The following is a 57671-nucleotide window of genomic DNA, read 5'->3' on the forward strand; positions in this document are numbered from 1 at the left end:
GATTATTTGCGTAACCTCAAATCCTTCAATGCGGATTTGAAAGATCTGGCGGATATTCTCGAGAAAGGTATCCAGTGCTCCGACTGCGGCGCACCGGTGAAAGCCTTGTTTGGGGTGGCTGATCTTTGCTCAGGAAAGCTGTCTTTGCTGCCCGCCGGGCTGGATGCACAGTGGTCGAATGGGTACCAATCTCAACATATCCCTTCTGGCGTCAAGTTGGGAGAAAACTGCGCCAAAAACTTCATCACCACCGATCTCTCGATACAGTCGGCGTGTCAGCTATCCCTAAGCCGCCTAGGTTCTAGCAGCTTTACTTTAGACATCTTCCGTGGTGGCAGCGCTTAAACGCATCCATGTATTCCCCCAAATAGTGATCAATCCCAAAGGCCTTATTCGCCTTTGGGGTTGATGGGTTATCCCCTCTCATTTTATCAATAACCTTACACCTGTTCGGTGTTTATGCTTTAACCATTAAGGTATAGTTTCGCCAAACAAAAATAACCCTAAAACGCAGGGCAGCACTTGCGTTAATGGGACTTTCATTATTGAAAGAAACGTATCGCCACCTACCAAAAGAGAAGCAGCCCATGGCAGACAAAGATTTTAAAGAACCGTATAATATTTTTTACTTTTTAGGCTTTATTGCAGCCCTGTTGATCCCAACGCTTCCCGCGACCTTGACTTGGATTCGCGTGTTCAACGGATACGCAGGCTTCTAACGCAGTTCTGGAGCATACCATTCCTCTACGCAGATTCTTTTTCTATGTTGTTGGTGTGCTCAGTTTATGCCTAGGCATACTGGGCATCTTCCTTCCCGTTCTTCCTACCACACCGTTTATTTTGCTCTCCAGCGCTTGTTTCATGCGCAGCAGTCCACGTTTTCACCGCTGGCTTCATCAACACCCGACGTTCGGGCCTATCATTATCAATTGGCATCAGAACCGGGCGGTAACGCGCGGTGTAAAACAGCGCGGCGCGCTCGCGATGGTACTCAGTTTTAGCTTCTCAATTTGGGTTGTCCCTCACCTATGCCTGAAAGCGATGTTGGTGGTGATGCTGGTGATTTTACTCAGTTGGTTCTTGCGTCTTCCTGTGATGGAGCCGCTTGCCGATAGAGAAGAAAATCACTAAGATTACCCAGAAGTGTGCCCACTCTATTGGTGGGCGTTTGTTTTTTATACGAACCGTATTTTAGTCAGTGATTTGGTCAGATACCGGATCCGAGTGGCACAAAACCCATTATTAAGTGGCCGATGATAACAATGATAGGCGCCCACTTAGCCAAAGTAAGTAATGAACTATGACAACTGAAACGATCGCATTCATCAAATCTAGCATCAAAAGCATTCCAGACTATCCAAAGCCAGGCATTCTATTCCGTGATGTCACGAGCTTGATGGAGAACGCCAAAGCCTACCAAGCCACGATCCAACTTTTAGTGGATAAATATAAAGATCAAGGCTTTACCAAAGTCGTTGGTACAGAAGCACGTGGCTTCTTGTTTGGTGCACCGTTGGCGTTGGAGCTTGGTGTGGGTTTTGTCCCGGTGCGTAAACCGGGCAAACTACCGCGTAACACCATCGCCCAATCTTACGAATTGGAGTATGGCGTTGATACGCTAGAGATTCATACCGATGCTATCTCAGAAGGCGACAAGGTGCTGGTGGTGGACGATTTGCTCGCAACCGGCGGTACCATCGAAGCGACCACCAAACTGATCAGACAGTTAGGTGGCGTGGTCGAACATGCGGCGTTTGTCATCAATCTACCTGAAATCGGTGGCGATAAACGTCTGCAAGGTCTCGGCCTTACGGTTTACAGCATCTGTGAATTTGACGGTCATTAATCGGAATTATTCATGAGTTATCTTGCTTTAGCGCGAAAGTGGCGTCCAACCAAATTCAGTGAAGTGGTGGGTCAAGCACACGTTCTGACGGCGCTTGAAAATGCACTCGCTCAAAATCGTCTCCACCATGCGTACTTGTTCAGTGGTACGCGAGGTGTTGGTAAAACCTCGATTGGGCGACTGTTTGCCAAGGGTCTAAATTGTGAAACGGGTATTACTGCCAACCCTTGTGGTCAGTGTGATACGTGTCAAGAGATAGACCAAGGGCGCTTTGTGGATCTATTAGAGATCGACGCGGCGTCGCGCACCAAAGTGGAAGATACTCGAGAGTTATTGGACAACGTCCAGTACAAGCCAGCGCGTGGACGCTTTAAAGTGTACCTGATTGACGAGGTGCACATGCTCTCTCGTCATAGCTTTAACGCGCTGCTGAAAACATTGGAAGAGCCGCCAGAGTACGTGAAGTTTATTCTGGCGACCACCGATCCGCAAAAACTGCCTGTGACGATTTTGTCGCGCTGTCTGCAGTTTCATCTTAAGCCGATTACGGTCGATGCCATTCATCAACAGCTGGATCATATCCTCGCACAGGAACAAGTGAGTGCAGAGGCACGCGCATTGGGTATGATTGCCCATGCGGCGGATGGCAGTATGCGTGATGCACTCAGTTTGACTGACCAAGCGATTGCTCTTGGCAATGGCAGTATCAGCCAAGAAAGCGTGGCGCACATGTTGGGTACACTCGACACCGATCAAGCCTTGCATCTGCTGCAAGCGATCAGCTCGAAATCGGTGGATGTGGTGATGTCGAGTGTGGAGCAAATGGCGCAAAACGGTGTGGATTGGGATGGATTGTTGCAACAACTCGCCAGTCAATTACATCGATTAGCCATGGTGCAGGCTTTGCCATCCTCGCTTGATAAAGGCCAGCCTGACGCTGACAAGGTCGTGCAGCTGAGCAAAGCGTTAACGCCGCAAGATATTCAACTGTTCTACCAAATTGCGTTGAAAGGGCGTGAAGACATCGCGTTGGCGCCGTCAGAGCGCATTGGTTTAGAGATGGTGCTGTTGCGCATGGTGGCGTTTAGGCCACAAGAGGTGTCGCAAGCCAATATGATCTCAACGTCCAGCGCACCTGTCGCAGAGGCGCCAGCGTCAAAGGCTCCGGTGCCATCTGCAGCGCCACCAGTCAGCCATGCAGCGCCTCAAGCGTCGATGTCCTCTCCAGCGGTATCACCTCAGCCTGAAGCACCGCCACCTAAAGCGCCATCGCAGCCAATGCCAAGCGCACCGTCGTATGAGCCACCGATGGCCGATTACGACATGCCACCGCATGACGATATGCATGACGCGTCTGGGTATGACAGAGATGAGTATGCACAGATGACGCCCGCTTCGGCACCACAAGCCCCTGAAACGCCAACGCCGCCTCCAACGCAGAAGCCTGCGTCAAGCGGGGTGAGCGGCGGCATTAGTGGTTTGCGTCATCAATTGCGCTCACAGCGTCAAGGGCGCAGCTCGCCAGGCGCGTCAACAAAAAAGGCTAAAGCGGCATCTGCCAAACCTGAATCGGTGCTCGAACGTGTTGCGCAAAAACACGCCGGAGCGCCGCAGATGTCGCCTGCTGCACACATGGCTAGAAACGAGTCGGCAAACAACGCATCGCTTGAGAAGCCTGAGCCCTATCAATGGACGCCAAGCCAACCAGTCGTGGATGAGCAAAAGCCGGAACTGAAACCCACGCAGCTGAAAAAAGCGCTCGAGCACGAGAAGACGCCAGAGATGGTCGATAAACTCGTCAATGAAAGCTTAGAGCGTAGCGTGTGGGCAAAGCTCATCAGTCAGCTCAATACAGCTAAGTTGACTGAGCAGCTCGCGCTCAATTCGGATTACGTCAAAGATGGCCGTTCTATCCAGCTGACGTTGCGACCACAGCAGGCTCACCTCAACACGGATAAAGCGCAAAGTGAACTGCTCTCAGAGCTCAATCGAGTGTTGGGCGAAGAGTGCCAGTTAAGTGTCGAGATTGGTGACAAAGGAGAAACACCGCTAGAGTTAAGAGATAAGCTGTATCAAGGCAAGCTTGAGCAAGCTTTTAGCAGTCTAGCGGCTGATGAGTACGTGCAGTTTATCGAGCAGCGTTTTGGTGCTGAACTCGATAGCGATAGTGTACGACCGATATAATTTCCGGTGGTTGAATTCATTTGATTCAGCCCCCATTTAATTCGATATAGTGACAAACTAGAGAGATAAACATGTTTGGTAAAGGCGGTATGGGCAACCTAATGAAGCAGGCCCAGCAAATGCAAGATCGCATGCAAAAGCTTCAAGAAGAAATTGCGAATATGGAAGTGACTGGTGAATCGGGCGCTGGACTTGTGAAAGTGACCATTACTGGTAGCCACAGTGTTCGCCGCGTTGATATCGACGAGAGCTTGATGGAAGACGATAAAGAGATGCTAGAAGATCTCATTGCTGCTGCGTTCAATGATGCCGCTCGTCGTGTTGAAGAGACGCAAAAAGAGAAAATGGCGTCAGTGACGGGCGGTATGCAATTACCACCTGGTATGAAAATGCCGTTCTAATCTTGCTCTCTGCGCGCAACAGATTTGCGCGCATTCGACGAGAATGACGGACAATTCATAGAGAAAGAGAGTCAATGCGTACCAGTCATATGCTGGAACAATTAATGGAGGCCTTGCGCTGTCTACCTGGGGTTGGCCCCAAGTCGGCACAGCGGATGGCCTTTCATTTATTGCAGCGAGATAGAAAAGGCGGCGTGCAACTCGCCGACGCGTTAAGTCAGGCAATGACGGAAATCGGTCATTGCTCCGAATGCCGAACCTTTACCGAAGAAGAGGTTTGCCATATCTGCACCAATCCTAAACGCCAAGAGAATGGACAAATCTGTGTTGTAGAAAGCCCTGCGGATATCGCAGCGGTGGAAGCGACCGGTCAATATTCTGGGCGTTACTTTGTGTTGATGGGGCACTTGTCGCCCCTTGATGGTATTGGGCCGAGTGATATCGGTTTGGATGTGCTGGACTTTCGCCTGCGCCGCGGTGATATCAGCGAGGTGATTCTTGCGACCAACCCAACGGTGGAAGGGGAGGCGACCGCGCATTACATTGCTGAGTTGTGTCATGAACACCAAGTCACGGCTAGTCGCATTGCCCATGGTGTGCCGGTCGGTGGTGAATTAGAGCTGGTGGATGGCACAACGCTGTCTCATTCACTGCTCGGGCGACATAAGATTTAATACCTGCATTTTTCACCCAGAAATAATATCAATATGGCCGCATCTGCGGCCATGTTTTTATCTGTCACCCATGATAGAGCGTAGTGCTTGGTTTACTTTTGTTACGTCAGACGCCAAGTGTTACGTCAGACGCTCAAGCTCTGTGATATTGGTCATCGCTTGCTGGTTGGTCGCCCCGCACACTACAGGACACGGCTTGAAATCTGCGCACACTTTGGGACGCTCTGGTAAGCCAAACAGCTTGCAGAGATTGTCTTCATTGAGCTGAATGCAACGAACACCGGCAGGTTTGCCATTTGGCATCCCCGGAATCGGTGATGAGATACTGGGCGCAATACAGCAAGCCCCGCAACCGAGTCGACAATCCATCCTGATACCCCTGAGTAAAATTGAGGCGCGATAATAGCAAAAATCATCAAGACGATCAGTACAAGATCTTGAAGTTTTTGCCGCTAGACGGTATAAATCGCCCCTTCTTTAACTAATCCAAGATGAGTCTATGAGCGCACCCTTTTGGCAAACAAAAACGTTAGAGCAGATGACGGAGCAAGAGTGGGAATCTCTGTGCGATGGCTGCGGCAAGTGCTGCCTGCACAAACTCATGGATGAAGATACGGATGAAATCTACTACACCAATGTGGCGTGTAGCTTACTCAACACGAAAACCTGTTCATGCAGCGATTATGAACATCGCTTTGAGTCTCATGAAGAGTGCACCAAGCTGACTCGTGATGACATCGATGATTTCACCTGGTTACCGCACACCTGTGCCTACCGTTTAATGGTAGAAGGTCAACCATTGCCTGAATGGCACCCGCTGCGCACTGGCTCTAAGTCAGCGATGCACGCCGCTGGGGAAAGCGTCAGAAATAAAGTGGTGTACGAAATCGATGTGATCAATTGGGAAGACCACATACTCAATCATCCCACGCGTGATTAAGCCCACGATTTTTCGTTGAATTGACAACAAGTCCTCGTCTTTAACCTCTTATCCGCCCTCTTTTGTCTCAATGGACCACGGGTTGCTCGGTGCGTGTTGGCGGAGCTAAATCAAAGCGGATGATGAGCCACTGAACGGGTTTTGGCAGTTGATTCATAATAGAGAAAAGTGGACCGGCCGTTTGACTGGGAAAGGTCGTGGTGACGGGCCAAGTCGAAGCGGGGGCTGGGCGGGTGCCACACTCCGCAACGGAGAAATGTATTGATGGCAATGATTTCATCTCTCTTACCTCACAATCCAAAGTGGAAGACAAGCGGGCAACGTCGCCCGCTTGTGTGCACTGACGCTCTAGAGCGCCAGTGAGAGAAGGTTAGGCTTCCTCACTCTCAACGTGGGCTGTGATCATGGCTTCGGTGGTGATCATCAAACCTGCAACTGACGCGGCGAATTGCAAGGCAGAACGGGTCACCTTAGCAGGGTCCAAGATACCCATCTCAATCATATTGCCATATTCACCGGTTGCGGCGTTGTAGCCATAGTCCGCATCGCCTGATTTCACCGCGTTGGCGACAACGGACGCTTCATCTCCGGCGTTAATGGCGATTTGACGAAGTGGCTCTTCCATCGCACGTAGCGCGACACGAATACCGACGTTTTGATCGTCGTTATCACCTTTGAGATCGGCGAGCTCTTTGGCAATCTTGGTCAGCGCGACGCCACCACCTGCCACAATACCTTCTTCAACGGCCGCTCGTGTTGCATGCAGCGCATCATCCACTCGATCTTTCTTCTCTTTCATCTCTACTTCAGTAGCAGCGCCAATCTTGATCACTGCCACACCGCCAGAGAGCTTTGCAATGCGTTGCTGGAGTTTCTCTTTATCGTATTGAGACGTTGTCGAGGCCAGTTGCGCTTCAATACTTGCCACGCGGTCTTGAATTGCATGGTGCTGTTCATCGCTGCCTACAATGGTCGTCGCGTCTTTGGTTATGGTCACTTTCTTGGCCTGACCAAGCTGCTCCAAGGTGGTCTTTTCAAGCTCTAAGCCAATCTCTTCAGAGATAACCGTACCAGAGGTAAGCACCGCAATGTCTTCCATCATCGCTTTGCGGTTGTCGCCAAAGCCTGGCGCCTTGACAGCGGTTGCGCGAACGATACCACGCATGTTGTTGACGACGAGTGTCGCCAATGCTTCACCTTCGATGTCTTCGGCGATAATCAGCAATGAACGAGAGGCCTTAGCGACTGACTCAAGAATCGGCAGCAGTTCACGGATACTGCTCACTTTCTTATCGACCAGCAAGATGTACGGATTGTCGAGCTCGACGGTACCTGTGTCTTGATTGGTGATGAAGTACGGCGAGAGATACCCACGGTCAAATTGCATGCCTTCGACAACTGAGAGTTCGTTGATCAGGCCCTGACCTTCTTCAACGGTGATGACACCGTTGCGGCCGACTTTTTCCATCGCCTGGGCAATGATCTCACCGATAGCGCGATCGCTGTTGGCCGAGATACTACCAACTTGCGTAATCGATTCTTGATCGCTGCAAGGTTTCGCCATATCGCGTAATTTAGCCACAGCGGCTTCCGTCGCTTTATCGATACCGCGTTTAAGATCCATTGGGTTCATGCCCGAGGCCACCGCTTTTAGCCCTTCATTGATGAAAGATTGCGCCAGTACCGTTGCGGTAGTGGTTCCGTCGCCCGCTTCATCGTTCGCTTTGGATGCTACCTGTTTGACCATTTGAGCACCCATGTTTTCGAATTTATCTTTTAGCTCAATGGCTTTGGCGACAGACACTCCATCTTTGGTGATGGTAGGGGCACCGTAAGACTGATCTAAAACAACATTGCGTCCTTTAGGGCCAAGCGTCACTTTGACCGCATTGGCTAAGACATTGACACCAGTGAGCATTTTTTGACGTGATTCGTTTGCAAATAGTACGTCTTTTGCAGCCATGATTTTCTCCTCAAAAAGATGACAGAACGAGATTATTCGACGATAGCCAACACATCTGATTCACTGAGAATCAGATACTCTTTGCCATCAATCTTTTCTGATTTCACGCCGTAGCCATCATTGAAAATGACGTGATCACCGACTTTGACGTCCATTGACGCGCGGTCACCGTTATCAAGACGTTTGCCTAAACCCACTGCGATGACTTTTCCGCGCGTGGATTTTTTCACCGATTGAGAAGTTAGTACGATTCCCCCTTCAGATTTGTTTTCCACTTCTTGTCTTTCAACAATCAGCTTGTCATTTAAAGGACGAATATTCATTGGATTTGCCTCCTACTTAGGACAAAAAATAAAAGACACAATATGAGCGATTCCTTCGCGCTCGATGAAAAAATAGGGTCTCTCATGGCAACTTCAAGGGGGAAGTTCGATAAAAGATTTTTATGAAAGTAGCGAGGACAATAAAAAAGCTCACCGAAGTGAGCTTTAAAACTAGGAAGGAGTGGCGCAATGGCTAAGAAACCGGGATGCCCAATTCGGGATGCCCAATCGGGGATGCCCAATCGGGGATGCCTAATCGGGGATGCCTAATCGGGGATGCCTAATCTCTGCAATGCGAAATGATTATGAAGCCACAGCAAGGTCGACAACAAATTGAGATTTTTGTCGTCTCGAATCAAAGGCTTGTTCCCTCACTGATTAAGAGTCGTTTAGCGCTCAATGTTAGATTAGGGCCAGCAAAATGCCGCCAACGGTTGCCGCCGCGGAAAGATATTGCCCCGCAGAGTAAGAGCCGTCTTCCTCTTCTTTGATCTTATCTGGGTGATCCATGCCTAGCGCACCGTGGGCGAAAGACTCTACTTTGTCACCGACGGTTTTTTCTGCTTTATTGTTGGCTTGGCTCTCTTTCTCAATTTCTTGCAATGCGGCAAGCAATGCTTTCCCTTCCTCTGAAAGGGTTACCGTGTTTTGCTCAACTTTTAAAGGTGCAGCGCCTTTATCTGCAACCGAGGTGTTGGCTTGAGGCTTAACCTGCTGGGTTGGTGCCAGCTTCGCTGACTCCATTCCTACTGGGGTCATAGTGTTCTCCTTACTTCATCCTCAAATAACGTATCGGCAGTGTGGTGTAAAACTTGTGCAAAATATGCGTTATTTGTATGAAAAGCCATCAAGCACAAATCATGCCTATTTATCGGTCGCGAGTGCAGGCGTTCAGCTAAGGTCGATTAGGGGGCTTCAGTTGGCTGACACTCGTTGCTCCCATGACGGGTCGACATTTTATGAAACGCCGCCATTTGATTTTCCATTTTGACGAAGCGCACAGGTGGGGCTAAGACGTGCAATGGGTAATCCGTGTTGAGAGGCTGAGGCTCGCTGGCGGCATCGATGATAGATGCGATATCAGACATAGGTGTGATAACCACGACAGAGAGGTTGGGGTTGCGCGCCAAAATAGACGCTTTGGTTCCTAGCCCTTGTTCGGTATGAAACTTCCCTGCGACATGAATGACTTGGTGACCTGGGTGGTCATTGAGGTATTGGACGATGCTTTCTGCCATGGTTTCATCCCACGTCATTTGAGCCGCGTACTGTTTTTCGGTTTGGGCTGGCTCGCCATGATGCATTGAGGCCATGAATTTGCGTTTGTATGCGGAGTCCTCGGTGTTGATCTTAGCGGCCACGAGGCGGCGCTCATCGTCGGATAGGCGATCAAGGTAGCGTAAACCGACACGGCCCACACAACGTACCGTTGATTTAGGTGCGTTGGCGGCAATGACAGGCCAGTTAAACGTTTTTGCTAGCTCGACTAATGGTCGATAGTCACTTTCATAGTTAGGCCAAGCGTTACCCGATGTGATCAGTGTTTGCTCTCCAATCTCACCGTTAAGGTAGGCGTTGAGATGGGGTTGGGCGTCTCTTGAAAACTGCTCCATCGACAAGGCGGTGTCTCGGCCTTGGCTCGCTATTGCCTTAATAAAATCGGCTTGAAAGCGATGGATAGCGGAATGAGTATGCCATTCACCAATCAAAATAACCTCTGCCTGAGTGAAGGTTTCAGGTAGTGCATTGAGTGACAGGGCTTTTCCCGATGGGTCGTATAGTTGATAGTCATAAAAACTAACGATAGGGGTAGCAGCGCTTGGATCAGAGGCCACTGAGTTTGAACGAGTGGATGGAGAGAGTGACGCTGCGCTGTATGAACAGGCGGTCAGAGTCATACAAGCACTAAAACAAACAAAACGGGTCAATATAAAACGGATCAGCATAAACCGTGGCCTCCTAATGGTCTGCTCGCATACTAAAGGAGGCTCGGGACATTTACAATGCAAATGAGAATTGTTATCTAGTTTGTACCGGGTTACGCCTGCTTACGATAGATGCGAATCATAAAATCTGCCTCACATTCAAACATAGTGGAGTTTTTCAGTTCGTCACGCAAAGAATCGCTGGCTTTCCAAGCAAATGGGGTCATTTGCAATAGGTCGAACGCATCACCATCGGCGAGGGGGAGGAGGTAGCTGAGCTTTTCTTCCCGCTCAAGGTCGAAGCCTTCAATCGATTCGGCTTCTTCGCTGTGCAGTCGTACATCGTCATAAATTCGCTCTCGCAACTGGTAAAGATGACGTCCTGCTGGCGTGACTGTGATGACCACGCCATTGTCTCGCACGCAGCGTTGCAACTCTTGCGCTTTGCACGGCGCGTAGATGCGTAACACGCCATCGAGTGAGTGGTCGGCAAAGGGTAGGCGGTGGCTTGAAGCAACACTGAAAAGGCAGTTTTGGTAACGTTTCGCGGCATAGCGGATGGCGATTTTGGAAATGTCCAAACCGTATGTGTTTGCTGCTGCGTGTTGTTCGATTAACCGATGTGCTACTTGGGTCGTGTAGTAGCCTTCGCCGCAGCCGATATCAAGCAACTGGTGATCACTACCGACTAAGGCTTCGGCGCATAAGTCGGCAATGCGTTGTCGCAGGGGTTGGTAGTAGGCTTTTTCCAAAAATCGGCGCCGAGCTTGCATCATCTCTTTATTGTCGCCTGGATCTTTTGAACGTTTATGATGTACAGGCATCAGGTTGACGTAGCCTTCTTTCGCGACGTCGAATGAGTGACGGTTTTCACACGAGTAGCGCTGTTTTTCTTGCGATAAAGGCAGATGACATAAAGGACAGGAGTAAGACATATCGAGCTCTGGGCCATTTCGGGGGCTGCATTTTATCAGCTTAGGCGAGCGAATCCCAGAAATAGGGTAGAGCGCCGCTCTACCCTCAACGATGTGTCACCCAAAGCCGCTACTTGTTCGCGCTGGAGAGTACGGTGACCAGTTGGTGAGTCTCACCTGGTTCAAGGCGTTTACCGGTGTCTAGAGAGGTCGCATGAAGGGTCGACTCGACACACAAAAAGTGCTGATAGCCGCTGTCTTGCATGTCGGCCATCGCCGCCGCACCTTGCTGCCAAGGGTTCCAAAGGACAGCGGAATTGTGGCCTTGGTTCTCAACGGTAAGTGTGCGATGAAAGACAGGGTCTTGCACATTGATTTGAGGCGCAGGCTTGGTATAGACGCGATCGATGGTGTCGGTCAACTGTAACACGTCACCGCCTTGGCATACTTTCCTGTCTTGAAGGCTATCGATGTACTCTGCGCCCATACCTGTTGTCTGGACTTGGGTAATATCACCCACATTGAGGTAGGTATGCAGCGCACCGGAGAAGGTCCATGCTTGATCATCAATGTTGATAACCTTGAGGGTGACGCTCAGTGTTTCGCCAATCTCAATCAAAAGTCGGGCCTCAAACATATATGGCCAGATGTCGTGGGTCTCTTCACTTGAGAAAAGGGCCAGCTCAACGATGACACCGTTTTCATTTTCTCGATGCTCGACCAATTCCCATTCGCTCGTACGAGCAAAGCCGTGTGCTGGGGCCGCAATGCGTCCAAACCATGGCCAGCAGACCGGGATGCCACCGCGCAGAGCGGCCTTACCATCAAAGACCGCTTGCTCACTCATCCAAATGAGATCTTCTTGGCCTTGAGGTTTGAATGAAATGACATGACCACCATGCAGGGCAATACCGGCGCTGGCTTTATCATGGATGACACGAATCACCTTTACTTGGTCGACTTCGACAATCGTGACACTGTCAGACAAGACAGTCAGGGCAGGGAGCGTGAATAAGTCCATGTAAGTTTCCTATGCCATAGAGAGCAGGCGTGTCGCCATTAATGGGCTCTCAAATTTCAGATACAAAAAAGGCGACTCAAGAGCCGCCTTTTATAAAATTCTGCGCTAAACGCTTATCTCAAAGTGATGATTACTTAGAGATGTGAGCGATTAGGTCTAGAACTTTGTTTGAGTAACCGATTTCGTTGTCGTACCAAGATACAACTTTAACGAATTTGTCAGTTAGCGCGATACCTGCTTTAGCATCGAATACTGAAGTGCAAACTTCGCCGATGAAGTCTTGAGAAACTACTTGGTCTTCAGTGTAGCCTAGAACGCCTTTTAGTTCGCCTTCAGACGCTTCTTTCATCGCTTTACAGATGTCTTCGTAAGAAGCACCGTTTACTAGGTTAACAGTTAGGTCAACAACAGAAACGTTAGCTGTTGGTACGCGGAAAGCCATACCAGTTAGTTTGCCGTTTACTTCTGGAAGTACAACGCCTACAGCTTTAGCAGCACCAGTTGATGATGGGATGATGTTTTGAGAAGCACCACGGCCACCGCGCCAGTCTTTAGCAGAAGGACCGTCAACAGTTTTTTGAGTTGCAGTTGTTGCGTGAACTGTAGTCATAAGACCAGATTCGATACCGAACTTGTCGTTAAGAACTTTAGCGATAGGTGCTAGACAGTTAGTAGTACAAGAAGCGTTAGAAACGATGTCTTGACCAGCGTAAGTGTCGAAGTTTACGCCGTTAACGAACATTGGAGTTGCGTCTTTAGAAGGACCAGTTAGTACAACTTTCTTCGCGCCAGCAGTGATGTGCTTACGTGCAGTCTCGTCAGTTAGGAAAAGACCTGTTGCTTCAGCAACAACGTCAACACCGATTTCGTCCCATTTTAGGTCTTCTGGGTTGCGCTCTGCAGTTACACGTACAGTTTTGCCGTTAACGATTAGGTTACCGCCTTCAACTTCAACAGTACCGTTGAAACGGCCGTGAGTTGAGTCGTACTTCAGCATGTATGCCATGTAATCTACATCGATAAGGTCGTTAATACCTACAACTTCGATGTCGTTGCGCTCTTGCGCTGCACGGAATACGAAACGACCGATACGGCCAAAACCGTTAATACCTACTTTGATAGTCATTATAGTTGCTCCACAACTTAATTTCTGATTAAAGATAACTGGTAGTAAAATTACAAAACCCAGTCAAAATCTGCAACCGATAATCGGACTTAACTTGTTTAATGTCAAAAAAAAGTGTCGCTTTTTTTCACAATTAAACGCGAGTGGTTGTTTTTTGAACGGATAGTGGAGTTTATACCTAACCAGTTGATGTAAAATGCGTTGAAGACTTGAACTGCTGCTTAAAGTTTAGCCATTCTGTTATGGTTTCAAAGTATGTGCTACAAAGGTTAAACTGCGCAAGTTTTTCAACAAAAAAGTCACAAATAAAAATGAGAATGTGGAGAATAAGTCAGTGAAACAACATAGCGAAAAAGTCACCAAGCCTGATGAATACTGGCGTGAGAAGCTATCGGATGAAGAGTATCGAGTATGCAGACAGCAGGGCACTGAGGCACCATTTTCCGGTAAATTGCTGCACAATAAAGAGACGGGAATCTACGCGTGTACCTGTTGTGACGCTCCGCTGTTTCGTTCAGATAACAAATACGATTCCGGTTGTGGTTGGCCAAGTTTCGATGCACCGATCAATGACGATGCGATTCGTTACTTAGAGGATCTGAGCCACGGAATGGTGCGTACAGAGATTCGCTGTGCACGTTGTGATAGCCATTTAGGTCATGTATTTGAAGATGGACCACAAACCACCGGTGAGCGTTTCTGTGTTAACTCGGTGTCGTTAGTTTTCAACAATTGATGGCAAGGCAGCGTTAAACGCTGTGTGTCTTGTTACTCACTTTCAAATTGAACTCGTTCAGTTCAAAGTGAGTAACCACTAAAAACCTAAGGCTAATCAAGCCCTTCGAGTTGCTGGCGCTGAAATTTCCCGGCCCGAATCGCATCTTCAATATCGTCTGCAAACGCATCTAATTGACGATATTTGTCCTTATCAAAACCGTACAGCAATTGCAGCTCCTTCTCGGAAGCGATCGGCACATCAAAGGCTTTCGCTACCATCGCCCAAACGTACGCTTGTTCGCGTTGATGGGTTTGATAGTGAATACTGGCAAGTGATTTCAATATTTCAACGTTGACAGGCGAGCTCTTGGTCAGCTCCAACGCGTGCTTAAGCAATGCGATGGTTTTTTCTTGGTCACGACCCGTATAAAACGTGGCTAACGCGTATTGCATTTCGGCGCTTTCAAGCTGAGGTGACCCTTCCATTTGAAGGAAGGCGCGGCGGGCAGAATCACTCCCAGTGCGACTCCATAGAAAGTAGAGGGCTTGTGGGCTGGTGGATTCAGAGAGCTTTTTCACTAGCGCTTCGAGATCCTTACCCGAGTTGACCAGTGCTTCAAAACGCCGCTGTTTCAGGTTGGATTGATCAATAGGTTGGATCTGAGAGGCTAGCTCTAGACACTTTTTATACTCTGACAGCAAATTGTATTCTTTGATGAGATTTTGGTCTGTTGGGTCTTTAAAGACTTCAAAGCGGTGCCAAATGAGATCGGTACGAGGAACGCGACATTGGCCATCATCCATATTCAGACGTTCGCAACGAAGTTCCGGTGTGTCTTTACACAGTTGGTCGGTATTTTTTCGAACTTCAAAGCAGCCCGTGAGTGTGGCCGCTAGCCCTATCAATACCAGTGTGATAAGTCGATTCATACGAAGTTTGCTTGTGATCCGTTACACTTATTCTTAGCCGTTATCTTGACGCCTTCATTGAGGCGGTTAATGTCAGGGCCTTAACAAAAAACAACAGAAACCAAAGGATACGTCATGGACGCAGAGCAGTTGATTAATTCAATTACACCAGAAGCTTACGAGCGTCTCCTCTATGCAGTTGAGACGGGTAAGTGGCCTGAGGGTACACCACTTTCGCAGCAGCAGCGAGATTCTTGCATGCAAGCTGTGATGTTGTATCAGTCTAAGCATAATGTAGAAGCGCAACATATGACAGTTGCGCAGGGTGGCGAGATCAGTTTTAAGTCAAAATCTGAGCTAAAAAAACAGTTTCAAGCGGAACAAGACGACATTTTGCGAGTGAACCCGAATAAATCTTAGTCTCTGATTTAATTCGTTATCCGCAGCATTTTTTAAATTTCTTCCCGCTTTGACATGGGCAAGGATCGTTGCGACCAACCTTGGCCTGATTCGCTTGTGGGAATTCTCCATCGATGTAGTACCACAAGCCATTTTCACGGGCAAATCGAGATCGCTCTTCAAGGCATAAGGTCTGTGTAGAGCGACCTTGCTCGGCAGAGAAATACGCTTTGAAGGTGACGAAACCCTCATCATGATGCTCGCCCGGCGCGGTGGATACCACTTCAAGGCCGCACCAGTCGCTCGCGATTGAATCTGCGATGGCATCGCGTTCTTTCTCCGCTTCGCACGAAGGGTGATAGGTGGCGATAACAAAATCGACCAGACCTTTGACATGGGCGCTGTAGCGAGCGCGCATGAGTTGCTCTGGTGTATGGGCATTCTGATGATGTTGATGAATCGGCAGGCAGCAAGACTCATAAGTCTGCTGACTTTCACAAGGACATAAAGACATCCAATCTCCGCTTTTTACTTATATCAGGGACAATCAGGGTTAATTAGACAGTAAATCTGCCGTCCATTGTACCGATTCATCGTAGCATTCACTAACGACTTCTTTCTCAAGGCCGAGCTGTTGACAGAGTTCAGCGGCTTCGTCCCATTGTGCGTGTTCATAGGCGATGACAAGCTTGAGCAACACCCCAAGCGTCCCTTCACCATCAGTGAGTGCATGTTTGACAGCTTCATCAATAGGGATTTCCGCCACGATTTGTTCTAACGGTCTGTCGAGTAAACTGTCGAGCAGCGAAAACATACCCGTAAGAAACGCTTGGCCAGAGGCGAGCTTCTCCTCGAGCTTCGCCGCGACTAATTCGCAGTAGCGTGCGCGCTGAATGGATAATCCGTAAAGGTACTCGGGTTTGGAATCTTGAGAGGAGGCGAGCGCCACCAAGGAGACAAATTTACGCAATCTATCTTCACCCAGGTAAATCAGCGCTTGTTTAAATGACTGAATCTTGGTGCTGACAATCGAAGACGAGTTGACGTGCGTGAGCAATTTATACGAAAGCGAGACGTCTTTACTCACCAAGGTTTCAATCCGCTGATAATCGATGTCGGATTTTGCAATCTCACTAAGCAGTTGCACTATGGTCATGAAGGAAGGTTCGATCGATTTGCGCTGCAAGATCTCGGGTTTACTAAAAAAGTAACCTTGGAAATAGTCAAAACCTGCTTCAAGCGCGTGACTAAACTCCTCATACGTTTCGACTTTCTCGGCTAAAAACTGGATTTTGCTGCCTTGTAACTTGCGAATGAACAGCCGCGCTTTTTCAATCGGGACCACACGGATATCAAATTTGATGATCGAAACATACGGCAAAAAGGCTTTCCATTCAGGGGAAGGCACAAAGTCATCCAGCGCAATTTTATAACCGAGTTTAGACATCTCTTTGACCGCCTCGAGCAGCTCGGGCGTCGGCAGGCAGTCTTCCAAAATTTCAACCACTAGGCTGGCCGACGGAAATAGAGTCGGCACCCGATTGATCAAGCTTTGATAAGGGAAGTTCACAAAGCCAACTTTGTCACCCAATGTCGAGTAGTGGGTGGACATAAAATGATCAGACAGCAAACGGCTCGTTGCCAGCTCAGGGTCGATTTCTGGAAACGTGTTTTTAGGGCCATCACGAAACAGCAGCTCATAGCCGATGGTATGTTTGTGCCGATCTAAGATAGGTTGGCGTGCAATGTATGAGGTTTTCAAAGTAGCAGTCTAACTTCAACGTGTTACCGAACATTGAAATTAAGTATAGGCACAATTTATTGAAAAATCTGGTACTTATTTGTCAATTTGTTGATAGGAATGCACGATTTTGTAGGTCGTATCCTGTTTTATCAACCACTAAGACCGATCCTTGTGTGTACCAATCCCCTAATACGACGCGATGCAGGGTTTTTCCGTTACTGATAAAACGGTGAATATTCGGGCGATGAGTGTGGCCATGAATCATGAGCTCAACATGGTGTTTATTCATCACGCTCTCCACTTCTTGCTGATTGACATCCATGATCTCAAGGGATTTGGTCTGCTTATCTGCACTGATGTCTGTTTGTACCTTGGCGACGATCTTCTGCTTGATGAACATCGGGATACGATTGAACACCCATTGTAGCCAAGGCTGATGAACTTTTTTGCGGTACTCAAGATAGCTGACATCGTCAGTGCACAGCGTATCACCGTGTAGAATCACGGTGGGCTGACCATACAAATCAATGACGGTCTCATCCCCGAGTAAGGTGACCCCGGTTTGCTTTGCAAAGCGCTTACCGACCAAAAAATCACGATTCCCCTGAGTAAAATAGCAAGGCACACCAGAGCGTGTTAAGCGGCGAAACTCGTCACGAATAGTTTGCGCGAATTCAGACTTATCGTCATCTCCCACCCAAAATTCGAACAAATCACCCAAGACATATAAGGCGTCGGCTTGGCTGGCTTCTTCGCGCATAAAGCGAATAAAACACGCGGTGATTTCGTGCGTTGAAGGGGAGAGATGCAGATCGGAAATAAACAGAGTGGTCATAAAGCAATCAGAGTTCAGGCTAGCCCAGTGGGCTGAAAGGGTAGGGCAAAACAATCACAGGTTTAGGGTAAAAGCGCCCAATATAGGAAAAAAAGAGCTGCATTAGGCAGCTCTTCTTTGGATAGATTACTCTTCGATCGTTGTGCCAGTGATCACAACATCTTCAAGCGGTACATCTTGGTGCATGCCGTAAGAACCCGTGCTGACACCTTTGATCTGGTTAACAACGTCCATACCTTCAACGACTTCAGCGAAGACACAGTAACCCCAACCGTCAAGACTTTCACTGCGGAAGTCTAGGAAGGTGTTGTTGTTTACGTTGATGAAGAACTGAGAGCTTGCAGAGTGCGGCTCCATGGTACGTGCCATTGCTAATGTACCCACTTTGTTGCTTAGGCCGTTGTTTGCTTCATTTTTGATAGGAGCACGAGTAGCCTTTTCGCGAAGACCAGACTCCATGCCACCGCCTTGAATCATGAAACCGTCGATAACGCGGTGAAATAGCGTGTTATCGTAGAAACCGTCGCGGCAGTATTGAAGGAAGTTTGCGCTGGTTTCCGGTGCTTTCTCTTCGTTTAGCTGAATTTTGATGTCACCAAAATTAGTGTGAAGGGTGATCATGATTATGTCCTTTCGGTCGATTTTCTATGTGAAGGCAAGATTCTAACGTAAGTTTTACGACTTTCCTACGTCCAAAGTCAGTCGTGTTGTTCACGTACTGGCCCTTTGTCACAAGGATAGTCGGTTTTTCGCCGAGTTAGGGATGACTTCGCCAAGCAGGACTTGATATACTGCCCCACTATTTTGTTTCACTCATTTATTAGATAGAGATCATGTTAAAGATATATAACACACTCACAAGACAGAAAGAGGAATTCAAACCCATCACCGCTGGCAAAGTCGGCATGTATGTCTGTGGCGTCACCATCTACGATCTCTGTCATATTGGTCATGGCCGTACGTTTGTGTCTTTTGATGTGGTCTCACGTTACCTACGCTACCTAGGCTACGATCTCACGTTCGTGCGCAACATTACCGACATTGATGACAAAATCATCAAACGTGCAAACGAAAACGGTGAGAGCTGTGATGCGCTGACAGAACGTCTTATCGGTGAGATGTACGCTGACTTTGATGCTTTGAATATGAAGCGCCCAGATGTTGAACCTCGAGCGACACAATTTATCCCTGAAATCATCGCCTTGGTTGAAAAACTGATCGAGCGTGGTTTTGCCTATGTGGCCGATAATGGCGACGTGATGTTTGAAGTGGGCAAATTTGACGAATACGGTAAGTTGTCAAAACAGGATTTGGATCAGCTGCAAGCCGGTGCGCGCGTTGATGTGGAAAGTGCAAAACGTAGCCCGCTTGATTTCGTGTTGTGGAAAATGTCGAAGCCGGGTGAGCCAACGTGGGAATCCCCATGGGGCCCGGGCCGTCCTGGCTGGCACATTGAGTGTTCGGCGATGAACTCGTCGATTTTGGGCAATCACTTTGACATTCACGGTGGTGGTTCCGATCTGCAGTTCCCACACCATGAAAATGAAATCGCACAATCTTGCTGCGCACACGGGACACAATACGTGAACACCTGGATGCACAGTGGCATGGTCATGGTCGACAAAGAAAAAATGTCCAAGTCGCTGGGTAACTTCTTTACTATCCGTGATGTGTTGGGTCATTACGATGCAGAAACCGTGCGTTACTTCTTGATGTCTGGTCACTACCGCAGTCAGTTGAACTACAGCGAAGAGAACCTCAACCAAGCGCGTGCGTCGCTAGAGCGTTTGTACACAGCGCTACGTGGCTTGGATCTGTCGGCCTCCGCATCGGGCGGGCAGCAGTACATCACTCGCTTTACCGAAGCGATGAACGACGATTTCAATACGCCGGAAGCCTATTCAGTGCTCTTTGATATGGCGCGTGACATCAACCGCTTGAAGAACGAAGACATCAATGCCGCGAACGGTTTAGGTGTGTTGATGCGCGAATTGGCAGACATCATCGGCATTCTTGGTCAAGATCCCGAAGCTTTCCTAAAAGGCGACGCGGGCAATGACGACGCAGTGGCCGAGATTGAAGCGCTTATCAAACTGCGTAACGACAGTCGCGCCGCTAAAGATTGGGCAAATGCGGACATGGCGCGAGACAAACTGACCGAGATGGGTATCGTTTTGGAAGATGGCCCAGAAGGGACCACCTGGCGTCGTAAATAATTTTAACTTAAGGGCTGACTTTTCAGCCCTTTTTGTCATTTTAATCGGCCGCATTGAGTATGCTCATGTTGCCACTTTTGCTACAGGTAACCTTTCGTGGCTCAGATGTACTTCTACTACTCTGCGATGAATGCAGGGAAATCCACCACACTACTTCAATCGTCTTTTAACTATCAAGAGCGTGGTATGACGCCGGTGATTTTTACCGCAGCGTTAGATGACCGTTACGGCATCGGTAAAGTCAGCTCTCGTATCGGCTTGCAATCTGACGCTCAGCTGTTTCGCGCTGAGACGGATCTCTTTGCAGAGATCAAAGCGCTGAACGAACAACAAAAGCGTCACTGTATCTTGGTCGATGAATGTCAGTTTCTCACTAAAGAGCAAGTTTACCAGTTGACCGAAGTGGTGGATAAACTGCATATTCCAGTGCTCTGTTATGGTCTAAGAACCGATTTTCTTGGTGAGCTGTTTGAAGGAAGTAAGTATTTACTTTCTTGGGCAGATAAGTTGATTGAACTGAAAACGATTTGTCACTGTGGAAGAAAAGCTAACATGGTGATTCGCACCGATGAAGAGGGTAACGCCATCGCTCACGGTGATCAGGTGGCCATCGGGGGCAACGACAAATACGTGTCGGTGTGTCGTGAGCACTACAAAGAAGCGCTGGGTAAATAAAGTTTTCCAGCGATTTGACAACAAAAAAGCGGAGCTAAGCTCCGCTTTTTTGTTGCTGTCTGATAATCAAAGATTAACGAGCACGGAAGACGATGCGACCTTTTGATAGATCGTATGGAGTCATCTCTACAGTTACTTTGTCACCAGTAAGAATACGGATGTAGTTCTTACGCATTTTACCAGAGATGTGAGCAGTCACGACGTGGCCGTTTTCTAGTTCAACACGGAACATTGTGTTTGGTAGAGTATCAAGGACCGTGCCTTGCATCTCAATTACGTCTTCTTTAGCCATTTAATCCTCTTTTAAAAAAATGGGCGATTTTCAGCGGCGAGAAAGGCCGATAAAAATGAATTAAGTAAAGTTGGGGCGTATTCTACCCTTGCCAACGCTGATTTACTAGCCTTTGATGACGCGCAAATCGGACTTTATAGTTCATAGCCGGGCATTCATCGATTTGATAGCCAAGATAGAGCCACTGTTTTCCAGCGTTCTGACCATAGGTGATTTGCAGCAAGACCGCTAAGGTGCCTAAGGATAAATCGATGTCTGGGTCGAAGAAGGTATAAAACGCACTGGCACTATTGGAGAGAATATCGGTGACCGCGACCGCAATTAAACGCTCACCATCATAGAGGTGCAAGTATTGGGTGTTGAGCCAGTTGCAACGTGAAAATTGAGCAAACTCGTTTTTCTTCGGCGGATACATACTGCCTTGGTGGTGACGAGCGATGATGTAGCGTGAGTAGAGATCAAACCAATCCTCATCTAAGGTCTCTTTGAGTTGCCAAGTCAGATGGCGTGATTTGGCCAAGAGACGCTTTTGACTCTTGCTTGGTACGAAGTCGGGCAGTGATACTCGCAGCGCCTGACAAGATTGGCAATGGTCACAGTGCGGTTTGTAGATGGTGTCGCCGCTACGGCGAAACCCGTTGGCAAGCAGCACCTCGTAACTGGAAGCGCTGTGCATTTTAGGGTCGAGTGCAACAGCCACGCGCTCTTGCCTCTCCTTGAGGTAACTGCATGGGTGACTGTCGGTTAATCCAATTCGAATCTGCTGTAAATCAGAGCTCATTCACGTTCTCTATTCATCGGCTAAGATTTGCTGAGCAAAACAGCCTAGTTTGACGCTTTGTGCTTTTAATAATAGCAGTTGTTGCATAAAGTCCTCTCTTTCTATCTCCTCTGCGCCCAATGAGTCAAGGTGCGGATTCATCACCTGGCAGTCAATGAGCTGGCCATCATGACGGGCAAAGTGACGACAAAAATACCAAAGTGCCACTTTGGAGGCGTTTGGTTTGAGGCTAAACATCGACTCACCACAAAACAGTTGGCCAACGCTGACGCCATAGAGACCGCCAATCAAGGTCTCGTCTTGCCACACTTCGACCGAATGGACGCGCCCTTTCTTCGCCAACTTCTTATACGTGTCACGCATCTCTTCGTTCAACCATGTCTCATCGGCAGGGCGAACACTGGCGCAATAGTCGATCACTTGTGCGGTCGCCTTGTTTATACTCACAGAGTAACGCTGTTTTTTTTGAAACTTCTTGAGACTTTTTGCCGGGGCAAAGGTCTTAGGATAAAAGACCGCCCTCGGTGCTGGGCTCCACCACAAGATGGGTTCACCTGGTCCAAACCAGGGGAAGATGCCGTGCTGATAGGCCAGTTCAACGCGCTCTGGTGAGAGATCGCCACCAAAGGCGAGTAGGCCATTGGGCTCTTCTAACGCCTCAAATGGAGACGGAAAGCTCAGCGTTTGTGGGTCTAACTCAGTCAAATATATCGTCATAATCGAGGAGGACGTGAGATGAAAAAGTGGACTTGGATCTTATTGATTTTTCCTCTGTTTGCCAATGCTGCTTATCAGAGAAATGTTGCCAGACCTGTGAACGAAGTGGTGTTTGGCGCAGTGGATACCGTGCGCTACATCAGTCAAGAAGAAACCGTTCAGTCGCGCGAGAATGGCTGGGAAACCTTGTTAGGTGCCGTTATTGGTGGTGTGGTCGGCAATCAGTTTGGTGATGGTACGGGGAGAGAGGTGGCAACGGCGGTAGGCGCCGTCGCGGGAGCCAGTGTGGCAAGGCATCGTGCCAATCAAACCTATAAAGTGGAATATAAACTGGTTGAGCTGTTGATTGAAACCGACAGCGGCCAATTGGTGGATGTGATTCAAGATGTGGACCCCAACATGCTGTTTAGTCGCGGGGATAAAGTCAGGATTTTGTATTTTGACAATGGCGTTCGAGTGGATAAGACCTATTGATGGAGTCGCACAGGCACTCAATCGTATTTGTACGTGACTTAGCTCTGGTTTTAACCGGGGATTTTAGTTAGTCTGCCAGTACGAAGAATTTTTCATTGCCCTCAATAGGAATGAGGGTGATAAAGGAACAACTCACTGAATGGAAAGCCTTACGTTACAACCGATCAATAAAGTCAATGGTGAGGTCAACTTACCTGGTTCAAAAAGTGTCTCAAATCGTGCGCTGCTGCTCGCTGCGCTAGCAAAAGGGACAACACGCCTGACAAACTTACTCCATAGCGACGATATTCGCCATATGCTCAATGCCCTGACGCAACTGGGTGTCAGCTACACCTTATCGGACGATAAAACCGTCTGTGAGGTGGAAGGTCTCGGTCACGCATTTCATAGCGAGGGCGCACTTGAACTCTTTTTAGGTAATGCCGGCACGGCGATGCGCCCATTGGCTGCGGCGCTCTGCCTTGGCACTGGCGACTATGTGCTGACTGGTGAGCCGCGCATGAAAGAGCGCCCGATTGGCCACTTAGTGGACGCGTTGCGTCAAGCTGGTGCGGACATCACCTATCTGGAAAACCCTAACTATCCACCGCTGAAAATTCAAGGCACGGGGCTTTCTGGTGGTACCGTTGAAATTGACGGCTCCATCTCGAGTCAGTTTTTGACCGCATTCCTTATGGCAGCACCGCTGGCGAAAGGGGATGTGACGATCAAAATCATTGGTGAGTTAGTCTCAAAGCCTTACATCGATATCACCCTGCACATCATGAAGCAGTTTGGTGTTGAAGTAGAGAACCGCGACTACCAAGAATTTGTCATCCAGAGTGGCCAATCTTATCTTGCCCCGGGTGATTTTCTGGTTGAAGGTGATGCCTCTTCCGCGTCTTACTTCTTGGCTGCCGCCGCGATTAAAGGCGGAGAGATCAAAGTCACCGGCATTGGCAAAAACAGTATCCAGGGCGATATTCAATTTGCTGATGCTCTTGAAAAAATGGGCGCTCAGATTGAGTGGGGGGATGACTACGTCATCTCACGCGTGGGCGAGCTTAAAGCGGTAGATATGGATTTCAACCATATTCCCGATGCGGCGATGACCATCGCCACCACCGCGCTGTTTGCGCAAGGGACAACCGCGATACGCAATGTTTATAACTGGCGCGTGAAAGAGACAGATCGCCTATCGGCGATGGCAACGGAGCTGCGTAAAGTCGGTGCAGAGGTGGAAGAGGGTGAGGATTACCTTATCGTGACGCCGCCAGCAACGCTGACACACGCTGCGATCGATACCTACGATGATCACCGTATGGCCATGTGCTTTTCGTTGGTTGCACTGAGTGATACGCCAGTGACGATTAATGATCCCAAGTGCACTTCTAAAACCTTCCCAGACTACTTCGAAAAATTGGCGGCGCTGAGCTGCTAACGAGGGTGAATAGATTAAAGCCAAGGCAAAAGTCCTTGGCTTATTTTTGGGGCTAGAGCGTGGCTATCGCTCGGTTATTTTGCGAGTGTAAACTCTTTAGACAGGTGATGAGCGAGGTATTTAAACATGTTGAATACGGCGGTCGTCTCTTGGGTAGGTAGGCCATTGTCATCAAGAAAGTAGTCACCTTTGAATACCAATACGTCCTCTTTTTCTTCTACGCTGGTCGCTCGCATCCCTTCAATATAGTCATCATGTTCTTGGATGATGTGATTGGCGATCATCAATAATTCCGTTTCTGAGATGGTCTTTTTATCGCTCATGGGGTTACCTCTTTGATATTGATAGCCGAATTCTAAGCATCTTTTCCATAATTTCAATGCGTGTTTATGTTGGATAAAGGGGACAGAGCGGCTACGCTTTTGTGAGCAAATGCAAAAATCGTTTCGATTTCTAAAGCGCATCGCTGAGTCTATCTATAGTATGTGCGCCCTTCTTTATTACCCATAGTGGGAGAGTCGTCGAATTGTCGAGCAGTCAATTGACTTTTTTAAAAAAGGTATTGATCTTCTTGCCATCTCGCTCAATAGTAAAAAAAGAAGCGAAATTTTAAGTATATCGTGCGCTAAAAGCGCTGCCGAAATAGGACACTTGAGTCGATTATGGGTAAGTCACTGGTTATTGTGGAGTCGCCAGCCAAAGCGAAGACCATCAATAAGTATTTAGGTAAAGACTTCATTGTGAAGTCGAGTGTTGGTCACGTCCGTGACCTACCAACTGCGGGTCAAAGCACAGGCCAGAAGGCGGCGGCGATCTCGACAAAAGGTTTGAGCGCTGAAGAAAAAGCCAAAATCAAGAAAGAGAAAGACAGGAAAGCACTGATCAAAAAGATGGGCATCGACCCATACCACGGTTGGGAAGCAAACTACCAAATCCTACCCGGCAAAGAGAAAGTGGTTGCAGAGCTGCAAAAGCTTGCTAAAGACGCGGACGCCGTCTATCTCGCCACCGATTTGGACCGCGAAGGAGAAGCCATCGCTTGGCACCTTCGTGAGATCATCGGCGGCGATGAAGAGCGATACAAACGCGTTGTATTTAACGAAATTACCAAGAACGCGATTCAACAAGCATTCCAAAAACCGGGTGAGTTGAGCATGGACGGCGTCAATGCACAGCAAGCGCGCCGTTTTATGGATCGCGTTGTGGGCTTTATGGTGTCACCACTGCTGTGGAAAAAGGTGGCTCGAGGCTTATCTGCTGGTCGCGTGCAGTCGGTAGCGGTGAAACTGCTGGTTGAGCGTGAGCGTGAAATCAAAGCATTTGTTCCTGAAGAGTTCTGGGACATTCATGCCAACACCAAAACGGCGGACAAGACGGATTTTCGTCTTCAAGTCGCGCAAGAAAATGGCACGGCATTTAAGCCCGTCAATGAAGCGCAAACTCAAGTGGCGCTGGATGTGCTCAAAAACGCCACTTTTGAAGTGTGCAAGCGCGAAGATCGCCCGACATCCAGTAAGCCTTCCGCACCTTTCATTACTTCAACGTTGCAGCAAGCGGCGAGTACACGTCTTGGCTATGGCGTAAAGAAAACCATGATGCTGGCTCAAAGGTTGTATGAAGCCGGTTACATCACCTATATGCGTACCGACTCGACCAATTTGAGTGCAGAAGCGGTCGACAGTGTGCGTGGCTTTATTGGCAGTGAATACGGTGATGCCTATTTACCCGCCAAACCGAATGTTTACGGCAGCAAAGAAGGGGCGCAAGAGGCGCACGAAGCGATTCGTCCTTCTGATGTCGCGGTGAAAGCCGAGGATTTACAAGGCATGGAAGCGGATGCGCACAAACTCTATGCTTTGATTTGGAATCAGTTTGTCGCATGTCAAATGACCCCTGCTAAGTACGATTCCACCACCGTTAGCGTTAAAGCGGCACAATACACGCTGAAAGCGAAAGGTCGTATTCTTAAATTTGACGGTTGGACACGCGTTCAGCGCCCGATGGGTAAGAACGAAGACCAAATTCTACCGCCAGTGCAAGTGGGCGATCACGTTGACCTAGTGAGCTTAGATCCTAAGCAGCACTTCACCAAGCCGCCTGCTCGTTTCACCGAAGCGGCACTGGTTAAAGAGCTTGAAAAGCGCGGCATTGGCCGTCCGTCGACGTACGCATCTATCATCTCTACCATTCAAGACCGTGGTTATGTGAAAGTGGATCAGCGCCGTTTCTATGCCGAGAAGATGGGTGAGATCGTCACCGATCGTCTTGATGGTAGCTTTGATGAGCTGATGAACTACGAGTTCACCTCTAAGATGGAAGAGAAGCTCGACCAAATCGCTGAGGGTTCCGCCAACTGGAAATCGGTCCTCGATAGCTTCTTCAACGATTTCACTCAAGATCTTGAACAAGCAGAGCAAGATGAAGAAGAAGGCGGTATGAAGCCTAATCATATCGTTTACACCGATATCGAATGCCCGACCTGTTCACGTCCGATGGGAATTCGCACCGCATCGACAGGGGTTTTCTTAGGGTGTTCGGGCTATGCGTTGCCACCGAAAGAGCGTTGTAAAACCACCATTAACCTCGGTGACGAAGAGGGCATCATCAATGTTCTTGAAGAAGACGTTGAAACCGCGGCACTGCGAGCGAAGAAACGTTGTCCTATCTGTGAAACCGCGATGGACGCGTATTTGATTGACGACAAGCGCAAACTGCACGTGTGTGGTAACAACCCGAACTGTGAAGGTTATGTGGTTGAAAAGGGCGAGTTTAAAGTCAAAGGGTACGATGGCCCTGTCGTTGAGTGTGACAAATGTGGCAATGACATGGTGCTGAAAAACGGTCGATTTGGTAAATACATGGACTGCACCAGTGAGACCTGTAAGAACACGCGTAAGATTCTGAAAAATGGTGAGGTAGCGCCGCCTAAAGAAGATCCTGTACATCTTCCTGAGCTACCTTGTGAGAACTCAGAGGCTTACTTTGTGCTCAGAGACGGTGCGTCTGGTCTCTTCCTCGCAGCGAGTACGTTCCCGAAATCTCGTGAAACTCGCGCACCTCTCGTTGAAGAGTTGGTGAGGTTTAAAGACCGCTTGTCACCTAAGTTCCTCTACTTGACCGAAGCGCCGCAAAAGGATCCGGACGGATTGCCTATGGTGGTTCGTTTTAGCCGTAAGACTAAAGAGAACTACGTGCGTTCAGAAGTTGAAGGTAAGCCAACGGGTTACACCGCTTTGTATATCGACGGAAAATGGGAAGTGTCGGACAAGCGTAAAAAATCCGCCAAGTAACACGACGATGTCTTTACGATAAGCACGTCTTCAGCAGACCCCAAAGGCAGCCAATCTAGGCTGCCTTTTTAGTTTTAGAACTAACAATAATAAGTATGGTGAATGAGATGGTGATCCCTATTTGCCAAATAAATAATCAACTTTGTGATGATTCGCTGGTTCTGTTTTGACATTTTCAATCTGAACTTCTATTGATCTATCTCTGGTGAGATAAAAAGATGACTCTAAAGTTAAGACTATTTTTCGCAATCTTCGTACTCTGTATGGCGTTCGGGTTGGCAGCCTATGCGGTCTCTAAGCATATTATCGATGATATTATCGAGGAGTTGATGTGGAAGTATGGTCAAATCACCGCGCAATATGATGTAGAGAAAACTCTTGCGCCGTTGACCACGGAAATCACCTTGGCGCAAGAGCTGGCAAGACACCCCAACATCACCTCCTGGGCGCAGAATGCTCAAGATGGTGTTTATCGCTCCGTGGCCCAAGAAACGCTCGAACACTACCGATGGCGCTTTGATTCCAAAAACTTTTTTATTGCACTCGATCAAGACCTTTCCTATCACTTCAACGACGTCAACAGTATTAGAACGGGTGACTTCCAACGATACACCTTAGAGCCTAACGCGGATGACGACCAATGGTACTTTGAGCAAAAATCGACCTTAACGCCTCTGGCGGTCAACATTGATAAAGACTCTCACTTAGGGGTAACCAAAGCGTGGATCAACCAAAGCGTTATTGTCGATGGCCAGTTTTTGGGCATTGTCGGTACGGGTTTGGATATTGATATGTTGGTCAGTCAGCTTAATCACCACAAAAACTCACCACTCTCGACCCTGTTTATTGATCGCCAATTGCGCGTGCAATTGATCCGAGATTCCGATCGCTTTGTGTTTCCACTGGGTGAGCAAGGTCAGAGCCGCCCGACACTGCAAGAGGTGATAGACAACGACAGTGATTACCAAATCATCCAGTCGGCGTTGTATCAACAACTGAATGGCCGTGAGTCACAGTTTCTGATGCTCAAGCAAGATGCAGGTAATGTGGTGGCCATGATGCATTACATCGACGCATTGGGCTGGTTTGAGTTGACGCTGCTAAATGTAGACGCGGTGCTGCCACTCTTTATGCTGGATTATTTGTTGTTTATTTACCTAGGCCTCGCGTTGGTACTGAGTGTCCTCTTCTACCTGTATGCAGCCAAAGAGTGGTTGATGCCGTTAGAGAGGTGGTTCACGCGCCTACACACGATGGCTCGTGGTCGGCGTCACCCCTATTTGGATGCTGTGACCGTTGATGCGGATTTAGCGGTTGTTGAAAGAGAGCTCTTAGAGGCACGTCAAAGTGTCGAGAAGTTGGTTGTCGCACGGACCGCCGCGCTCGATAAACTGGCGACCTATGATGTGATGACGCACTTACTTAATCGACGTGGCATAGAGAGAGAAGTAACGAATGAGCTTGCTCGAGGTAAGCGTGAACAGAGCCAATTCGGCTTGATATGGGTGGATGCTGGGCTTTGTGACGCGCTGAGTGCGGAGCACATAGGGCAAGACAAAACGCCTTGTTTGAAGTCGATTGCCTTGGCCATTTCAGATACGATTCGTGAGTATGACCTTGCTGCGCGTTGGGGAGAAAGTGAGTTTTTGTTGTTGATCAAAACCGATCAGAGGGAAGTGCTAAGCACGTTAGCACAGAGATTGATTGACACGATTCAACAGCAAAGAGCCCAAGACCAATTGCCCGCCTTATGTTTGTCCGTTGGTGGTTCTCTGATTAGCTCAGAGATGACCTTGCATCAAGCTTTATCGGTGGCGGATCGCGCCCTCTATCAGGCCAAAATTAATCAAGAAAAAATATATATTCATCACTGCCCACATGACACCCTGAATCAACTAATGGAACCGTCATAAAACATAAATAAAACGCTGGTTTATTGCTGAGCGATAACGTCACTCTCTTGTGGTGATCTTGTTAATCGTATGTGAGCAATCGCTTATGTAATGTGAGCTGAATCAGCCATCCGTAAAGTAACTCATCTTACCATCTAAGTACGGTATATTTTAAATTGTAATCTTGGGCAAATAAGATAACGTAGAGTAAATCGCCGTGTTAAACGTTTACGTAGCAAAATGCGCGTAACATCTATGCAGTTTGCATACGCCATTCGCTAACGCTGTCAGATTTTGGAACGTTGATGAGCCCCCCAAATATTACATTTTCTCATCGACAATATTATAAAAATGGAGATTAAAATGGCTGGTGTTTTAGGTATGATCCTCGCAGGTGGCGAGGGTTCGCGTCTGCGTCCTCTAACTGAATCAAGAAGTAAACCCTCGGTGCCTTTCGGCGGGAGTTACCGTCTGATTGACTTTGCGTTGAACAATTTCGTTAATGCGGATTTGATGCGCATTTACGTGCTGACGCAGTTCAAGTCTCAGTCTCTGTTCCATCACTTGAAAAAAGGGTGGAACATCAGCGGGATTACGGATCGCTTTATTGACCCGATCCCAGCGCAAATGCGCACGGGCAAACGTTGGTATGAAGGTACGGCAGATGCGATCTACCAAAACCTGCGTTTCATGCAGTTGTCGGAGCCAGAGCAAGTGTGTATTTTTGGCTCTGATCACATCTATAAAATGGATATCAAGCAAATGCTTGATTTCCATAAAGAAAAAGAGGCTTCCCTGACCGTTTCTGCGTTGCGTATGCCACTGTCAGAGGCGTCACAGTTTGGTGTGATCGAGGTGGATGAAGAAGGTCGCATGATCGGATTTGCTGAGAAGCCAGCCAATCCGAAAGCGATTCCAGGTGACCCTGAGCACGCGCTGGTCTCTATGGGTAACTATATCTTTGAAGCAGAGACGTTATTTGCTGAGTTGATTGAAGACGCCGACAATGAAGCGTCATCGCATGACTTTGGTAAAGACATCATTCCTAAGATGTTCCCAAGTGGCGACGTGTTCGTTTACGACTTCAGTACCAACCGTATCACTGGTGAGAAAGAAGAAGTGTATTGGCGCGATGTGGGTACGATTGATGCCTACTGGCAAGCGCACATGGACTTACTTGCCAAAGACGCGCCATTCTCGCTCTATAACCGTAAATGGCCACTTCACACCTACTACCCACCATTGCCGCCTGCAACGTTTAGTGATTCGGACAATGGTCGAGTGCAAATTATTGATAGTTTAGTGTGTAACGGTAGTTTTGTACGCGGTTCCCGTATTGAAAAATGTGTGCTTGGATTTAGAAGTAATATTGCATCTGCGTGCGATATTAGCGAAAGTATCCTTTTAGGTGACGTGAAGATCGGCCAAGGTTGTGTCTTGCGTCGCGTCATCATCGACAAGGGTGTGGATATTGCGCCAGGGACGCAAATCGGTGTGAACCTGACGGAAGATAAAAAGCATTTCCACGTGTCGGATGACGGTGTTGTCGTTATTCCAAAAGGAGCACGTGTTGGCTACTAAGAATCTCTCTGTTCTCTTTGTAGCATCGGAAGTAGAAGGATTGATCAAAAGCGGTGGCTTGGCAGATGTTGCCAAGGCACTGCCTGAAGCCCTTTTTGAGCTCGAGCAAGATGTGAGACTCACACTTCCCGCTTATCGCAAGGTTGCAGGCATTGAGTCTGCGACTGTGGTTTTAGAGACGGCATTAGAGCACTGGCCTCATACGCCTTATTGCGTCAAGCAGCTAGCGCTATCGGGAATCACTGTGTATGCCATCGATTGTCCGCAGTATTTTGACCGTCCTGACATGTACGCCGAGTACAATCAAGCCTACTCAGACAATGGTGAACGCTTCGCCTTTTTTAGTGCGGCGAGTTTGGACATGCTGCCGAAACTGGGCTTTCAGCCGGACATTGTCCACGCCAATGACTGGCACACGGGTCTGGTTCCATACCTTCTCAAGCATCGTTACGCCAGTGACGATTTTTTTGCGCATACCAAAAGCATTCTTTCCGTGCACAACGCGGTCTTCAAAGGTGTCTTTAGCTATGATGAGCTCGGCGATCTGCCTGAGTTTCAGACGCATTACGCGCCGGATGCCGCAGTGAGTGCAACGCACATCACCATGCTTCGCGCCGGGGTGAAAACCGCTGATAAGGTGAACGCGGTTAGCCCGACGTACGCGCAAGAGCTCAAGACCGAACTGGGCAGTCATGGTATGGCGCAAGACTTTCAAAGCCGAAGCCATGATCTGGTGGGGATTCTTAATGGTTGCGACTACAGCACATGGAACCCAGAAACAGACACCCACTTACCGTTAAATTACCGAGCGACGAAGCAGAGCATGGTGCGCGGTAAAAAAGCGTGTAAGGCGGCGCTGCAAGCAAGAGCGAAACTGAGCGAAAAAAACGTCGCGATGTTTGGCATGGTCTGCCGTTTGACGCAGCAAAAAGGGTTACATTACCTGATCCCTATTCTGTCTGAGTTTCTCAAACACGATGTTCAGTTAGTGATTGTTGGGACCGGCGACCCTATGTTGGCAAGCCATCTTAAAGCGCTCTCAGCCACACACAGCGACAAATTTGCGTTTATCGAGGCTTACGATGAAGAGCTCGCCCACCTGGTGGAAGCGGGCAGTGATTTCTTCTTGATGCCGTCAGAGTTTGAGCCTTGTGGTCTCAATCAGATCTACAGCATGGCTTACGGTACGCTGCCAATCGTTCGTGGTGTGGGTGGACTGAAAGATACGGTTCACCATTACGACGATGATCCGTCAATCGCTACTGGGTTTGTGTTTGATGAGCCAACGCCGACCGCGTTGTTGTTGACTATGCTCCGTGCTTTGCTGCTCTACGCGCAAAATCTCAATGAGATAAAACGGGTTCAATTGCACGCGATGACAGAAAACTTCTGTTGGGAAAAAGCGGCGGGTGAGTACATCGAACTCTACCACAGTGCTTTGAGCGCCTAACACTATGTCATTGAATTGCAGACGCTATTTTTTAGTCTGTTCGCGTAAAGACGACAATACGTCTGCATAAAGAAAGCGCCTGATGGGTTTTGTGCTTGCACAGTCTCACGGCGCTTTCATTTTTTCTAACATTTCCGATTGCACTAAAGTGGCGGTTTTCGTTTATGCTAAACAAAAACTCGGGCGCTTTTGTGTTACCCTGCGCCCTGAATTGTGTGACGATAACGGTTATTTTTCGACTATGACTCAAAGCTTGCTATTCCATAAGACTTTTAAACACCCCACTAGCGATGAGTGGGTGGTCTTTGTGCATGGCGCAGGCGGCAGCTCATCGATTTGGTTTAAACAGATCAAAGCCTACAAGCAGCATTTTAATTTGCTTCTGATTGATTTGCGCGGCCATGGAAAATCGAACCAGCTGATTAAGGAGATTATTGCCAATCGCTACACCTTTAAAGAGGTCACATTAGACATCTTAAAAGTGCTTGATCACCTAAAGATTCAGTCGGCACATTTTGTCGGCATGTCGCTTGGGACCATCATCGTCCGTAACTTAGCGGAGCTAGCGACTGGGCGCGTAAAAACCATGGTGTTAGGTGGCGCCGTCACACGACTCAACACACGCTCTCAAGTACTGGTAAAGTTGGGTAATCTGTGTAAACACATTGTGCCCTACATGTGGCTCTATCGCCTGTTCGCCTACATTGTGATGCCTCAGCGAGCACAAAAAGAGTCGCGACATATGTTTATCCGCGAAGCGAAGAAGTTGTGCCAAAAGGAGTTCAAGCGTTGGTTTATTTTGACCGCAGAGGTGAACCCTCTGATGCGCTACTTCAAAGACCGCGAGTTACCTATCCCTACGCTCTATCTGATGGGTGAAAAAGACTACATGTTCATCACCCCTGTGAAAGAGATGGTCTCAGCACATACGCTCAGTGAGCTGCATGAAATTCCTGACTGTGGCCATGTGTGTAATGTTGAGCGCCCAGATGAGTTTAATGATCACTCCATCGCCTTCATTCAGCAACACCTCACTGCTTAATTTCGGCTAGCTCCCCACACACTCATACTGGTTTGGTGTGCTCGCACTGCCAACATAACTGAAAATGGCCGTCATTTTCTTCTTGGCAAGTCGGGCAAACCCAAACCATGTTGTCGGGAGTGTCTTGTTGGAAGTCATCAATCAGCGCGAGTGCCGTCTGCTTTTGCTCTGGGCGAGTTAACCAAACGTACGGGCTGGCCTCTTCGCCAAACGGAATCTCTCCTTGCAAGCCGAACAAACCTTCACCTCTCACCTCACAGGCTATTCCTTCGCTGCGTAACATTTCACACACGATGTGTGCTTGTGGTGGGGTTGTGGCAATAAAGATTTTCAAGACGCTTGTCCATTGGATTGCGGTGACGCTTTGAGTTTGGCCATCACCCATTTAGCAATGATTGGGAATACCCCGAGCAACGCAAAAGAGGCGAGTACTGTTGGGGAGACGATGCCTGACAAACTGTCGATTTGCGCTAGCTGGGTCCCGGCGTTGAGGTAGACGGCCGTGCCCGGCAACATACCCAGTTGACTGACCAGATAGAAGCGCGCGATGGTGATGGGCGTAAGACCCATCAAGAGGTTGATCAAAAAGAAAGGGAATACCGGGATAAGGCGCAGTGAGAAGAGATAAAACGCACCATCTTTCTCGACCCCTTGGTTAATCGTCGCGAGTTTATCGCCAAACTTGCTTTGTACCCACTCTTTGAGTAGAAAGCGGCTGCTTAAAAACGCCAAGGTAGCACCTATCGTACTGGCAAAAGAGACGAGCAATAAACTGGTCCAAAAGCCAAACAGCGCAGCGCCAAGCAAGGTGACGACGGCCGCTCCAGGGATCGAGAAGGCGGTGATAGCGACATAGGCGAAGAAGTAACTGAGCGCGGCGAGGGCAAAGTGGGCGTCAATGATTTCAGCCAGCGCTTGCTGCTGCGCTTTGGCGTTATCAAGTGTCAGGTATTGACCAAAGTTTGCGCCTAAAAACACAATCAGAGCGAGCAAACCAATACCTAAAAGCAGTTTCTTGTTCATATGGATCCCTTTGAAAACATCATCATTGATCATTGTTAGATATGAACCAAAAAGCCAGTAAAAAATTTCGCCCTAAAGGGAAGAATACGTTGAATTCTATGACGAAGGAATGGAAACGCTAGAAAAGCATCGGCTAAAAACGTCTCAAGCCAGCGGTGTTGGGCTGGCTTGAGACGGGGATTGGAATTACTGAACGCTATCGCTGACTAGCTTTGCAGCTGATTCAGGAGCTCGTCGCGTCTTGCTTGAGGGACCACAGACCAGTGCGTGCCTTTAATTGCCCCCTCAAGTGCCCACAGCAGGTCGATGCTGACGTCGGCAGAGTGTGTGGAACGAATCGCTTTATACGCTTCCACTGCGCCCGTCTGCTCCAAACGGGAGACACTGTCGATACCCGCTTTCTTGAGCATTCGCTCGGTCGCTAGACGCAAGTTCGGCAGATCTTTCAGGCGCGTTGGTTTGGCGTTGGTTTGACGCTGCTTGTCTTTGTTGGCCGCCTCTAGTGCAGTGTTTGCCATCGCAATAGTCTGAGCGACATCCTGATCCCAGTCATGGCCAAGGGCGTAGTATTTGGTGACCACAGGGAAACCACGTTTTTTATACACGTATGGCTCGAGTCCCTGAGCATTAAACAGTTGGGCCAACGAGTCGTCGGCGCGTATGTGAAGTTTGTCATTTACCACGAGGGCAAACATGATGTCATCAGCGAAGATTCCGAATCCACCAAACATTGAGCGAGACTTGATCTTGCCCAATGGTTCAAACAATCGCATTGAGTCTTTTAAAATTGGTTTATCCATGCTGTTTTTCTCGGTGTATTACAATACGCCACCAAATTCAGGTCCGAGAGATTAGCAAAAATATGCAGGTTTTGTGTCAGTAGGGTGTCATTCTGGCTCATAAAAGAATAATCCTACTCGCGGTGTGAGCGCATAATGCGCACACAACGTTTAACTCATTGTATTCTTTGCTTTTGATAAAGAATTATGAAGTGCACATTTGCCATCGGCAACCCCGCTACCAAGCAGTCATCAACGTTGATATCATCGAGTGGCTGCAACAGGCCGGAAGCTTTGCGTCCCATCCTTTCGAAATGGTTTGCCCTGTTCGTGGCATTAGTCGAACATAATAAGCATAAATAATTTATGGGCTAAACATCACGTTTCGATGGGTTAAATGTGATCTTAGTTCATAAAATAGAGGGGTGTTAACGAGAGAATAAAGCCCAGCGGATGAGAAGTATTCTCGCTGGGCTAGTCGATGTGATGTGCTGAACTTGTTCGTTGGTCTATTTCACCGTCGCCACGGTATCGCGCTCGACGATTTCTGGGTGCATTTCAAAAATACGTTTTTCATGCTCTTTGTCTTTAATACGTTCGAGCAAAATCTCAAATGCGTTTTTACCCACACGGCGCTTCGGCTGGTGAACCGTCGTTAGCGGTGGTGAAAAGTACTCGGCTAGCTCAATGTTGTCATAACCAATGACCGACATGTCTTCTGGAATACGAATGCCTTTTTGCTGTAAACGGCTCATCAAACCGAGCGCCATCGTATCGTTGAAACAGAATACTGCGGTTGGCTTTTCGTCCATGGCGACGATTTTGTCCGCGGCAAGCACGGCGGTATCGCACTCAAAGTTACCTTCTAAGATCCAATCTTCGTTGACGCTCAAACCCGACTCGTTCATTGCGCGCTTAAAGCCTTGGATGCGCTCTTGGCAGGCCGCTTTTTCAAAATGCCCACTCAAGCAAGCAATGCGCTTGTGGCCGTGATCAATCAGGTATTTTGTTGCGAGGTAGCCGCCTTCTTCCGAGTTGTCGATGATTTTATCGGCTTGTGAGCTTTCCGGGCCCCAATCCATCACCACCTTAGGGATGTCTTTATGACGGTCAAGCATTTCGCTCAACTCTTCGGTCAAATCTGAACACATCACTAAGATGCCATCGACGCGCTTTTCCGCCAGCATGCGAATGTAGTCACGTTGTTTCTCGTAGATGCCGCCAGTGTTACACAAGATCAAGGTGTAGCCTTGACGGTAGCAGTAGTTCTCAACCCCGTCGATCACTTCCGAGAAGAAAAGGTTGGTCGATTGAGTAACCAGCATGCCTATTGTGCGTGTCGAGTTACATTTCAGGCTGCGTGCAACGGCACTTGGGGCATAGTTCAACTCTTGAACCGCTTCCATCACTTTTTCTTGCGTGGCTTCAGCGACAAAGCGTGTTTTGTTGATCACATGGGATACAGTGGTGGTCGAGACACCCGCTAAGCGAGCGACGTCTTTAATCGTGGCCATATGGTTTTGTCCTGTCGATGACTGCCTACTACTCTATGAAAAGTTAAGTCTATAAAAGTAAAGTCTATACAAAGTTTAGAGTATGTAGACAGAAAGTATCAGAAACACAAAAACCGCCCTCAAAAAGCGGTTTGTATTTATTAGTTTTATCGTTTGCGGACCGGATTGTAGTCCGCAACGTCGATTTGGGCAAATAAAAAACCCGCCTTTGGGATCTCGCCACACCTTTTGTATGGGCTTAATCGCTATCGCCTTGCAGGTAGGCTTTATCCAATTGAATGAACGCGCACAATAGCGACGACAGCGCCGCATAGAAGCCGAATGTGTCGAGGCGCTGGCAGCGCTCGGCAAACCTCTCAATCCAAGGGAGTAGATGCTGCTCAATAAAATCGGCTTGCTCTTGGTAGGCGAGATGCGTGTCGCCTGCCATCTGCTCTGCTGCATGAGCGCCGCGCACAATCAGGTTGCCCAAAAAATCCAGCTCTATCGCGAGATGATCAGAAGGCTCATTAAGCCCTGAATGCACAGCGACCCCGTGTTGTTGAAGTAAAGCGTCCATCTGTTTGGCAGGCTCACCATTGAGCAGTCCGGATTCATCTAAGTAGACAGAGGCGTAAGGCAGCGCGCTGTCTCGGTCGGATTTTAAAAACAGGTCGCAATAGTCGGCTGATAGTTCCAACTCAGCATCTGGCCTGTCTTGCAATCGGTTCAATGCATCGATGAGCCTGTCTGCGGCGACGTTAAGCTCAGGGGTTTGTGCAAGTCCCGTCAGAAAGGTACGTGTGTCCACCGAATGATATTGGGCCAGCTCTTGCTCTGAGAGCTCTTTGGCAAACACGCTCGAAAACCACCAGTAGAGCTCAGCGCGTTGCTCATCAAAGGCGCGCTGCTCTTTTTCGGCGGGAGATAAAGGGTCGGAAATCTGGGCGTTAGGTGTCTCTGGCATGATGGGCTCTCAACTGAATCAGATGCCGTTAAGTCTAACGGATAAAAATGAACAGCGGTCAACCAGATTATGAGAAGAAATGGTCAAATATGGCAATTTGTGAACAGGGCGGCAAAGCTTGCTTTGCATCAATGAATCGCCAACTTTTCACCTCCCAAAGAGGACAAAGATGGAGTTGTGACTAATTATGAATAGAATAAAGCCATTGAATCAGTGTGTGAATAAGTGAGTAGAGCCGATGAGCTACCACATTTTGGTTGTTGAAGATGATGAAGTGACTCGCCGTAAATTAGCGGGCTACTTTCAAACCGAAGGGTATCAGGTGAGCCAAGCTGATAATGGCGCGCAGATGCGCGATGTACTCAGCAGCAGTCGGGTCGATTTGGTGATGCTGGATATTAATCTGCCCAACGAAGATGGCTTGATGCTGACGCGTGAACTACGCAGTCAATCGGACATCGGTATTATCTTGGTGACCGGGCGTACCGACAGCATTGATAAGATTGTTGGTTTAGAAATGGGCGCGGACGATTATGTCACCAAGCCATTTGAGCTTAGGGAACTGCTCGTCAGAGTCAAGAACCTCTTGTGGCGCATCGCACTGGCTGCGCGAGCGCAAAACGCGGGCAGCGATCAGCAAGAGGGCGTGGTGCGCTTTGCTGAATGGACGTTCGATATTCAGCGCCGCGCTTTGAGCCGAGGGGATGAACCGGTCAAACTGACTAAAGCAGAGTATGAGCTTTTGGTGGCGCTCTCCTCTCACCCCAATCAAGTGCTCAGTCGAGAGCGTATTCTCAATATGATCAGTCATCGTGTGGACGCACCCAATGATCGCACCATCGATGTTCTGATTCGACGCATGAGAGCGAAGATGGAGGTGGATCCAAAAAATCCGCAGATATTCGTCACCGTGCATGGCGAAGGCTACATGTTCGCCGGAGATTAACGTTGTTCGGCAATTAACGAGCGAAAATTGACGCAAAAGAAACGAAAAATCCAGGCATACAGCCTGGATTTTTGAGTTAAGTGGAAGACGTTATCCGTCTACGCTGGCGGCCGGTTAAACGTCGCTCTGCGCAGCCTCCACCTCTAAGGCTTGCTCTTCATAATCGGACGCCCAGTCGCGCAGGTGCTGCCAAATGGTGCCCAGCGTTTCATGCCAGTAGCGCTCAGTTTGTTCGAGATATTTGCCCTTCGGCGCGTACTTCTCCCACGCTTGATCGATGTTTCTCTGCGCCAGGTAGTTGGTCGGCGCGGCGTAAGGTTTCAATCCTGCGGAATGGAATTCATTCAGGGCACGGTTCATGTGACTGGCCGATGTGACCACCACCAACTTCTTGTTCTTAACGAACGCCGCCGCTTGGCGCGCTTCTTCCCAAGTATCTTTGGCGGTTTCGAGCAGAATAATGTCAGATTTAGAAACGCCAAGCGCCAGCGCTACTTTAGCCATCATGCGCGCATTGCTCACTTCAGAACCGGCGGCATAGCCTGAGAGAATCAGTTTAGAGCCCGGATAAATTCGCATCACACGAATCCCTTCGGTCAAACGCATTAGGCCAGCGCGACTCAGTTCTGACGTGGGCGGAATGTCGTCGTCCACAACATGGCCGCTGCCAAGCACCATCACATAATCAATCGATTCATCGACAGGAAAAAAGGCCGAGTATTGGCGCTCGATAGGCATGAGAAGGCGTGATGAAACGGGCTGGAAGGCAACGAGAAAAATGCCAACAAACGAGAAGAGAACAACGAAACATCCTGTTTTTTGTTTTCGTGTGAACATGACGAGCATGAGTCCCACAAGGCCAATGATCAGCAGGGCTGGCAAAGGCATAAGTAAAGCCGAGACGACTTTTTTCAGCTCAAACATACTTAAATAGTCCGAAAAAACACCAGTTGATTATAATTTAAGAGAAAGCCTCTTTATTCCTGCCTTTCTTGTGACAGAATAGCAGCACGATTCAACATCATAACTCAAGCTGCTGTGACTGAAGACCGCAATTTCGACGATATTGCCCACAAATTTGCAAAAAATATATACGGCTCTGACAAAGGCGAGATTCGACAAGTCATTGTTTGGGAAGACCTTCAAACCATCCTCGCCTCGTTACCCGCCAGTGATTCACCACTCGACGTGCTCGATGCCGGGGGTGGGTTGGCACAAATGTCGCAAAAGCTGGCGAAGCTAGGCCATCGCATTACGTTATGTGATCTATCTTCTGAAATGCTGCAATTAGCTGAGCAGGATATTGCAAAAAATGGCTTGCTTGAGCAGTATCGCTTGATTCATTCGCCCGTTCAATCCATCGCTCAACACCAGCAGCAACCGGCGGATTTGGTGATGTTTCATGCCGTCATGGAGTGGTTGGCTGAGCCAAAGCCAGCGCTGCAAACGCTGTTAGAGCAGGTCAAACCGGGCGGTATCGCGTCGGTCATGTTCTACAACCATCATGGCCTCGTGTACAAAAATGTTGTGTGTGGCAACCTTCCGCATGTGTTAGAGGGCATGCCACACCGCAAGAGATTTAAGCTTCAGCCCCAAAAAGGGCTGAAGCCTGAAGATGTCTACCGTTGGATAGAGGAGTCGGGGTTTCGCATTGAAGGGAAATCCGGCATTCGCTGCTTCAGTGACTACATTGGCGATCGTCAGTATATGGGCGACTACACCAGTGAGGATGTCTTGGCCCTAGAGAGGCAGTTGTGCCGCCAAGAACCCTATGTGTCACTCGGACGCTATATCCACGTGTGGGCAAGAAAGAATTAAAACAGGATAAACCATGAGTGAAATGACTCTGAATGCCGCTGAGCAACCGATTGATGAGTTGGTGGGTTGGGTCAAGCAGCATGATTTTTCATTGAATCTGACCAACGAACGCTTGGCCTTTTTGATCGCCATTGCCGTGTTGAGTAATGAAAGGTTTGATGAAGAGTTAGGTGAAGGGGAGTTGCATGATGCGTTCGCCATTGTCACTCGATTGTTTGCCGATTCGGGCGAAGCGTCGGCGTTTCGCGCCAACAACGCCATCAATGACATGGTCAAACAGCGCCTTATCAGCCGCTTTACCAGTGAAATTACCGACGGTGCGAGTATCTATCGTCTCTCGCCGTTGGCCATCGGCATCACTGACTACTATGTTCGTCATCGCGAATTTTCCAAACTGAAACTCTCTATCCAACTGTCTATGGTGGCGGACGAAATGGCGAAAGCCATTGAAGCGGCACAAAAAGGCGGAACGGCGGGTCATTGGAAGAAAAACGTTTACGGCGTGCTGAAATACTCAGTCGGTGAAATTTTCGATCAGATTGATTTAAACCAGCGTGTGATGGATGAGCAGCAGCAGTCGGTTAAAACACAGATAGCTGAGCTACTTAACAAAGACTGGCGCGATGCGATCAATAATTGTGAATCCTTGCTGTCAGAAACCTCCAGCACATTGAAAGAGCTGCAAGACACCTTGCAAGCGGCGGGTGATGAGCTGCAAAGTCAAATTCTCGACATCCAAGAGTTGGTGCATGGCGATGATGAGCTCGAGTTTATTGCCGAAACCCTGTTTGTGTTGCAGATGAAGCTCGACCGCATCACCAGCTGGGGTCAGCAAGCGATTGATCTCTGGATTGGGTACGATCGCCATGTGCACAAGTTCATCCGAACCGCCATCGATATGGACAAAAACCGCGCGTTTAGCTCGCGCCTACGTCAGTCGGTCAAAGACTACTTTGAAAACCCTTGGTACCTTACTTACGCCGATGCAGAGCGGTTGAGCGATTTGCGTGATGAAGCCTTGGTGTTGCGTGATGATGAAGTGACCGGCCAGGTGCCACTCGATGTGGTCTACGAAGAATTTCAGCAAGTGAATGATGCGCTGTCTGAGCGCATTGGGGAGATGCTCCAAGTGCACAAAGCGCAGGGGCAGCCTATTGATTTAGGCCAAGTGCTGCGCGACTACCTCGCCGAGCACCCCTATACCCATCATTTTGATTTAGCCCGAATTGTTGTCGATCAAGCGGTGCGACTGGGTTACTCCGAGTCCGATTACCAAGCGATTCAGCCCGATTGGCAAGCGATCAACAATTATGGTGCAAAGGTACAAGCCAATGTCATCGACAGATACTAATGAATACATGCCAGAGAATCTGGTCAAAGCGATCTCTAATCCGCTGTTTCCGGCGCTAGACAGCATGCTGCGTGCCGGGCGTCACATCTCCAGTGAAGATCTCGACAACCACGCCTTACTGTCGGATTTTGAAGTGGAGCTATCGAGTTTTTATCAGCGTTACAACACCGAACTGGTGAAAGCGCCTGAAGGTTTCTTTTATTTGCGTCCGCGTTCGACGTCGCTGATTAACCGCAGTGTCCTGTCTGAGCTCGATATGCTGGTGGGTAAAGTGTTGTGCTTTTTGTATTTGAGCCCAGAGCGTCTTGCTCACGAAGGCATTTTTACCAACCAAGAGTTGTACGATGAGCTTCTGTCACTGGCCGATGAGTCCAAATTGATGAAGCTCGTGACCAACCGAGCCAGCGGCTCTGATCTCGACAAAGAGAAACTGTTCGAGAAAGTGCGCACCTCGTTGCGCCGACTGCGCCGTTTGGGCATGGTGATCAACATCGGTGAAACCGGAAAATTCAGCATCAGTGAAGCGGTGTTCCGTTTTGGTGCGGATGTTCGTGTCGGTGACGATATGCGTGATGCGCAGCTACGCCTCATCCGTGATGGTGAAGCAGTGGTTCACACCAAAGAGCCGAGCCAAGGCGATCTTTTGCACAGCGATAACCTAGATGCGCCAGAAGGCGAAGAAGAACTGACACAAGCAGGTGAAGCATGATTGAACGCGGTAAATATCAATCACTGACAATGGTCAACTGGAATGGCTTTTTTGCCCGCACTTTTGACATTGATGATCTGGTGACCACCTTATCGGGAGGGAACGGAGCGGGCAAATCGACCACCATGGCGGCGTTTATCACCGCGTTGATCCCTGACCAAACCTTGCTTCACTTTAGAAACACCACCGAAGCTGGCAGTAGCCAATCTTCTCGCGACAAAGGTCTCTACGGTAAACTTCAGCCGGGTGCCTGTTACGCAGCGCTCGATGTGGTCAACTCGCGTAAGCAACGCCTACTGTTTGCCGTTAAGCTGCAACAGGTGGCGGGGCGTGACAAAAAAGTCGATATCAAACCCTTCGTCATTCAAGGCCTGCCAAGCCATGTCAAACCTACCGATGTACTGATTGAAACCGTCTCGGCGACCCAAGCGCGCGTGCGTCAAGTCAACGAAGTCAAAGAGGCAGTGGTCCAATTTGAAGGGGTGCAATTTAAAGCCTTCCCATCGATTGTTGATTATCACGCGCAGATGTTTGAATTTGGTGTGATCCCGAAAAAGCTGCGTAACTCGGGCGATCGTTCCAAATTTTACCGCTTAATTGAAGCTTCACTGTATGGCGGTATTTCCAGCGCCATCACCCGTTCTCTGCGTGACTACCTACTGCCACAAAACGGCGGAGTGAAGAAAGCCTTCCAAGATATGGAATCGGCGCTGCGTGAAAACCGCATGACGCTTGAGGCGATCAAAACCACTCAAGCGGACCGAGATCTATTTAAACACCTGATCACCGAGTCAACGAATTATGTTGCAGCGGATTATATGCGTCATGCCAACGACAGACGCAATAAACTCGATCAGACCTTGGCGCTGCGCAGCGAGTTGTTCAGCTCACGTGAAATGTTGATCGAACAAAACGCGTTGCTGACACGCGTGCAAGAAGAGCTTGAGCTGTTGGTGGAGTCTGAATCTGGTCTAGAGCAAGATTACCAAGCCGCATCCGACCACTTGCAACTGGTGCAAACTGCGCTGCGTCAACAAGAGAAAATTGCCCGCTACCAAGATGATCTGGAAGAGCTCAGTGAGCGTCTTGAAGAGCAGATGATGGTGGTGGAAGAAGCGAATGAACGCGTTCACATCGCGCAAGACCAAGCGCTGGTTTTTGAAGAAGAAGTCGATAGCTTAAAGAGTCAGTTGGCCGATTACCAACAAGCGTTGGATGTTCAGCAGACGCGCGCGTTGCAATATCAGCAAGCGGTGCAAGCGCTGGAAAAAGCCAAAACGTTACTGGGTGACAATAATCTGACCGCCGAGTCGGCACAAAGCTTGGTGAGCAGCTTGAAAGCTGAGCAGGGCGAGCGCACCGACGCCTTACTCGCGATGAAGCACAAACTTGATATGTCGAGTGCGGCGGCCGAGCAGTTTGATAAAGCCTTTGCGCTGGTTGAGTCTGTCGTGGGCAAGGTAGCTCGCCAAGAGGCGTCAGAACGCGCTAAAGCGTTGATCAATCAAGCGCGCGATGCGCAGCAAACGCTGCAAAACGAAGCTCAACTGCGCGCCCAACATCGTGATGTTGAACGCAGCTTAACTCAGCAGCGTAGCGCCGCAGAGCAAGTGGCGAGCTATCAAAAGCAGCACAACGTCGCACTGGTTGATGAACTGACGTTTGAACAAGAGCGCGAACGCCACAGCGCGCTGATTGACTCTCTTGAGCACAATCAAGAAGCATTGCGTGAGCAGCGCAGTGAGCAGCGCCGCAGTGAGCAAGATTACGCTGCGCAGATCACCCAGTTGGAAGCGCTCGCTCCGGCTTGGATTGCCGCGTCTGATGCGCTAGAAAACCTGCGTGAGCAAAGTGGTGCTGAGCTCGGTGATAGCCAGTCGGTGATGGCGCACATGCAGCAAGTGTTGGAGCAAGAGAAGCTGCAATCTCTGGCGAAAGAGAAACTGGCAGAGCGCCGCGCGACACTCGATAGCGATATTGAGCGCCTCGCTTCACCGGGTGGCTCGAACGATCCGCGCCTTAAAGGATTGGCGGATACACTGGGTGGTGTGTTGCTGTCTGAAATTTACGATGACATCACTATCGACGATGCGCCGTATTTCAGTGCTATGTATGGTCCTGCTCGTCATGCGATTGTGGTATCGGATTTGTCTGGCATTGAGCAAAAGCTGGTTGAGCTGGACGACTGCCCAGAGGATCTCTACATCATTGAAGGCGATATTGATGCTTTCGATGATAGCAGCTTTGATGCGCAAGAATTAGAAGGCGCCGTCTGCGTGCGCATGAATGAGCGCCAAATGCGTTACTCGCGATTCCCTCAGATCCCACTGTTTGGGCGCGCAGCGCGTGAACAGCGCCTTGAGCTTTTGCGCAGTGAACGTGATGAGGTCATCGAAGCGCACGCCAAAGCGGCGTTTGATTCGCAAAAACTGCAGCGCCTTTACCAAGCATTCAACCGTTTTGTTGCAGAGCACATTCAGGTCGCTTTTGATGACGATCCTGAGCAAAGCCTGCAAGTCGCGCGCGAGAAACGCACTCAAGTGCAGCGCACCTTAGCCGAGTTAGATGGGCAAGAGGCGACCTTACGCGGTCAGCTGCAAGCGAGCAAACAGGCGCTCAGCGCACTGGATAAATTAGCGCCCATGATGTCGCTGGTGGAAGACGATACCTTGGCTGAGCGTTTTGCCGAGCTCGACGCGCAGATGAGCGCCTTGAGCGAAGCGAAAGCCTTTATCAATCAGCATGGTAAAGCGATTGAGCAGCTAACGCCAATCGCCTCCGCGCTTGAGGGCGACCCTCAGCAGTTTGAAACGTTAGAGACGAACTATCGTCAAGCCGATGAGGCACTGCAGCAGATCAAAGCACAAATTTTTGCGCTCTCTGATCTTATTGAACGTCGCCACTACTTCGCTTACTCCGACTCTATCGATATGTTGGGTAAGAGCAGCGAACTCAGTGAGCAGTTGAAGGCCAAGTTGGCACAAGCGGAAGTCAACCGTGGCCGAGCGCGCGAAGAGCTTAAGCTTGCGCAAGACCAACTGAACCAATACAACCAAGTGCTCGCCTCTTTGAAAAGCTCTCACCAAGCCAAAATGGAAACGGTGCAAGAGTTCAAACAAGAGCTGCAAGAGTATGGTGTCAACGCCGATGAAGGCGCGATGGAACGTGCTGAGCGCCGTCGTGATGAGCTGCATGAACGTTTGCACAGCGCGCGAGCACGTAAGAGTGAGTATGAGCGCACCATCACCTCGACAGAGCTTGAGATGAAAGGGCTGGCTAAGCGTCTGAAGAAAGTACAAAAAGAGTACACGGATCTGCGTACGTTCGTTGTGGCAGCAAAAGCGGGTTGGTGCTCGGTACTTCGATTGGCGCGTGAAAATGATGTCGAGCGACGCCTGCACAAGCGTGAGCTTGCCTACCTCTCTGCGGATGAATTGCGTTCGATGTCGGACAAATCATTGGGCGCGCTACGCCTTGCGGTGGCCGACAACGAAGATCTGCGAGATGCGCTGCGCCTTTCGGAAGACAACGCTCGCCCAGAGCGAAAAGTCTTGTTCTACATTGCGGTCTACCAGCATCTGCGCGAGCGCATTCGCCAAGACATCATTCGCACCGATGATCCTGTGGAAGCGATCGAAGAGATGGAAGTGGAACTGGCGCGTTTGACCGAAGAGTTGACCCAGCGTGAAAACCGTTTGGCGATCAGCTCTGAGTCCGTTGCTAGCATCATCAAAAAGACGATTCAGCGCGAGCAAAATCGCATTCGCATGCTCAACCAAGGTCTCTCGAACATCTCGTTTGGTCAGGTGAAAGGGGTGCGTCTGAACGTTAAGATTCGTGAAAGTCATGAGGTGCTGTTAAACGGCCTAGCGACCGGTCAAGAGCAGCACAAAGACCTGTTTGAGTCGATGCGTTACACCTTCTCAGAGGCGATGGCAAAATTGTTCCAACGTGTGAACCCGCACATCGATATGGGCCAACGTTCACCGCAAGTGCTGGGTGAAGAGCTGCTCGATTATCGTAACTACCTTGAGCTAAGCGTCGAAGTGAACCGTGGCTCAGACGGTTGGCTGCAAGCGGAGTCGGGCGCGCTCTCTACTGGTGAAGCGATCGGTACCGGTCAATCGATTCTTTTGATGGTGGTTCAGAGTTGGGAAGAGGAGTCTCGCCGCTTACGCAGTAAAGACATTGTGCCGTGTCGTTTGCTGTTCCTCGATGAGGCTGCGCGATTGGATGCCAAATCGATTTCAACCCTGTTCGAGCTGTGTGATCGCCTCGATATGCAGCTGTTGATCGCGGCGCCTGAGAACATTAGTCCAGAAAAAGGCACCACGTACAAGCTGGTTCGTAAAGTCTTTAAAGACCACGAACATGTGCATGTGGTGGGCCTAAGGGGCTTTGGTCAAGGCGAAAAGCCTAAGAGTGAAGCCGCTCAACTCATCGAAGAGTTTTAACGTCAACGCCCACCTTTTGGTGGGCGTTGTTGTATGTGTGGATGGACTTATTTTTGAACGGACTTATCTGTCGAAACGCTGCGTATTGTGCATTTATTAATGCTCACGAAGAGGGGGGCTCCGCATGGGCCGATTTGCGATAGTGACTCGGCGAATCTCCACTCCATTTGCGAAACGCATGACGAAAGTTGGCACTGTCTGAGTAGCCGACGCGCTCTGAAATCTCATCAATGCTCAATTGCGTCGAGCAGAGGTAATGGCGTGAAAGATGAAAGCGGACGTGATCCAAAATCTGTTGGTAGCTGGTCTGCTCTTGAGTCAGTTTTCGTCTCAGAGTGCGTGAAGACATCCCCAGCTGCTGCGCCACGATTTCAATCGATGGGTAGTGCCCCGGCTGCTCGATTAAGCGTTGAGTAATCCTGTCTTTTAAGCTAGTACTGGTACCACTCAGTTTTGCCAGCATCTCATCACACGTTTTTAAGCACTGCTGCAAGGTCATCTTGTTGGCGGTGGGCAAGGGTTGATTGACCACATCCGTAGAAAATTGCCACTCCAGCTGTTTGGATTGAAACTTCACCGGGCAGCGAAATACCTCTTGATACAATGATGCGTAGTGGGGCGCGGGGTAAGGAAAATGCAATTGGTGTGAGGGGAAGGGATGTTGCATCACCTCTTCACACAAAGATTGAATTGCCGAAAACCAGTATTCGCAGCAAAAGGGCATCAAGGTGTCGAGATCAATTAACTCTTCCGCGCGGATATAACCTAAATCCTTATCGATGAGGAGCTGCTTGCGCAGCACTGGCCCCGCCAATCTCAGGTATTTGAATCCCATCGTCATCGCTTCAAGCAAGGTGCTGGAGCTAAACACCGCGTAACCCAACACGCCAAAATCGCTAAACCTGGCTTGTTGGCCCACCTTAAGGCCAAGTCCGGGCTCGTCTGCACAGAGTAGGGCATTGCTGAAAATATGCAGCTTCTGGGCGAGTGTGACTTGCGTGTCAGGTTGATAGAGCTTTTCGACACTGACACCACTGCCATCCAGCAGGTCTGTGAGCGGCACTCGCTGACCGAGGTAGCGCACCAACAACTGCACGTCCAGCAGACCGCATGCGTTACTATCAGGCTCATAAACCGCTAAATGCTGCATTGTGTGACTGCTCCAGTATGAGAGTAAGATAACGGATATTGGCGATGAGTATAGCCAAGATTAGGCTGTGATGTTGTCATCAGTCTCGCAGTTTTGTCCGAAATTCACCGTTTTTTGTCTGTTTGCCACCTAGGTGGCATGTTAACAAAATGTTGTAATGCTTATATCAGTACCACGAGAATCGATTATGAATGCATTAGTACACCCTCAAACACCTCATGATGTTATTTCACCCTCAGACCAAGATCTACAGCAGTGGTTTGATGCGTTGAGCGCGGCCTATCGCAACGAACCCATGCCGTCACTGGATGTGCGTAAGCAGCGTTTAGTGGCATTGAAAACTCAGTTGCGCCGCTATCAAGATAGATTAGCCCAAGCGATGAGTGATGATTTTGGTGGGCGTAGTGAAACCGAATCTAAGATGGCGGATGTGTTGGCGCCGATATTGGACATCAACCATGTTCTTCGTCACTTGAAAGGTTGGATGAAAGCCAAGCGTCGCCCGACGGAGTGGTTATTTAAAGGCAACAAATTGCAAGTACGCTACCAACCTAAAGGGGTGGTGGGCATTATTTGTCCGTGGAACTTTCCGGTTTATCTCTCTATTGGCCCTATGATCACCGCATTGGCTGCGGGTAATCGCTGCATGATCAAAATGCCGCCCAACTGTCCCAATACCACCCGCGTATTGAGCCAAATGTTGGCGGAAATTTATTCAAACGATTTAGTGCGCATTGTCCCCGGCGATCACCCGCAAGCGATGGACATATCGCATCTGCCGTTCAATCACTTGGTGTTCACCGGTTCGCCCAATAGCGGCAAGATCATTATGGCCAATGCTGCGGCCAACTTAACGCCAGTCACATTGGAGCTCGGCGGTAAGTCCCCAGCTATCGTGGCGCAGGATTATGACGTCACCAAAGCGGCGAAGCGTTTGGCGCATGGCAAAGGCTTTAACTCAGGGCAAATTTGTATCGCTCCCGATTATGCGTTTGTCCATGAGAGCAAGCTAGAGGCGTTTGTCGACGCGCTGCGTGATGCCCATGTAGCTATGTATCAGCAAATCAGTGGCAATGCTGATTACACCTCTTTAGTGGATGAGCCACAACATCAACGCTTCCATGCGCTGCTCGAGGACGCGAAGCAAAAAGGCGCCAACATCATTCAATGTTTGCCTGAAGGGGAAGGGCGCAAGACGCCGCTTTATATTGCCACGAATCTCAGCAGCGATATGCGTATTTGCCAGGAAGAGATCTTTGGCCCACTGCTTCCGGTGCACAGCTACAAAAACATCGAGCAGGTGGTTGAGTACATCAACAATCGACCTAGACCGCTTGCTTGCTATTTGTTTACCCACAGTGGTTCGCTGCGCGATGACATTCTCCGCCAAACACACAGTGGCGGCGTCACCGTGAACGATTGGGGCTGGCATGTCCTCAACCACTCGGTCCCGTTTGGCGGCATAGGCAATTCAGGTATCGGTAACTACCACGGCGAAGAAGGATTTCGCGAGCTTAGCCACGCGCGCAGCGTACTGCAAATGCGCGAGTGGTTCCCTATTTCGTTGTTTTCACCTCCCTACGGCACTTGGGTTCAGAAGCTCGTGGTGAAGCTATTTGTTGGCAAATCCGACCCAACGGTTTAAATCGACCCTCTCCCCGAGAAGGGGAATACCCTACACACAATAACAAACTTACGGGCCGCATCGTCTTGATGCGGCTAAGATAAGGAGATCCCGCATGCACAACTTGGCTGTCAATCTGGAGCGTAATGCCGCGCTCTTTGCTTCTCATCCTGCGCTCAAACTGGCGAACAACGTTATCACCTACCAACAGCTCGACATCATGGCGGGTAAGGTGGCGCGTCACTTGGCTGATCTTGGTCTCGAGCCGGGGGATAAAGTCGCGCTATCGTGCCCCAATATTCACTACTTTCCGGTGGCCTATTACGGCATTTTAAAAGCTGGGTGCGTGGTGGTGCCGATGAATGTGCTCTTTAAAGCGCGCGAAATTGCTTATCACCTTAATGATTCACAGGCCAAAGCGTATCTCTGTTTCGATGGTAACGACGCGCTGCCGATGGGCCAATACGGCCGAGACGGTTTTCATGCCGCGCATGGCTGTCAGCACTATATCGCCATGCCACAAGGCAAAGTGGGCGAGCATTCGTTGGAAGCGTGGTTGGCATCGGACGTCGAGCCGCTGGAGTCGATTGTGCGTCAAGGCGATGACAGTGCGGTTATTCTTTATACCTCAGGTACGACAGGGCAGCCTAAAGGGGCAGAGCTGTCACACACCAACATGCTCACCAATGCGATGGCATCACAAAACTTGATGCGCTTGCAACGTGATGACACCACCATCGCCACCTTGCCGCTCTTCCACAGTTTTGGTCAGACGGTGATGATGAACGCCACCTTGATGATTGGTGGTTGTATGGTGCTGGTGCCTCGCTTTGATCCTAAGCAGGTCATTGAAGACATTATTAGCCACAAAGTCAGCGTGTTTGCTGGTGTGCCTACCATGTACATTGCGCTGCTCAGCGCTGGGCAAGCGGATACCGAAGTGGCGTACAAACTGAAAGAGAGTTTGCGCCTGGGCGTGTCAGGCGGTGCTTCACTACCGGTTGAAGTGCTGCGCCAGTTTGAGGCGCTGTTTGAAGTGCCTATCCTTGAAGGTTATGGCCTCTCCGAAACCGCACCAGTGGCGACGTTCAACCACATTGACGGTGAGCGCCTGCCGGGCAGTGTCGGTCAGCCACTGTGTGGCCACATGGTGAAAGTGATCGATTTAGAGGGCAATCGCGTGCCGAGTGGAGAACTGGGTGAAATCTGCGTAAAAAGCCCGAGTGTGATGAAAGGTTACTACCGCCGCGAAGATGCCACCGCAGAAGTGATTCAAGATGGCTGGTTTAAAACCGGGGATATTGGCCGTTTAGACGAGCAGCAAAACCTCTTTATCGTCGATCGAGTGAAAGACATGATCATTCGCGGCGGATACAACGTCTACCCACGTGAAATTGAAGAAGTGATGATGTGCCACCCCGCGATTGAGATGGTGGCAGTAGTTGGTGAGCCTGATGAGCGTTTGGGTGAAGAGATCCACGCCCACGTGACGTTAAAACATGACAGTGACCTCGACGCGGACACACTGGTTCAGTGGTGCCGTGAGCAGTTGGCAGAGTACAAATACCCGCGCCGCATATTTGTTCGTCAATCTTTGCCAATGACAGCGACGGGTAAAATTCTCAAACGGGAGCTGCATCCATGTGATGCCGAGGAGGCGTGATCATGGAATACGATTTTATTGTGGTCGGCGGCGGCTCGGCTGGCTGCGTGATGGCGTCACGTTTAAGTGAAGACCCTAGCATCAGCGTGTGCTTAATTGAGGCTGGCGGTAAAGACAGCAGCGCGGTGATCCACACACCGGTAGGCGCGGTGGCGATGATGCCCACTAAAATCAATAACTGGGCGTTTGAGACAGTGCCTCAGCTGGGTCTAAATGGTCGCAAAGGCTATCAGCCACGTGGAAAAACTCTCGGTGGTTCAAGCTCCATCAACGCCATGATGTACGCACGCGGCCATCGCTATGATTACGACCTTTGGTCAAGCCTAGGCAATCCCGGCTGGAGCTACAACGATTGCCTGCCGTACTTTAAAAAGGCAGAGCATAATGAGCAGCACGTCGACGCGTATCATGGACAAGGTGGACCGCTTAACGTCAGCAACTTGCGTTCACCGAGTCCGCTACTAGAGCGTTTTCTTGATGGGTGTGAATCCATCGGGGTGCCAAGAAATCATGACATCAATGGTGCAGAGCAGTTTGGCGCTATGGTCACCCAGGTGACGCAAAAAAACGGTGAACGCTGCAGCGCGGCAAAAGGGTATCTCACGCCGAACTTACATCGCTCAAATCTTACCGTGATTACCCGAGCCACGACCCGAAAAGTGCTGCTTGAAGAGAAGCGTGCGGTGGGTGTGGAGTACCAGCACAAGGGTAAGGTGTACCAAATTCGAGCGCGCAAAGAGGTGATTTTGAGTGCTGGAGCCTTTGGTTCGCCGCAAATTATGCTGTTGTCGGGCATAGGCGCCAAGAGCGATGTTGAACCGCACGGGCTGACGCATCACCACCATCTACCCGGTGTGGGGGAAAACTTGCAAGATCACATCGACCTTGTCCATAGCTATAAAACCAGCGCCAAGAAAGAGACCTTTGGTGTGTCGCTCTCGATGGCGGCTGAGATGAGCAAGGCGCTGCCAGAGTGGGTGTCTGAGCGCAAAGGTAAGCTCAGCAGCAACTTTGCCGAAGGAATTGCGTTCGCGTACTCCGAACCTGAGCTCGATGTGCCGGACCTTGAGTTTGTGTTTGTGGTCGCGGTGGTCGATGACCACGCAAGAAAAATCCACACCAGTCACGGCTTCAGTTGCCATGTCACTGTGCTAAGGCCGAAAAGCCGTGGCACCGTTAAGTTGGCGAGCGCTGATCCGACTCACGCCCCATTAATTGATCCGCAATTTTTTGCTGATCCAGACGATATGGAAGTGATGAAGCGTGGCTGGAAGTTGCAGCATCGCATGCTAAACAGCCGTGCGTTTGACGAGGTGAGAGGGGAGAACTTTTATCCGGTCGATATCACCGATGATGCGCAAATCGAACAAGACATTCGCAATCGCGCCGATACCCAGTATCACCCAGTCGGTACTTGTAAAATGGGGCCCAGCAGCGATGAGTATGCGGTAGTGGACGCCGACCTCAAGGTGCACGGCTTAGAAGGACTGCGGGTCGTGGATGCGTCGGTGATGCCGACCTTGGTGGGGGCTAACACCAACGCCCCGACCATCATGATTGCTGAGCAAGCTGCGGATAAAATTCAACGTCAATATGGCCTGCAGTCTGCCCCTGACGTGCGCGCCGCGAGCTAATGTGACACCCGAGGTCGACAAGAAACAAAAGACCAGAAACAAAAATAGCCGCTAAGCGGCTATTTTTTATTGGAGGTTTAAGGCAACTTAGACATTAAGGAATCAAGCAGGAATTTCGTTGGCGAAAATTCCAAACTGTTTCGCGGCATAGGCAACGCGCTCTTCCGGCGAAGGGTAGCGGATAGTGGTGCCCATGTTTTCAATGTGACGAAGCCTTGGTAGCAGTCCGCTGCCGTTCGCGATCTGAATCGCCAGACCGGGGCGCGCGTTGAGCTCGAGCACCATTGGCCCCTCTTCTTTGTCAAGCACCATGTCGGTGCCCATGTAACCGAGACCGGTCATCTCCCAAGCACTAGAAGCCAGCACCAGAAGGCGCTCCCAATGAGGCACTTGTAGGGTCGCCAGCTCTTTGCCGGTGTCTGGGTGATGAGTAATCGGTTGGTCAAACTGCACCGCTCGCACCGCACGGCCGGTTGCAATATCTATCCCGACGCCCACGGCGCCTTGGTGCAAGTTCGCTTTACCATCAGACGCAGCGGTCGAGCAGCGCATCATAGCCATCACTGGGTAGCCTTTAAATACGATGATGCGTACATCGGGCACCCCTTCGTAGCTAAAGCCATCAAAGCAATCATCAAATTTGATCAGGTTTTCAACCACGGCGACATCGTTCTTGCCGCCGAGCGAGAAGAGCCCCGCCAGGGCATTACTGATATGGCGTTCGACATCTTCTTTATTGATGGTGGCACCAGAAGGTTTGGTGTAGACGCCATCCTTATGAGAGGTGATAACAAGGATCCCCTTACCGCCACTGCCTTGTGCTGGCTTGATAACAAAACCAGGCCAATCGAGCACCATATTGTGAATACGTTTGACTTCGGCTTGGTTACTGATAACGCCGATAAGCTTCGGTGTCGTCGCGCCATGCATCTCGGCAATGATCTTGGTTTTCAGCTTATCGTCCACCAAGGGGTATTTTGAACGGTCATTGTAGCGACCAATGTAACTGTGGTTACGTTGGTTCATGCCCATAATGCCCTTGTGGCGCAGCTTACTCGGAGAGGTAAAACGTGAAAACATCGTTCAGTCCTCCGCTAATGGCTTAAAGCGACGCAGCTCAGTCAGACGGTATCCAGTGTAGGTACCGAGTAACAAAATACCGCCCAGTACGATCAGTTGCAGACCAATAAAGTTAAAGGTCAGGTGTTGAATGTAAGGGTTGGTCATCGCTAGGTAGACCAGTACAGCAGTCAGTAGCGAGCCCCCACCTTGCAATACTACCTCTTTAGCGCCTTCCTCTTCCCAGAGAATCGACATGCGTTCAATGGTCCAAGATAGGATGATCATTGGGAAGAAGGTGATCGAGAGACCTTCGGTCAAGCCAATCTTAAATGCCACCACGGTAAACACCGAGATGATCATAATCACCGTGATGATGACCGCCGAAATCCGCGCCACCAAAAGCAGGTTGAGCTTAGAGAGATAGCTGCGGATAACCAAGCCAGTACCGACGATCAATAGGAAGCCGACAATACCGGTCACAAGCTGAGTTTGCACAAAGGCGACCGCAATCAGAACGGGCATAAAGGTGCCGGAGGTTTTCAGACCAATCAGCACGCGTAAGAAAACCACAATCAAGGCGCCAATTGGGATCAGCATGATGGTTTTGAACATGGCTTGCTCTTCTAGTGGCAAGCTATGAATAGAGAAGTTGAGTAAACCGTCGGCTTGCACTTTGTCCATCGTCGCTTGAGACGGCGAGACTTCCTGAGCAATCATGGAGAAGTGGACTTGACTGTTTTGACCGCCAATCAAATCCAGTAGTGAGACGTTCGATTCATCCCACACCAGAATGTTCTCTGCGGTGACTTGGCTCGCTTTGCTTGGGTTGAACAGCACCCAACTTTTGCCATCCCACACTTGGTTCATCTGCTGAATGCTTTGGCGACGACGGCCATCTTCCAGCTCGATAACACCGACGACTTTACTTGGGATATCCGCATAGGCGAGCAGTTTGCTTACCGCCTCAACTTTAGACATGCGATTGAGAATTAACGCCGCGTTCTGGCTGTCTGAATCGTTGATGGATTTGATCAGTTCACGGGTAAAGGTGATGTCATCGGCAGAGCGTTGATTAGCGAGTTCAATCAATGCATTAGCCGCCGCTTCGACAGGACCATCGAAAGTGGGTTTGGTGGTGGCGGCAACAGGTGGAATCGGATCGACGTCGGCTTGCGGGTCAACCAAAAACTGCGCTTTGTAGTAGATGGTCTGCGCGCCGCTCGCTTGGCGAATGGACCACTCAGCACGTCGCCCAGTTTCGGTGTCAATGTAGGAAACACCATAGCCTGGAGAAGACGACGACTCGCTAATCAGGGTAAAACCCGATTGTGTATGAGGCGCAGCAAGGGAGGCTTTGACGGGTTTATTTTGCGCATTAAATTCAATACGAGCCTCGATATCCCAGACTTGGCGCGTTTCTCCTGGCGTCCAAGGCACACCATAGCTCTGGTGGCGAAATAGACTCAGCGCAATCCCTACGCAGATCAGGACAACCACTGAAATATAAAAAGGGACTTTTGACGTCATACCGTTACCTTATTATTTTTTTGCAACTTCCGTGTGAATGTACTTCTTGCTGACATCGACGACGGCGATGTCACGGATAAATTCACGACCTAGAAGAACAGGATGACTCATTTGAGAGCGATCTGCCAATGTAAACTGCGCTTTTTCATGAATTTTTCCAAGTTTGACCCAAAGTTCAACCACGACTCGTCGCTCCAGTTCTTCATTGGTGGATTGACGAATTTTGACATGGCGAACCACGGGCGCTTCGATCCAGTTGTCATCATTTAACTCTGTGACACCATCGGAGAGGTGGAAGCGAACCCAGTTTTTGCCGTTGCGCTCAAACTCCGCAATGTCGACAGCATTGAGTGACGAGGTCGCAGCGCCGGTGTCAACTCGGGCGTCAAAACGTTGTGAGACGTTGTCTATGGTGACCGTCTCGATTTCTCCCAGCACAATGCGGTTACTTGGGTCAACCTTGACAATTTTCTGCGTGGGCGCTTTGGGTGTGGTTTGTGCTTTTCTCGGTGTGTTGACGCGTTTTTTCAGTTCACCCACCTCACCACCTAACACCAAGACTTGGCTCTCTAGGCTTTCGATGTAGTCGGACTGATTGCTCAGTTGTAGGGCGATGTTTTCGAGCTTGTTATTAAGAGAGGTTTCTTGCGCTGAAATCGCGGCGAGTGTTTCTTGATGGTACGGCTTTTCGTCAGTTGTCGCGCAGCCTGAAAGCACAGCAAGGGCGACAAGCGGAGTCAATCTTGAAAACATTAATCAACCTAAATTGGGCAGTAAAACAGAGATAAAAACAAAGAAATAGTCCCTTACTGACTGGGCGTATTAGGCGGCAGAAAGTAAGGGTTTGGAGAGTAACGATTCGATAGCAAAAATGCGTTAACGTATTGTCAAATCTTTAAGAAATTCGGAATTCCTAGTTGGGTTTCTTCGCCACTAAGATCGCACGTCGTGGCGCCGGATAGCCTTCCACGGTTTTGCTCGGATCGCTTGGGTCTAAATAGTCTGGCAATGAGTTATGCGTCATCCAATCGGTGGTGCGCTGTTCACCGGTGGTTGTGACGTTTTCATCCACAATACGCACCTGTTCAAAGCCAACCAGTTCCAGCCAGACTTTAAGCGCTTTGGCGGAAGGGAAGAAGTACACATTTCGCATCTGTGCATAGCGAGATGTCGGCACCAATACGGATGTTTCATCGCCTTCGATAACCAGAGTTTCGAGCACCAGCTCTCCGCCTGCCACCAATTGATCTTTAAGTTGGATCAAGTGATCAAGCGGCGAGCGGCGATGGTAGAGCACACCCATGCTAAAGACGGTATCAAAGGCTTCCAGTTTTGGCAGTTGTTCTATACCCAGCGGCAGAAGATGGGCTCGCTGATCACCGCCCATCAGTTTGCGAATCGCTTCAAACTGGATCAAAAACAGGTGTGATGGGTCGATGCCGACCGTAAGACGCGCGCCTTCGCCCAGCATGCGCCACATGTGATAGCCATTGCCACAACCGACATCCAGCACACTGCGATTTTTCAGTGGAGAGATATGAGGGAGGACACGATCCCACTTCCAGTCGCTGCGCCACTCAGTATCAATATGGATACCGTGTACGGTGTACGGCCCTTTACGCCAAGGGTGGAAGGTACGCAGTAAGTTTTCGAGTTTCTTTAACTCGCCCTCATGGAATGGCGTGTCATTGCTCAACGTCACCGAATGTTTAATATCGAC

56 protein-coding genes and 1 riboswitch (2 of these 57 cut by a window edge) are annotated in these 57671 nt (G+C 49.5%); of the genes, 27 read left to right on the plus strand and 29 right to left on the minus strand.

The window, feature by feature from the left end; all coding sequences use genetic code 11:
* From AC6R0R_RS04190 to recR, 7 genes are all read left to right on the plus strand, one after another.
* Positions 1-345, plus strand: partial view of a response regulator gene (locus tag AC6R0R_RS04190; protein WP_500625795.1) — the final stretch only. It extends 756 nt beyond the left edge of the window; the window shows 345 of its 1101 coding nt (coding positions 757-1101); its start codon lies beyond the left edge, outside the window; it ends in the stop codon at positions 343-345.
* Between the two features lie 242 nt (positions 346-587).
* Positions 588-719 (plus strand): hypothetical protein, encoded by a 132-nt coding sequence (locus tag AC6R0R_RS04195; RefSeq protein ID WP_334551071.1) that lies wholly within the window; start codon positions 588-590, stop codon positions 717-719.
* A gap of 7 nt (positions 720-726) precedes the next feature.
* Positions 727-1131 carry a YbaN family protein gene (locus AC6R0R_RS04200; protein WP_500625894.1) on the plus strand — a complete coding sequence of 135 codons (405 nt, stop codon included), beginning with the start codon at positions 727-729 and terminating at the stop codon, positions 1129-1131.
* Between the two features lie 169 nt (positions 1132-1300).
* Positions 1301-1846 (plus strand): adenine phosphoribosyltransferase, encoded by a 546-nt coding sequence (gene apt, locus AC6R0R_RS04205; protein WP_334551070.1) that lies wholly within the window; start codon positions 1301-1303, stop codon positions 1844-1846.
* Between the two features lie 12 nt (positions 1847-1858).
* Complete coding sequence (dnaX, locus tag AC6R0R_RS04210) at positions 1859-4030, plus strand: DNA polymerase III subunit gamma/tau (protein ID WP_500625796.1); 2172 nt, start codon at positions 1859-1861, stop codon at positions 4028-4030.
* Between the two features lie 71 nt (positions 4031-4101).
* Complete coding sequence (locus AC6R0R_RS04215) at positions 4102-4431, plus strand: YbaB/EbfC family nucleoid-associated protein (protein WP_005380618.1); 330 nt, start codon at positions 4102-4104, stop codon at positions 4429-4431.
* A 74-nt stretch (positions 4432-4505) separates the two neighbouring features.
* Positions 4506-5105, plus strand: a complete 600-nt coding sequence (recR, locus tag AC6R0R_RS04220; protein ID WP_334551065.1) for a recombination mediator RecR — start codon at positions 4506-4508, stop codon at positions 5103-5105.
* A gap of 120 nt (positions 5106-5225) precedes the next feature.
* Here recR and AC6R0R_RS04225 read toward each other — a convergent pair whose 3' ends face one another.
* A complete protein-coding gene (locus AC6R0R_RS04225) occupies positions 5226-5474 on the minus strand; it encodes a YkgJ family cysteine cluster protein (RefSeq protein WP_500625797.1) in 249 nt (82 codons plus the stop codon).
* 130 nt (positions 5475-5604) lie between these two features.
* On the opposite strand from AC6R0R_RS04225, the gene AC6R0R_RS04230 reads away from it, so the two are divergent.
* On the plus strand, positions 5605-6045 hold the full coding sequence (locus tag AC6R0R_RS04230) for a YcgN family cysteine cluster protein (RefSeq protein ID WP_500625798.1): 441 nt from the start codon (positions 5605-5607) through the stop codon (positions 6043-6045).
* 67 nt (positions 6046-6112) lie between these two features.
* Here the strand turns inward: AC6R0R_RS04230 and AC6R0R_RS04235 are convergent, their stop codons facing one another.
* The 8 genes from AC6R0R_RS04235 to gap all read right to left on the minus strand — a co-directional run bounded on the left by AC6R0R_RS04235 (position 6113) and on the right by gap (position 13317).
* Positions 6113-6325, minus strand: coding sequence for a hypothetical protein (locus AC6R0R_RS04235; RefSeq protein ID WP_500625799.1), 213 nt, complete (start codon positions 6323-6325; stop codon positions 6113-6115).
* Between the two features lie 90 nt (positions 6326-6415).
* Entirely contained in the window at positions 6416-8008 is a 1593-nt protein-coding gene (groL, locus tag AC6R0R_RS04240; RefSeq protein WP_500625800.1) for a chaperonin GroEL, read from the minus strand.
* Positions 8009-8040: 32 nt separating this feature from the next.
* Positions 8041-8331, minus strand: coding sequence for a co-chaperone GroES (locus AC6R0R_RS04245; RefSeq protein WP_500625801.1), 291 nt, complete (start codon positions 8329-8331; stop codon positions 8041-8043).
* 402 nt (positions 8332-8733) lie between these two features.
* Entirely contained in the window at positions 8734-9090 is a 357-nt protein-coding gene (locus tag AC6R0R_RS04250; RefSeq protein ID WP_334551055.1) for a hypothetical protein, read from the minus strand.
* A 146-nt stretch (positions 9091-9236) separates the two neighbouring features.
* Positions 9237-10229, minus strand: coding sequence for a ChaN family lipoprotein (locus AC6R0R_RS04255; RefSeq protein ID WP_500625802.1), 993 nt, complete (start codon positions 10227-10229; stop codon positions 9237-9239).
* Positions 10230-10369: 140 nt separating this feature from the next.
* Positions 10370-11191, minus strand: a complete 822-nt coding sequence (gene rlmA / locus AC6R0R_RS04260; protein WP_500625803.1) for a 23S rRNA (guanine(745)-N(1))-methyltransferase — start codon at positions 11189-11191, stop codon at positions 10370-10372.
* Between the two features lie 109 nt (positions 11192-11300).
* Positions 11301-12191: a D-hexose-6-phosphate mutarotase gene (locus AC6R0R_RS04265; protein WP_500625804.1), complete on the minus strand. Its 891-nt coding sequence runs from the start codon at positions 12189-12191 to the stop codon at positions 11301-11303.
* 130 nt (positions 12192-12321) lie between these two features.
* Entirely contained in the window at positions 12322-13317 is a 996-nt protein-coding gene (gene gap / locus AC6R0R_RS04270; protein ID WP_334551052.1) for a type I glyceraldehyde-3-phosphate dehydrogenase, read from the minus strand.
* 334 nt (positions 13318-13651) lie between these two features.
* Here gap and msrB point away from each other — a divergent pair, with 334 nt between their 5' ends.
* On the plus strand, positions 13652-14053 hold the full coding sequence (gene msrB / locus AC6R0R_RS04275) for a peptide-methionine (R)-S-oxide reductase MsrB (RefSeq protein WP_334551050.1): 402 nt from the start codon (positions 13652-13654) through the stop codon (positions 14051-14053).
* 92 nt (positions 14054-14145) lie between these two features.
* Here msrB and AC6R0R_RS04280 read toward each other — a convergent pair whose 3' ends face one another.
* Complete coding sequence (locus AC6R0R_RS04280; RefSeq protein WP_500625805.1) at positions 14146-14964, minus strand: DUF2989 domain-containing protein; 819 nt, start codon at positions 14962-14964, stop codon at positions 14146-14148.
* 114 nt (positions 14965-15078) lie between these two features.
* Here AC6R0R_RS04280 and AC6R0R_RS04285 point away from each other — a divergent pair, with 114 nt between their 5' ends.
* Complete coding sequence (locus AC6R0R_RS04285) at positions 15079-15363, plus strand: YeaC family protein (RefSeq protein ID WP_334551047.1); 285 nt, start codon at positions 15079-15081, stop codon at positions 15361-15363.
* A gap of 16 nt (positions 15364-15379) precedes the next feature.
* Here the strand turns inward: AC6R0R_RS04285 and AC6R0R_RS04290 are convergent, their stop codons facing one another.
* From AC6R0R_RS04290 to AC6R0R_RS04305, 4 genes are all read right to left on the minus strand, one after another.
* On the minus strand, positions 15380-15856 hold the full coding sequence (locus tag AC6R0R_RS04290) for a YchJ family metal-binding protein (RefSeq protein WP_500625806.1): 477 nt from the start codon (positions 15854-15856) through the stop codon (positions 15380-15382).
* A gap of 39 nt (positions 15857-15895) precedes the next feature.
* Positions 15896-17104: an EAL and HDOD domain-containing protein gene (locus AC6R0R_RS04295; RefSeq protein ID WP_500625807.1), complete on the minus strand. Its 1209-nt coding sequence runs from the start codon at positions 17102-17104 to the stop codon at positions 15896-15898.
* Between the two features lie 82 nt (positions 17105-17186).
* Positions 17187-17921 (minus strand): UDP-2,3-diacylglucosamine diphosphatase, encoded by a 735-nt coding sequence (lpxH, locus tag AC6R0R_RS04300; RefSeq protein ID WP_500625808.1) that lies wholly within the window; start codon positions 17919-17921, stop codon positions 17187-17189.
* A gap of 126 nt (positions 17922-18047) precedes the next feature.
* Positions 18048-18542, minus strand: coding sequence for a peptidylprolyl isomerase (locus AC6R0R_RS04305; RefSeq protein WP_334551042.1), 495 nt, complete (start codon positions 18540-18542; stop codon positions 18048-18050).
* Between the two features lie 212 nt (positions 18543-18754).
* On the opposite strand from AC6R0R_RS04305, the gene cysS reads away from it, so the two are divergent.
* Positions 18755-20137 carry a cysteine--tRNA ligase gene (cysS, locus tag AC6R0R_RS04310; RefSeq protein ID WP_500625809.1) on the plus strand — a complete coding sequence of 461 codons (1383 nt, stop codon included), beginning with the start codon at positions 18755-18757 and terminating at the stop codon, positions 20135-20137.
* 96 nt (positions 20138-20233) lie between these two features.
* Positions 20234-20812, plus strand: coding sequence for a thymidine kinase (locus tag AC6R0R_RS04315; protein ID WP_500625810.1), 579 nt, complete (start codon positions 20234-20236; stop codon positions 20810-20812).
* A 73-nt stretch (positions 20813-20885) separates the two neighbouring features.
* Here the strand turns inward: AC6R0R_RS04315 and infA are convergent, their stop codons facing one another.
* The 3 genes from infA to aat all read right to left on the minus strand — a co-directional run bounded on the left by infA (position 20886) and on the right by aat (position 22602).
* Complete coding sequence (gene infA, locus AC6R0R_RS04320) at positions 20886-21104, minus strand: translation initiation factor IF-1 (RefSeq protein ID WP_001040192.1); 219 nt, start codon at positions 21102-21104, stop codon at positions 20886-20888.
* A gap of 82 nt (positions 21105-21186) precedes the next feature.
* Entirely contained in the window at positions 21187-21885 is a 699-nt protein-coding gene (locus AC6R0R_RS04325) for an arginyltransferase (RefSeq protein ID WP_500625811.1), read from the minus strand.
* A gap of 9 nt (positions 21886-21894) precedes the next feature.
* Positions 21895-22602, minus strand: a complete 708-nt coding sequence (gene aat, locus AC6R0R_RS04330) for a leucyl/phenylalanyl-tRNA--protein transferase (protein ID WP_500625812.1) — start codon at positions 22600-22602, stop codon at positions 21895-21897.
* Between the two features lie 18 nt (positions 22603-22620).
* On the opposite strand from aat, the gene AC6R0R_RS04335 reads away from it, so the two are divergent.
* Positions 22621-23076, plus strand: a complete 456-nt coding sequence (locus AC6R0R_RS04335) for an outer membrane lipoprotein (protein WP_500625813.1) — start codon at positions 22621-22623, stop codon at positions 23074-23076.
* A gap of 139 nt (positions 23077-23215) precedes the next feature.
* Positions 23216-24496 carry a 3-phosphoshikimate 1-carboxyvinyltransferase gene (gene aroA, locus AC6R0R_RS04340; RefSeq protein ID WP_500625814.1) on the plus strand — a complete coding sequence of 427 codons (1281 nt, stop codon included), beginning with the start codon at positions 23216-23218 and terminating at the stop codon, positions 24494-24496.
* Between the two features lie 74 nt (positions 24497-24570).
* Here aroA and AC6R0R_RS04345 read toward each other — a convergent pair whose 3' ends face one another.
* On the minus strand, positions 24571-24819 hold the full coding sequence (locus AC6R0R_RS04345) for a YciN family protein (protein ID WP_500625815.1): 249 nt from the start codon (positions 24817-24819) through the stop codon (positions 24571-24573).
* A 339-nt stretch (positions 24820-25158) separates the two neighbouring features.
* On the opposite strand from AC6R0R_RS04345, the gene topA reads away from it, so the two are divergent.
* The 5 genes from topA to AC6R0R_RS04370 all read left to right on the plus strand — a co-directional run bounded on the left by topA (position 25159) and on the right by AC6R0R_RS04370 (position 33751).
* A complete protein-coding gene (gene topA, locus AC6R0R_RS04350) occupies positions 25159-27786 on the plus strand; it encodes a type I DNA topoisomerase (RefSeq protein WP_500625816.1) in 2628 nt (875 codons plus the stop codon).
* 218 nt (positions 27787-28004) lie between these two features.
* Positions 28005-29699, plus strand: coding sequence for a GGDEF domain-containing protein (locus tag AC6R0R_RS04355; protein ID WP_500625817.1), 1695 nt, complete (start codon positions 28005-28007; stop codon positions 29697-29699).
* Between the two features lie 342 nt (positions 29700-30041).
* Positions 30042-31259 carry a glucose-1-phosphate adenylyltransferase gene (gene glgC, locus AC6R0R_RS04360; protein WP_500625818.1) on the plus strand — a complete coding sequence of 406 codons (1218 nt, stop codon included), beginning with the start codon at positions 30042-30044 and terminating at the stop codon, positions 31257-31259.
* A complete protein-coding gene (glgA, locus tag AC6R0R_RS04365; protein ID WP_500625819.1) occupies positions 31249-32709 on the plus strand; it encodes a glycogen synthase GlgA in 1461 nt (486 codons plus the stop codon). The genes glgC and glgA overlap by 11 nt, the downstream gene beginning before the upstream one ends.
* A 241-nt stretch (positions 32710-32950) precedes the next feature.
* Positions 32951-33751, plus strand: a complete 801-nt coding sequence (locus AC6R0R_RS04370) for an alpha/beta fold hydrolase (RefSeq protein WP_334551028.1) — start codon at positions 32951-32953, stop codon at positions 33749-33751.
* Positions 33752-33773: 22 nt separating this feature from the next.
* On the opposite strand, the gene AC6R0R_RS04375 is transcribed toward AC6R0R_RS04370, so the two are convergent.
* The 5 genes from AC6R0R_RS04375 to torD form a co-directional block, all read right to left on the minus strand.
* Positions 33774-34085 carry a putative signal transducing protein gene (locus AC6R0R_RS04375; RefSeq protein ID WP_500625820.1) on the minus strand — a complete coding sequence of 104 codons (312 nt, stop codon included), beginning with the start codon at positions 34083-34085 and terminating at the stop codon, positions 33774-33776.
* Positions 34082-34774 (minus strand): TVP38/TMEM64 family protein, encoded by a 693-nt coding sequence (locus AC6R0R_RS04380; protein ID WP_500625821.1) that lies wholly within the window; start codon positions 34772-34774, stop codon positions 34082-34084. The genes AC6R0R_RS04375 and AC6R0R_RS04380 overlap by 4 nt, the downstream gene beginning before the upstream one ends.
* 206 nt (positions 34775-34980) lie before the next feature.
* On the minus strand, positions 34981-35574 hold the full coding sequence (locus tag AC6R0R_RS04385) for a TfoX/Sxy family DNA transformation protein (protein WP_500625822.1): 594 nt from the start codon (positions 35572-35574) through the stop codon (positions 34981-34983).
* Positions 35575-35778: 204 nt separating this feature from the next.
* Positions 35779-35887: riboswitch (cyclic di-GMP riboswitch) on the minus strand.
* Between the two features lie 175 nt (positions 35888-36062).
* A complete protein-coding gene (purR, locus tag AC6R0R_RS04390) occupies positions 36063-37067 on the minus strand; it encodes an HTH-type transcriptional repressor PurR (protein WP_500625823.1) in 1005 nt (334 codons plus the stop codon).
* Between the two features lie 238 nt (positions 37068-37305).
* Positions 37306-38013: a molecular chaperone TorD gene (gene torD / locus AC6R0R_RS04395; protein ID WP_500625824.1), complete on the minus strand. Its 708-nt coding sequence runs from the start codon at positions 38011-38013 to the stop codon at positions 37306-37308.
* Positions 38014-38251: 238 nt separating this feature from the next.
* Between torD and torR the strand changes: the two genes are divergently transcribed.
* The gene (gene torR, locus AC6R0R_RS04400; protein WP_500625825.1) at positions 38252-38959 is read left to right on the plus strand and encodes a two-component system response regulator TorR; all 708 of its coding nucleotides are present in this window, start codon (positions 38252-38254) and stop codon (positions 38957-38959) included.
* Between the two features lie 114 nt (positions 38960-39073).
* Here torR and elyC read toward each other — a convergent pair whose 3' ends face one another.
* Complete coding sequence (gene elyC / locus AC6R0R_RS04405; protein ID WP_334551018.1) at positions 39074-39883, minus strand: envelope biogenesis factor ElyC; 810 nt, start codon at positions 39881-39883, stop codon at positions 39074-39076.
* Between the two features lie 96 nt (positions 39884-39979).
* Here elyC and cmoM point away from each other — a divergent pair, with 96 nt between their 5' ends.
* The 4 genes from cmoM to mukB are packed head-to-tail and all read left to right on the plus strand — an operon-like array spanning position 39980 to position 47291.
* A complete protein-coding gene (gene cmoM, locus AC6R0R_RS04410; protein WP_420378184.1) occupies positions 39980-40777 on the plus strand; it encodes a tRNA uridine 5-oxyacetic acid(34) methyltransferase CmoM in 798 nt (265 codons plus the stop codon).
* A 13-nt stretch (positions 40778-40790) separates the two neighbouring features.
* Positions 40791-42128: a chromosome partition protein MukF gene (mukF, locus tag AC6R0R_RS04415; RefSeq protein ID WP_487902687.1), complete on the plus strand. Its 1338-nt coding sequence runs from the start codon at positions 40791-40793 to the stop codon at positions 42126-42128.
* Entirely contained in the window at positions 42109-42837 is a 729-nt protein-coding gene (gene mukE / locus AC6R0R_RS04420; protein WP_500625826.1) for a chromosome partition protein MukE, read from the plus strand. Before mukF ends, mukE begins: the two co-directional genes overlap by 20 nt.
* A complete protein-coding gene (gene mukB / locus AC6R0R_RS04425; protein WP_500625827.1) occupies positions 42834-47291 on the plus strand; it encodes a chromosome partition protein MukB in 4458 nt (1485 codons plus the stop codon). The genes mukE and mukB overlap by 4 nt, the downstream gene beginning before the upstream one ends.
* A gap of 103 nt (positions 47292-47394) precedes the next feature.
* Here mukB and AC6R0R_RS04430 read toward each other — a convergent pair whose 3' ends face one another.
* A complete protein-coding gene (locus AC6R0R_RS04430; protein ID WP_500625828.1) occupies positions 47395-48441 on the minus strand; it encodes an AraC family transcriptional regulator in 1047 nt (348 codons plus the stop codon).
* A gap of 187 nt (positions 48442-48628) precedes the next feature.
* Here AC6R0R_RS04430 and AC6R0R_RS04435 point away from each other — a divergent pair, with 187 nt between their 5' ends.
* From AC6R0R_RS04435 to AC6R0R_RS04445, 3 genes are all read left to right on the plus strand, one after another.
* The gene (locus AC6R0R_RS04435) at positions 48629-50086 is read left to right on the plus strand and encodes a coniferyl aldehyde dehydrogenase (RefSeq protein ID WP_500625829.1); all 1458 of its coding nucleotides are present in this window, start codon (positions 48629-48631) and stop codon (positions 50084-50086) included.
* A gap of 94 nt (positions 50087-50180) precedes the next feature.
* Complete coding sequence (locus tag AC6R0R_RS04440) at positions 50181-51728, plus strand: long-chain-fatty-acid--CoA ligase (protein WP_500625830.1); 1548 nt, start codon at positions 50181-50183, stop codon at positions 51726-51728.
* Positions 51728-53362, plus strand: coding sequence for a GMC family oxidoreductase (locus AC6R0R_RS04445; protein WP_500625895.1), 1635 nt, complete (start codon positions 51728-51730; stop codon positions 53360-53362). The genes AC6R0R_RS04440 and AC6R0R_RS04445 overlap by 1 nt, the downstream gene beginning before the upstream one ends.
* Positions 53363-53464: 102 nt before the next feature.
* On the opposite strand, the gene AC6R0R_RS04450 is transcribed toward AC6R0R_RS04445, so the two are convergent.
* From AC6R0R_RS04450 to cmoB, 4 genes are all read right to left on the minus strand, one after another.
* Entirely contained in the window at positions 53465-54442 is a 978-nt protein-coding gene (locus AC6R0R_RS04450; protein ID WP_500625831.1) for an alpha-L-glutamate ligase-like protein, read from the minus strand.
* Positions 54443-54445: 3 nt separating this feature from the next.
* Positions 54446-55951 carry an inactive transglutaminase family protein gene (locus AC6R0R_RS04455; protein WP_500625832.1) on the minus strand — a complete coding sequence of 502 codons (1506 nt, stop codon included), beginning with the start codon at positions 55949-55951 and terminating at the stop codon, positions 54446-54448.
* 12 nt (positions 55952-55963) lie between these two features.
* Positions 55964-56704: an ATP-dependent zinc protease family protein gene (locus tag AC6R0R_RS04460; protein ID WP_500625833.1), complete on the minus strand. Its 741-nt coding sequence runs from the start codon at positions 56702-56704 to the stop codon at positions 55964-55966.
* Between the two features lie 160 nt (positions 56705-56864).
* Positions 56865-57671 carry the 3' portion of a tRNA 5-methoxyuridine(34)/uridine 5-oxyacetic acid(34) synthase CmoB gene (gene cmoB / locus AC6R0R_RS04465; protein ID WP_334551001.1) on the minus strand. Its footprint extends 168 nt past the window's final position, so only the last 807 of its 975 coding nucleotides appear in the window; its start codon lies off the right edge, out of view — the gene reads right to left on this strand; the stop codon is at positions 56865-56867.

This window comes from Vibrio sp. R12-SW3-ISO1, from assembly GCF_059834005.1.

What these genes read in the sequence shown, in the direction of transcription:
- aroA (WP_500625814.1), top strand. Translation starts at nt 23,216, where the DNA reads ATGGAAAGCCTTACGTTACAACCGATCAATAAAGTCAATGGTGAGGTC.
- rlmA (WP_500625803.1), bottom strand. Translation starts at nt 11,191, where the DNA reads ATGTCTTACTCCTGTCCTTTATGTCATCTGCCTTTATCGCAAGAAAAA.
- lpxH (WP_500625808.1), bottom strand. Translation starts at nt 17,921, where the DNA reads ATGACCACTCTGTTTATTTCCGATCTGCATCTCTCCCCTTCAACGCAC.
- AC6R0R_RS04215 (WP_005380618.1), top strand. Translation starts at nt 4,102, where the DNA reads ATGTTTGGTAAAGGCGGTATGGGCAACCTAATGAAGCAGGCCCAGCAA.
- AC6R0R_RS04430 (WP_500625828.1), bottom strand. Translation starts at nt 48,441, where the DNA reads ATGCAGCATTTAGCGGTTTATGAGCCTGATAGTAACGCATGCGGTCTG.
- AC6R0R_RS04305 (WP_334551042.1), bottom strand. Translation starts at nt 18,542, where the DNA reads ATGATCACCCTTCACACTAATTTTGGTGACATCAAAATTCAGCTAAAC.
- AC6R0R_RS04285 (WP_334551047.1), top strand. Translation starts at nt 15,079, where the DNA reads ATGGACGCAGAGCAGTTGATTAATTCAATTACACCAGAAGCTTACGAG.
- purR (WP_500625823.1), bottom strand. Translation starts at nt 37,067, where the DNA reads ATGGCCACGATTAAAGACGTCGCTCGCTTAGCGGGTGTCTCGACCACC.
- AC6R0R_RS04195 (WP_334551071.1), top strand. Translation starts at nt 588, where the DNA reads ATGGCAGACAAAGATTTTAAAGAACCGTATAATATTTTTTACTTTTTA.
- AC6R0R_RS04450 (WP_500625831.1), bottom strand. Translation starts at nt 54,442, where the DNA reads ATGTTTTCACGTTTTACCTCTCCGAGTAAGCTGCGCCACAAGGGCATT.
- mukB (WP_500625827.1), top strand. Translation starts at nt 42,834, where the DNA reads ATGATTGAACGCGGTAAATATCAATCACTGACAATGGTCAACTGGAAT.
- cysS (WP_500625809.1), top strand. Translation starts at nt 18,755, where the DNA reads ATGTTAAAGATATATAACACACTCACAAGACAGAAAGAGGAATTCAAA.
- AC6R0R_RS04230 (WP_500625798.1), top strand. Translation starts at nt 5,605, where the DNA reads ATGAGCGCACCCTTTTGGCAAACAAAAACGTTAGAGCAGATGACGGAG.
- AC6R0R_RS04385 (WP_500625822.1), bottom strand. Translation starts at nt 35,574, where the DNA reads ATGGATAAACCAATTTTAAAAGACTCAATGCGATTGTTTGAACCATTG.
- groL (WP_500625800.1), bottom strand. Translation starts at nt 8,008, where the DNA reads ATGGCTGCAAAAGACGTACTATTTGCAAACGAATCACGTCAAAAAATG.
- AC6R0R_RS04345 (WP_500625815.1), bottom strand. Translation starts at nt 24,819, where the DNA reads ATGAGCGATAAAAAGACCATCTCAGAAACGGAATTATTGATGATCGCC.
- gap (WP_334551052.1), bottom strand. Translation starts at nt 13,317, where the DNA reads ATGACTATCAAAGTAGGTATTAACGGTTTTGGCCGTATCGGTCGTTTC.
- AC6R0R_RS04455 (WP_500625832.1), bottom strand. Translation starts at nt 55,951, where the DNA reads ATGACGTCAAAAGTCCCTTTTTATATTTCAGTGGTTGTCCTGATCTGC.
- AC6R0R_RS04440 (WP_500625830.1), top strand. Translation starts at nt 50,181, where the DNA reads ATGCACAACTTGGCTGTCAATCTGGAGCGTAATGCCGCGCTCTTTGCT.
- AC6R0R_RS04380 (WP_500625821.1), bottom strand. Translation starts at nt 34,774, where the DNA reads ATGAACAAGAAACTGCTTTTAGGTATTGGTTTGCTCGCTCTGATTGTG.
- AC6R0R_RS04325 (WP_500625811.1), bottom strand. Translation starts at nt 21,885, where the DNA reads ATGAGCTCTGATTTACAGCAGATTCGAATTGGATTAACCGACAGTCAC.
- AC6R0R_RS04280 (WP_500625805.1), bottom strand. Translation starts at nt 14,964, where the DNA reads ATGAATCGACTTATCACACTGGTATTGATAGGGCTAGCGGCCACACTC.
- AC6R0R_RS04335 (WP_500625813.1), top strand. Translation starts at nt 22,621, where the DNA reads ATGAAAAAGTGGACTTGGATCTTATTGATTTTTCCTCTGTTTGCCAAT.
- glgC (WP_500625818.1), top strand. Translation starts at nt 30,042, where the DNA reads ATGGCTGGTGTTTTAGGTATGATCCTCGCAGGTGGCGAGGGTTCGCGT.
- AC6R0R_RS04355 (WP_500625817.1), top strand. Translation starts at nt 28,005, where the DNA reads ATGACTCTAAAGTTAAGACTATTTTTCGCAATCTTCGTACTCTGTATG.
- AC6R0R_RS04290 (WP_500625806.1), bottom strand. Translation starts at nt 15,856, where the DNA reads ATGTCTTTATGTCCTTGTGAAAGTCAGCAGACTTATGAGTCTTGCTGC.
- recR (WP_334551065.1), top strand. Translation starts at nt 4,506, where the DNA reads ATGCGTACCAGTCATATGCTGGAACAATTAATGGAGGCCTTGCGCTGT.
- aat (WP_500625812.1), bottom strand. Translation starts at nt 22,602, where the DNA reads ATGACGATATATTTGACTGAGTTAGACCCACAAACGCTGAGCTTTCCG.
- mukE (WP_500625826.1), top strand. Translation starts at nt 42,109, where the DNA reads ATGTCATCGACAGATACTAATGAATACATGCCAGAGAATCTGGTCAAA.
- AC6R0R_RS04255 (WP_500625802.1), bottom strand. Translation starts at nt 10,229, where the DNA reads ATGACTCTGACCGCCTGTTCATACAGCGCAGCGTCACTCTCTCCATCC.
- topA (WP_500625816.1), top strand. Translation starts at nt 25,159, where the DNA reads ATGGGTAAGTCACTGGTTATTGTGGAGTCGCCAGCCAAAGCGAAGACC.
- torD (WP_500625824.1), bottom strand. Translation starts at nt 38,013, where the DNA reads ATGCCAGAGACACCTAACGCCCAGATTTCCGACCCTTTATCTCCCGCC.
- AC6R0R_RS04435 (WP_500625829.1), top strand. Translation starts at nt 48,629, where the DNA reads ATGAATGCATTAGTACACCCTCAAACACCTCATGATGTTATTTCACCC.
- dnaX (WP_500625796.1), top strand. Translation starts at nt 1,859, where the DNA reads ATGAGTTATCTTGCTTTAGCGCGAAAGTGGCGTCCAACCAAATTCAGT.
- AC6R0R_RS04265 (WP_500625804.1), bottom strand. Translation starts at nt 12,191, where the DNA reads ATGGACTTATTCACGCTCCCTGCCCTGACTGTCTTGTCTGACAGTGTC.
- torR (WP_500625825.1), top strand. Translation starts at nt 38,252, where the DNA reads ATGAGCTACCACATTTTGGTTGTTGAAGATGATGAAGTGACTCGCCGT.
- infA (WP_001040192.1), bottom strand. Translation starts at nt 21,104, where the DNA reads ATGGCTAAAGAAGACGTAATTGAGATGCAAGGCACGGTCCTTGATACT.
- AC6R0R_RS04370 (WP_334551028.1), top strand. Translation starts at nt 32,951, where the DNA reads ATGACTCAAAGCTTGCTATTCCATAAGACTTTTAAACACCCCACTAGC.
- AC6R0R_RS04460 (WP_500625833.1), bottom strand. Translation starts at nt 56,704, where the DNA reads ATGTTTTCAAGATTGACTCCGCTTGTCGCCCTTGCTGTGCTTTCAGGC.
- elyC (WP_334551018.1), bottom strand. Translation starts at nt 39,883, where the DNA reads ATGTTTGAGCTGAAAAAAGTCGTCTCGGCTTTACTTATGCCTTTGCCA.
- AC6R0R_RS04235 (WP_500625799.1), bottom strand. Translation starts at nt 6,325, where the DNA reads ATGAAATCATTGCCATCAATACATTTCTCCGTTGCGGAGTGTGGCACC.
- apt (WP_334551070.1), top strand. Translation starts at nt 1,301, where the DNA reads ATGACAACTGAAACGATCGCATTCATCAAATCTAGCATCAAAAGCATT.
- AC6R0R_RS04225 (WP_500625797.1), bottom strand. Translation starts at nt 5,474, where the DNA reads ATGGATTGTCGACTCGGTTGCGGGGCTTGCTGTATTGCGCCCAGTATC.
- AC6R0R_RS04245 (WP_500625801.1), bottom strand. Translation starts at nt 8,331, where the DNA reads ATGAATATTCGTCCTTTAAATGACAAGCTGATTGTTGAAAGACAAGAA.
- mukF (WP_487902687.1), top strand. Translation starts at nt 40,791, where the DNA reads ATGAGTGAAATGACTCTGAATGCCGCTGAGCAACCGATTGATGAGTTG.
- AC6R0R_RS04250 (WP_334551055.1), bottom strand. Translation starts at nt 9,090, where the DNA reads ATGACCCCAGTAGGAATGGAGTCAGCGAAGCTGGCACCAACCCAGCAG.